The organism is Streptomyces sp. Ncost-T10-10d (assembly GCF_900091955.1).
In the GTDB taxonomy this organism is placed as follows: Bacteria; Actinomycetota; Actinomycetes; order Streptomycetales; family Streptomycetaceae; genus Streptomyces.
Genome location: NZ_FMDF01000238.1, coordinates 1 through 55934, shown reverse-complemented (window position 1 = coordinate 55934; position 55934 = coordinate 1). Strand labels below are relative to the sequence as shown.

Annotated in this window: 51 protein-coding genes and 4 pseudogenes (1 of these 55 running past the window's edge); 28 read left to right on the top strand and 27 right to left on the bottom strand. The window is 69.5% G+C overall.

The window, feature by feature from the left end:
* On the bottom strand, positions 1 to 323 hold the 5' portion of the coding sequence (locus GA0115254_RS42495) for a TetR/AcrR family transcriptional regulator (RefSeq protein WP_093900594.1). It extends 292 nt beyond the left edge of the window; the window shows 323 of its 615 coding nt (coding positions 1-323); the start codon lies at positions 321 to 323; its stop codon lies off the left edge, out of view.
* A gap of 121 nt (positions 324 to 444) precedes the next feature.
* Here GA0115254_RS42495 and GA0115254_RS42490 point away from each other — a divergent pair, with 121 nt between their 5' ends.
* Positions 445 to 1290: a class I SAM-dependent methyltransferase gene (locus GA0115254_RS42490; protein ID WP_093900593.1), complete on the top strand. Its 846-nt coding sequence runs from the start codon at positions 445 to 447 to the stop codon at positions 1288 to 1290.
* 87 nt (positions 1291 to 1377) lie between these two features.
* On the opposite strand, the gene GA0115254_RS42485 is transcribed toward GA0115254_RS42490, so the two are convergent.
* Positions 1378 to 2832 carry an MFS transporter gene (locus tag GA0115254_RS42485; protein ID WP_093900592.1) on the bottom strand — a complete coding sequence of 485 codons (1455 nt, stop codon included), beginning with the start codon at positions 2830 to 2832 and terminating at the stop codon, positions 1378 to 1380.
* 142 nt (positions 2833 to 2974) lie between these two features.
* Between GA0115254_RS42485 and GA0115254_RS45115 the strand changes: the two genes are divergently transcribed.
* Entirely contained in the window at positions 2975 to 3196 is a 222-nt protein-coding gene (locus GA0115254_RS45115; RefSeq protein WP_176740528.1) for a hypothetical protein, read from the top strand.
* A gap of 518 nt (positions 3197 to 3714) precedes the next feature.
* Positions 3715 to 4236: a YcxB family protein gene (locus tag GA0115254_RS44060; protein ID WP_141721010.1), complete on the top strand. Its 522-nt coding sequence runs from the start codon at positions 3715 to 3717 to the stop codon at positions 4234 to 4236.
* A 136-nt stretch (positions 4237 to 4372) separates the two neighbouring features.
* On the opposite strand, the gene GA0115254_RS42470 is transcribed toward GA0115254_RS44060, so the two are convergent.
* The gene (locus GA0115254_RS42470) at positions 4373 to 4753 is read right to left on the bottom strand and encodes a GFA family protein (RefSeq protein ID WP_093900590.1); all 381 of its coding nucleotides are present in this window, start codon (positions 4751 to 4753) and stop codon (positions 4373 to 4375) included.
* Between the two features lie 439 nt (positions 4754 to 5192).
* Positions 5193 to 6581: an MATE family efflux transporter gene (locus GA0115254_RS42465; RefSeq protein ID WP_093900589.1), complete on the bottom strand. Its 1389-nt coding sequence runs from the start codon at positions 6579 to 6581 to the stop codon at positions 5193 to 5195.
* A gap of 110 nt (positions 6582 to 6691) precedes the next feature.
* Here GA0115254_RS42465 and GA0115254_RS42460 point away from each other — a divergent pair, with 110 nt between their 5' ends.
* Complete coding sequence (locus GA0115254_RS42460; protein WP_093900588.1) at positions 6692 to 7216, top strand: PadR family transcriptional regulator; 525 nt, start codon at positions 6692 to 6694, stop codon at positions 7214 to 7216.
* 171 nt (positions 7217 to 7387) lie between these two features.
* Here the strand turns inward: GA0115254_RS42460 and GA0115254_RS42455 are convergent, their stop codons facing one another.
* Positions 7388 to 7912 (bottom strand): hypothetical protein, encoded by a 525-nt coding sequence (locus tag GA0115254_RS42455; RefSeq protein ID WP_093900587.1) that lies wholly within the window; start codon positions 7910 to 7912, stop codon positions 7388 to 7390.
* Between the two features lie 144 nt (positions 7913 to 8056).
* On the opposite strand from GA0115254_RS42455, the gene GA0115254_RS42450 reads away from it, so the two are divergent.
* The 3 genes from GA0115254_RS42450 to GA0115254_RS42440 all read left to right on the top strand — a co-directional run bounded on the left by GA0115254_RS42450 (position 8057) and on the right by GA0115254_RS42440 (position 11977).
* The gene (locus tag GA0115254_RS42450) at positions 8057 to 8530 is read left to right on the top strand and encodes a DUF6643 family protein (protein WP_093900586.1); all 474 of its coding nucleotides are present in this window, start codon (positions 8057 to 8059) and stop codon (positions 8528 to 8530) included.
* A 323-nt stretch (positions 8531 to 8853) separates the two neighbouring features.
* Positions 8854 to 9387 (top strand): Rv1733c family protein, encoded by a 534-nt coding sequence (locus tag GA0115254_RS42445; protein ID WP_370741032.1) that lies wholly within the window; start codon positions 8854 to 8856, stop codon positions 9385 to 9387.
* 151 nt (positions 9388 to 9538) lie between these two features.
* Positions 9539 to 11977, top strand: a complete 2439-nt coding sequence (locus tag GA0115254_RS42440; RefSeq protein ID WP_093900584.1) for a right-handed parallel beta-helix repeat-containing protein — start codon at positions 9539 to 9541, stop codon at positions 11975 to 11977.
* On the opposite strand, the gene GA0115254_RS42435 is transcribed toward GA0115254_RS42440, so the two are convergent.
* On the bottom strand, positions 11947 to 14343 hold the full coding sequence (locus GA0115254_RS42435) for a hypothetical protein (protein WP_093900583.1): 2397 nt from the start codon (positions 14341 to 14343) through the stop codon (positions 11947 to 11949). The two genes, GA0115254_RS42440 and GA0115254_RS42435, sit on opposite strands and share 31 nt — an antisense overlap.
* 186 nt (positions 14344 to 14529) lie before the next feature.
* Here GA0115254_RS42435 and GA0115254_RS42430 point away from each other — a divergent pair, with 186 nt between their 5' ends.
* From GA0115254_RS42430 to GA0115254_RS42415, 4 genes are all read left to right on the top strand, one after another.
* A complete protein-coding gene (locus GA0115254_RS42430) occupies positions 14530 to 15366 on the top strand; it encodes a DeoR/GlpR family DNA-binding transcription regulator (protein WP_093900582.1) in 837 nt (278 codons plus the stop codon).
* Between the two features lie 65 nt (positions 15367 to 15431).
* The gene (locus tag GA0115254_RS42425) at positions 15432 to 15884 is read left to right on the top strand and encodes an SRPBCC family protein (RefSeq protein ID WP_093900581.1); all 453 of its coding nucleotides are present in this window, start codon (positions 15432 to 15434) and stop codon (positions 15882 to 15884) included.
* A 114-nt stretch (positions 15885 to 15998) separates the two neighbouring features.
* The gene (locus tag GA0115254_RS42420; protein WP_256103107.1) at positions 15999 to 17495 is read left to right on the top strand and encodes an SDR family oxidoreductase; all 1497 of its coding nucleotides are present in this window, start codon (positions 15999 to 16001) and stop codon (positions 17493 to 17495) included.
* A 100-nt stretch (positions 17496 to 17595) separates the two neighbouring features.
* Entirely contained in the window at positions 17596 to 18075 is a 480-nt protein-coding gene (locus GA0115254_RS42415) for an SRPBCC family protein (RefSeq protein ID WP_093900579.1), read from the top strand.
* A 39-nt stretch (positions 18076 to 18114) separates the two neighbouring features.
* On the opposite strand, the gene GA0115254_RS42410 is transcribed toward GA0115254_RS42415, so the two are convergent.
* Positions 18115 to 19248 carry a PLP-dependent cysteine synthase family protein gene (locus GA0115254_RS42410; RefSeq protein WP_093900578.1) on the bottom strand — a complete coding sequence of 378 codons (1134 nt, stop codon included), beginning with the start codon at positions 19246 to 19248 and terminating at the stop codon, positions 18115 to 18117.
* A 208-nt stretch (positions 19249 to 19456) separates the two neighbouring features.
* Between GA0115254_RS42410 and GA0115254_RS42405 the strand changes: the two genes are divergently transcribed.
* Together GA0115254_RS42405 and GA0115254_RS42400 are read left to right on the top strand one after the other, a co-directional pair.
* Positions 19457 to 19774: a hypothetical protein gene (locus GA0115254_RS42405; RefSeq protein WP_093900577.1), complete on the top strand. Its 318-nt coding sequence runs from the start codon at positions 19457 to 19459 to the stop codon at positions 19772 to 19774.
* Between the two features lie 183 nt (positions 19775 to 19957).
* Positions 19958 to 20479 (top strand): ATP-binding protein, encoded by a 522-nt coding sequence (locus GA0115254_RS42400; RefSeq protein ID WP_176740527.1) that lies wholly within the window; start codon positions 19958 to 19960, stop codon positions 20477 to 20479.
* Positions 20480 to 20542: 63 nt separating this feature from the next.
* Here the strand turns inward: GA0115254_RS42400 and GA0115254_RS42395 are convergent, their stop codons facing one another.
* Genes GA0115254_RS42395 through GA0115254_RS42385 form a run of 3 tightly spaced genes read right to left on the bottom strand, consistent with a single transcriptional unit; the run spans position 20543 to position 24196 of the window.
* The gene (locus tag GA0115254_RS42395) at positions 20543 to 23113 is read right to left on the bottom strand and encodes an ABC transporter permease (protein ID WP_093900576.1); all 2571 of its coding nucleotides are present in this window, start codon (positions 23111 to 23113) and stop codon (positions 20543 to 20545) included.
* 4 nt (positions 23114 to 23117) lie between these two features.
* Entirely contained in the window at positions 23118 to 23909 is a 792-nt protein-coding gene (locus GA0115254_RS42390) for an ABC transporter ATP-binding protein (protein ID WP_093900575.1), read from the bottom strand.
* A complete protein-coding gene (locus GA0115254_RS42385) occupies positions 23906 to 24196 on the bottom strand; it encodes an SHOCT domain-containing protein (RefSeq protein WP_093900627.1) in 291 nt (96 codons plus the stop codon). Before GA0115254_RS42385 ends, GA0115254_RS42390 begins: the two co-directional genes overlap by 4 nt.
* A 202-nt stretch (positions 24197 to 24398) precedes the next feature.
* Between GA0115254_RS42385 and GA0115254_RS42380 the strand changes: the two genes are divergently transcribed.
* On the top strand, positions 24399 to 24968 hold the full coding sequence (locus tag GA0115254_RS42380) for a TetR/AcrR family transcriptional regulator (protein WP_093900574.1): 570 nt from the start codon (positions 24399 to 24401) through the stop codon (positions 24966 to 24968).
* Positions 24969 to 25122: 154 nt separating this feature from the next.
* On the opposite strand, the pseudogene GA0115254_RS48090 reads toward GA0115254_RS42380, so the two are convergent.
* Positions 25123 to 25329 (bottom strand): annotated as a pseudogene (locus tag GA0115254_RS48090) (helix-turn-helix domain-containing protein); the annotation flags it as partial.
* Between the two features lie 35 nt (positions 25330 to 25364).
* Positions 25365 to 26579, bottom strand: a complete 1215-nt coding sequence (locus tag GA0115254_RS42365; protein WP_093900573.1) for an ROK family protein — start codon at positions 26577 to 26579, stop codon at positions 25365 to 25367.
* Positions 26580 to 26700: 121 nt separating this feature from the next.
* Here GA0115254_RS42365 and GA0115254_RS42360 point away from each other — a divergent pair.
* From GA0115254_RS42360 to GA0115254_RS42350, 3 genes and pseudogenes are all read left to right on the top strand, one after another.
* Positions 26701 to 27914, top strand: a pseudogene (locus GA0115254_RS42360) (MFS transporter).
* An 81-nt stretch (positions 27915 to 27995) separates the two neighbouring features.
* A complete protein-coding gene (locus GA0115254_RS42355) occupies positions 27996 to 28364 on the top strand; it encodes an SCO4225 family membrane protein (RefSeq protein ID WP_093900571.1) in 369 nt (122 codons plus the stop codon).
* A gap of 21 nt (positions 28365 to 28385) precedes the next feature.
* Entirely contained in the window at positions 28386 to 29141 is a 756-nt protein-coding gene (locus GA0115254_RS42350; protein ID WP_093900570.1) for a maleylpyruvate isomerase family mycothiol-dependent enzyme, read from the top strand.
* 36 nt (positions 29142 to 29177) lie between these two features.
* Here the strand turns inward: GA0115254_RS42350 and GA0115254_RS42345 are convergent, their stop codons facing one another.
* The gene (locus GA0115254_RS42345; RefSeq protein ID WP_093900569.1) at positions 29178 to 29579 is read right to left on the bottom strand and encodes a MarR family winged helix-turn-helix transcriptional regulator; all 402 of its coding nucleotides are present in this window, start codon (positions 29577 to 29579) and stop codon (positions 29178 to 29180) included.
* A gap of 88 nt (positions 29580 to 29667) precedes the next feature.
* Between GA0115254_RS42345 and GA0115254_RS42340 the strand changes: the two genes are divergently transcribed.
* Entirely contained in the window at positions 29668 to 31170 is a 1503-nt protein-coding gene (locus GA0115254_RS42340) for an MFS transporter (protein ID WP_093900568.1), read from the top strand.
* Between the two features lie 111 nt (positions 31171 to 31281).
* Here GA0115254_RS42340 and GA0115254_RS42335 read toward each other — a convergent pair whose 3' ends face one another.
* The 3 genes from GA0115254_RS42335 to GA0115254_RS42325 all read right to left on the bottom strand — a co-directional run bounded on the left by GA0115254_RS42335 (position 31282) and on the right by GA0115254_RS42325 (position 34107).
* Positions 31282 to 31947 (bottom strand): response regulator, encoded by a 666-nt coding sequence (locus GA0115254_RS42335; protein WP_093900567.1) that lies wholly within the window; start codon positions 31945 to 31947, stop codon positions 31282 to 31284.
* A complete protein-coding gene (locus GA0115254_RS42330) occupies positions 31944 to 33185 on the bottom strand; it encodes a sensor histidine kinase (protein WP_093900566.1) in 1242 nt (413 codons plus the stop codon). The genes GA0115254_RS42335 and GA0115254_RS42330 overlap by 4 nt, the downstream gene beginning before the upstream one ends.
* 211 nt (positions 33186 to 33396) lie before the next feature.
* On the bottom strand, positions 33397 to 34107 hold the full coding sequence (locus GA0115254_RS42325; protein WP_093900626.1) for a TetR/AcrR family transcriptional regulator: 711 nt from the start codon (positions 34105 to 34107) through the stop codon (positions 33397 to 33399).
* 129 nt (positions 34108 to 34236) lie between these two features.
* Here GA0115254_RS42325 and GA0115254_RS42320 point away from each other — a divergent pair, with 129 nt between their 5' ends.
* The gene (locus tag GA0115254_RS42320; RefSeq protein WP_093900565.1) at positions 34237 to 34689 is read left to right on the top strand and encodes a nitroreductase/quinone reductase family protein; all 453 of its coding nucleotides are present in this window, start codon (positions 34237 to 34239) and stop codon (positions 34687 to 34689) included.
* Between the two features lie 40 nt (positions 34690 to 34729).
* On the opposite strand, the gene GA0115254_RS42315 is transcribed toward GA0115254_RS42320, so the two are convergent.
* A complete protein-coding gene (locus GA0115254_RS42315) occupies positions 34730 to 35944 on the bottom strand; it encodes a geranylgeranyl reductase family protein (RefSeq protein WP_176740526.1) in 1215 nt (404 codons plus the stop codon).
* 183 nt (positions 35945 to 36127) lie between these two features.
* Here GA0115254_RS42315 and GA0115254_RS42310 point away from each other — a divergent pair, with 183 nt between their 5' ends.
* Both GA0115254_RS42310 and GA0115254_RS42305 read left to right on the top strand, forming a co-directional pair.
* The gene (locus GA0115254_RS42310; protein WP_093900563.1) at positions 36128 to 37492 is read left to right on the top strand and encodes a dipeptidase; all 1365 of its coding nucleotides are present in this window, start codon (positions 36128 to 36130) and stop codon (positions 37490 to 37492) included.
* A gap of 269 nt (positions 37493 to 37761) precedes the next feature.
* Positions 37762 to 38472, top strand: a complete 711-nt coding sequence (locus GA0115254_RS42305) for an MBL fold metallo-hydrolase (RefSeq protein WP_093900562.1) — start codon at positions 37762 to 37764, stop codon at positions 38470 to 38472.
* Here GA0115254_RS42305 and GA0115254_RS42300 read toward each other — a convergent pair.
* On the bottom strand, positions 38431 to 39468 hold the full coding sequence (locus tag GA0115254_RS42300; RefSeq protein WP_093900561.1) for an NUDIX hydrolase: 1038 nt from the start codon (positions 39466 to 39468) through the stop codon (positions 38431 to 38433). The two genes, GA0115254_RS42305 and GA0115254_RS42300, sit on opposite strands and share 42 nt — an antisense overlap.
* Positions 39469 to 39676: 208 nt before the next feature.
* Here GA0115254_RS42300 and GA0115254_RS45110 point away from each other — a divergent pair, with 208 nt between their 5' ends.
* Positions 39677 to 39853, top strand: a complete 177-nt coding sequence (locus GA0115254_RS45110) for a hypothetical protein (RefSeq protein ID WP_176740525.1) — start codon at positions 39677 to 39679, stop codon at positions 39851 to 39853.
* Positions 39854 to 40233: 380 nt separating this feature from the next.
* On the opposite strand, the gene GA0115254_RS42295 is transcribed toward GA0115254_RS45110, so the two are convergent.
* Positions 40234 to 40461, bottom strand: a complete 228-nt coding sequence (locus GA0115254_RS42295) for a hypothetical protein (RefSeq protein ID WP_093900560.1) — start codon at positions 40459 to 40461, stop codon at positions 40234 to 40236.
* Between the two features lie 44 nt (positions 40462 to 40505).
* Positions 40506 to 41420, bottom strand: a pseudogene (locus GA0115254_RS42290) (IS982 family transposase).
* 282 nt (positions 41421 to 41702) lie between these two features.
* Here GA0115254_RS42290 and GA0115254_RS42285 point away from each other — a divergent pair.
* Together GA0115254_RS42285 and GA0115254_RS42280 are read left to right on the top strand one after the other, a co-directional pair.
* Positions 41703 to 42122 carry a hypothetical protein gene (locus GA0115254_RS42285; protein ID WP_256103106.1) on the top strand — a complete coding sequence of 140 codons (420 nt, stop codon included), beginning with the start codon at positions 41703 to 41705 and terminating at the stop codon, positions 42120 to 42122.
* A 213-nt stretch (positions 42123 to 42335) separates the two neighbouring features.
* Positions 42336 to 43575, top strand: a pseudogene (locus GA0115254_RS42280) (IS701 family transposase).
* Between the two features lie 94 nt (positions 43576 to 43669).
* Here the strand turns inward: GA0115254_RS42280 and GA0115254_RS42275 are convergent.
* Complete coding sequence (locus GA0115254_RS42275) at positions 43670 to 44173, bottom strand: GNAT family N-acetyltransferase (protein WP_093900559.1); 504 nt, start codon at positions 44171 to 44173, stop codon at positions 43670 to 43672.
* A 292-nt stretch (positions 44174 to 44465) separates the two neighbouring features.
* Complete coding sequence (locus GA0115254_RS42270; RefSeq protein ID WP_370741033.1) at positions 44466 to 45650, bottom strand: IS701 family transposase; 1185 nt, start codon at positions 45648 to 45650, stop codon at positions 44466 to 44468.
* Positions 45651 to 46098: 448 nt separating this feature from the next.
* Here GA0115254_RS42270 and GA0115254_RS42265 point away from each other — a divergent pair, with 448 nt between their 5' ends.
* The gene (locus GA0115254_RS42265) at positions 46099 to 46743 is read left to right on the top strand and encodes a LysE family translocator (protein ID WP_093900558.1); all 645 of its coding nucleotides are present in this window, start codon (positions 46099 to 46101) and stop codon (positions 46741 to 46743) included.
* 122 nt (positions 46744 to 46865) lie between these two features.
* On the top strand, positions 46866 to 48185 hold the full coding sequence (locus tag GA0115254_RS42260; protein ID WP_093900557.1) for an IS1380 family transposase: 1320 nt from the start codon (positions 46866 to 46868) through the stop codon (positions 48183 to 48185).
* 188 nt (positions 48186 to 48373) lie between these two features.
* On the opposite strand, the gene GA0115254_RS42255 is transcribed toward GA0115254_RS42260, so the two are convergent.
* From GA0115254_RS42255 to GA0115254_RS42245, 3 genes are all read right to left on the bottom strand, one after another.
* The gene (locus tag GA0115254_RS42255; RefSeq protein ID WP_093900556.1) at positions 48374 to 49216 is read right to left on the bottom strand and encodes an IS5 family transposase; all 843 of its coding nucleotides are present in this window, start codon (positions 49214 to 49216) and stop codon (positions 48374 to 48376) included.
* Positions 49217 to 49249: 33 nt separating this feature from the next.
* The gene (locus tag GA0115254_RS42250) at positions 49250 to 50128 is read right to left on the bottom strand and encodes a class I SAM-dependent methyltransferase (RefSeq protein WP_093900555.1); all 879 of its coding nucleotides are present in this window, start codon (positions 50126 to 50128) and stop codon (positions 49250 to 49252) included.
* Between the two features lie 133 nt (positions 50129 to 50261).
* On the bottom strand, positions 50262 to 51095 hold the full coding sequence (locus GA0115254_RS42245; protein WP_093900554.1) for a class I SAM-dependent methyltransferase: 834 nt from the start codon (positions 51093 to 51095) through the stop codon (positions 50262 to 50264).
* A gap of 69 nt (positions 51096 to 51164) precedes the next feature.
* On the opposite strand from GA0115254_RS42245, the gene GA0115254_RS42240 reads away from it, so the two are divergent.
* Positions 51165 to 51809, top strand: coding sequence for a TetR/AcrR family transcriptional regulator (locus GA0115254_RS42240; protein WP_093900553.1), 645 nt, complete (start codon positions 51165 to 51167; stop codon positions 51807 to 51809).
* A 793-nt stretch (positions 51810 to 52602) separates the two neighbouring features.
* The gene (locus tag GA0115254_RS42235; RefSeq protein WP_256103104.1) at positions 52603 to 54024 is read left to right on the top strand and encodes a transposase; all 1422 of its coding nucleotides are present in this window, start codon (positions 52603 to 52605) and stop codon (positions 54022 to 54024) included.
* 99 nt (positions 54025 to 54123) lie between these two features.
* Here the strand turns inward: GA0115254_RS42235 and GA0115254_RS42230 are convergent, their stop codons facing one another.
* Positions 54124 to 54915, bottom strand: a complete 792-nt coding sequence (locus tag GA0115254_RS42230) for a hypothetical protein (protein ID WP_093900552.1) — start codon at positions 54913 to 54915, stop codon at positions 54124 to 54126.
* A 428-nt stretch (positions 54916 to 55343) separates the two neighbouring features.
* A partial coding sequence (locus tag GA0115254_RS42225) for a transposase (RefSeq protein ID WP_141721009.1) occupies positions 55344 to 55934 on the bottom strand: 591 nt, incomplete at its 5' end.

The window sequence follows — 55934 nt, the reverse complement described above, 5'->3', positions numbered from 1 at the left end:
GCCAGGCCGGCGACGGTGGGGCCGGCCGAGGCCAGGAGCGCGAGAGCGATACCGAGAAGGTTCTCCGCGACGGTGCCCCGCCCCACCCGCTCCCGGAGTTCTTCGGCGTGCCGGGCCACTCGCGCGAAACGGTCCAGGACCAACTCCGCGACGAACTGGTCGAGTCCGGAGAAGTGCGCGTGCAGAAGGCCTTTCGCGCAGCCGGCCTCACCGGTGATCGCTCTGCTCGTCAGGGCTCCCGGCCCCTCACGCTCCAGCACCCGCTCCGCGGCGGTGAACAGCCGCTCACGGACGTCCGGAGTCGTCACACCTCGCGGTGACATGGGCCCCTCCCTCTCAACGTGTTTACAGTATGGGCGATTGCCCATACCTTGTATGGGCGCCCGCCCATACTAGTTGTCTGACGTCTCCTGGGCGCCTGCATCCATCGGGGAGCAACACCACATGCAACGCATTGCCAACAGGGACCAGGAAAAGGCATGGAACGGTTACGAGGGGAACTACTGGGCCAACAACCAGGACCGCTGGGACGGTGTGAACGAAGGATTCAACGAACCGCTCCTTGCCGCCGCAGCGATCACTGAACGGGACCGCGTCCTCGACATCGGCTGCGGGGCGGGGTGCACCACCCGTCTTGCCGCACGGCGGGCGAGTGGCGGCCGGGCGTCGGGCCTGGACCTGTCTGCCCCGATGCTCGCCCGTGCGCGGGAGTCCGCGCAGTGCGAGGCGCTCGGCCATGTGACGTTCGAGCAGGCGGACGTCCAGGTCCATCCGTTCGGTCCCGGCACCTTCGATGTCGCGATCAGCCGCTTCGGGGTGATGTTCTTCGACGATCCCGTCACCGCCTTCACCAACATCGGTCGGGCCCTGCGCCCCGGTGGCCGTATCGCCTTCGTGTGCCCTGCGGAGCCCGGCCGGACCGAGTGGCTGCAGGCCATCCAGGGGCTGCGAGACATCCTGCCCGTCGGCGGACTGGGTGCCCCGGGAGGCCCCGGCATGTTCTCGCTGTCGGACCCGGCGACCGTGCGCGACGTACTGTCCCGCGCCGGGTACGAGGCCATCGGCACCGCACCCGTCGAGGCGTACGGGACATGGGGCCGGGACGCCGTCGACGCCGCCGCCTTCCTGTTGGACTCCGGCCCCGGCCGGCATCTGATGAGCCAGGCCGGGGAGGATGTCCGGGATCGCGCCCGGCGGAGGCTCGTCGACCTCCTGCGACCCCGCGAGCGGTCAGGAACACTCCAACTGCGCAGCGCCGCCCTGCTGGTCACCGCCCGCCGGCCCGGGTGACCGAGGGCGGCGTCCGCTGCCGGGGCGGACACCCGCCCGGCAGCGGGCGCCGCCCGGCCGTAGTCGCCGGAGAACAGTCGCCCCTTTTCAGGCTGTGGCCTTTTCCGGCTGGTCGCCGCTGCCCGCACTCTCGGCGGCGGGTGCGGTGCGCAGGGTCAGCAGGGCGGCCAAGGCGCCGACCACCGCGAGGGCCGCGGCACCGAGGAAGGCGGCGGAGAAGCCGTTGGTGAGTGCCACCGGGTCCTCGGGTTCGCGGGCGCCGTGCGCGGCGGCGAGTGCGGTCATGGCGGCGAGACCGAGGGCGGAGCCGACCTGGTAGCTGGTGTTGACGATCCCCGAGGCGAGGCCGCCCTCCTCCGGGCGAGCGCTGGACAGCGCGGTGCCGAGCGACGGGATGAACGCCAGCGACATGCCCACCGCCGAGAGCAGGGAGGCGGGCAGGACGTCGACCCAGAAGTTTCCGTCCGGGCGGGCGAGCGAGAGCCAGAACATGCCCGCGCCGAGCGCGAACAGCCCCAGGACGATGAGGGGCTTGGGCCCGAACCGCGAGATCAGGCGCGGCGCCAGGACAATCATCATGATCATGATGGCGACCGTCATGGGCAGCAGCGCGGAGCCGGAGGCGAAGGCGTCCAGTCCCAGGACCTGCTGCAGGTAGAGGTTGAGGAAGAACCACATGGGTATCCACGCGGCGGCCATGAGCAGCTGGGCGATGTTGGCACCGGCCAGGTTGGGTGCGCGCCAGATTCCCAGCCGCATCAGCGGTTCGCGTCGCTTGGACTGGATCGCGACGAACGCCGCGATCAGCGCCACGCCTGCCAGGAGGACCAGCCACGTCTCGGCGGAACCCCAACCGGTCTCGGGGGCCCGGACGATGGCGTAGACGGCGGCGGCGAGACCCGCCGTGACGGTGACCGCGCCGGTGAGGTCGATCGAGCCGCGTCGTCCCGCGCCCGAAGGCATGACGGCGGGCGTGGCGGCCAGGACGATCAGGGCCACGGGGATGTTGATGTAGAACACCCAGGGCCAGCTGGCGTATTGGGTGATGACCCCGCCGAGGAAGACTCCGGCGGTACCGCCGGCCGGTGCGGCCGCGCCGTACAGGGCGAAGGCCTTCCCCAGCTCCTGGGGCCGTGAGCCGAACAGCGTCATCAGCAGGGTGAGGGCGGACGGGGCGATCAGCGCGGCGCCCAAACCCTGCAGGGCCCGTCCGGCCAGTTCGACCCAGACCTCACCTGCGAGGCCCGCGGTCAGGGAACCTGCGGCGAGGACGACCCATCCGGCACTGAAGAGGCGTCTGGCACCGAGCAGGTCCGAGAGTCGTCCGCCGAGCAGCAGCAGCCCTCCGAAGGCGACGACGTAGGCGTTGAAAACCCACGACAGGTTCTCCTGGGAGAAGCCCAGGTCGGCCTGCATCTTGGGCAGGGCCACGCCGATGATCGACGTGTCCATGATGACGATGAACTGAGCCAGGGCGATCAAGGCGAGCGCGGACCATCTCCGCGAATCGGCTGGTGCGTTTGGTGCGGCTGATGCGGTCATCGCAAGTACTCCTATACCGGAGGGGGGTAGTCGACGAGCTGAAACATACCCCCTAGGGGTATCAATGGCCAGCCTGCGCGTACCGGCCTTCCTCTCCGGCCTGCTCCTGCTGATGTGGTGACCGCTGATCACCCGGCACGCGGTGCGGTACGAGCCCTACAGCGGGCTGTCCCCCGACGTGTTCCCCGGCAACTGGCTGCTGATCACGGCGCTGCTGTGCGCAGGCTCGGCGCTCCTGCTCGCCATCCGTACCGCCCGGTTGCGGCGCAGGGACACGAAGGGGCGGCCGTCCGCCTCCCGCTGCGTCGGCCTGGTAGCAGCGGACGGGGGCCGCGCGTGCCGCACGTGCGTGCCAGGGTGGTGAGACGGAGAACATCCCGGCCGGTTCAGGCCCAGGCACTTCCTTCCCGCCCCGGTACCGAACACGGCCACGTCCTGGTCGTCGACGACGATCCGTCGCCGCGCGTCCCCGGAGGCTGCGGCGCTGCTGCTCGCCGCCGGGGGCGTGTGCTGTTCAGATGGGCACTGCCCCGCTGGGAGGGCGGCCTGCCCTCAGGCGAGCTCACCTTCAACGCCTCCACCGCGCAGGTGACCCTGGCCACGATCGCCGGCGGCGTGATCACCCTGGCGGGGTTCGTCGTCACCGCCATCACCCATGGTCTCCCTCACCCTCGACGAGACCCTCCTCTACGGCGCCTCCGGCCACCGAGCCGTTTCACGCGGCTGCCGAGGGCAGCATGCTGCCGATCCGGCGTCCTTGCGTACGACGCCGTCGCGGGTGATTCCCTCACTGGACGCGCCAACCACTGCATTTCGGCAGGCATTCGCCGCCATTGATCACCTACCGGTACAGTCCCTGCCCGTCGGATCCAGGGAGGACGCATGGTCGTCGATGTGTCGGTGCGGCTGACTTACGTAGTGACTTGGCGGGAGATATCTGACGGATTGAAGATCCAGATGCGACACAGCCCGGCCGGGCGGTGGTGCTATCGCGTCCTGTGGGGACTGGTGGCATTGCTCGGTCTGGTGAGCACAACCAACCTGTTGATCAGAGGCGTTGGTGCCGTTGGCCTGGGGGTGTGGAAGTTCTTTCTGATTGCCTGCCTCTTCTTGGTAGCCGTCCGTTGGCTGATGGCTCTGGCCTTGCTCGCCTACGCCCGGCATCTGGGCGAACATCGCGTGACAGTCGATGAGGGCGGGATCAGTACCGTTTCCGAGCGGCATACGAATCAGACCGGCTGGGGGTTCTACGGGCGCAGCGTCGAGGGCCGGCGGGTATTCGTGCTGCTCACCCCGGACGTGTGGGGAACCGGAGTACTGATCCTCCCCAAACGTGGTCTGGGTGCTCCGCAGGACTCCGAGCGACTGCGGTCGCTGATCACCCGGCATCTCGCAGCCGCGTGAGGGCAGGCGTCGGCTCGCGGCTCCCGAGAGCTTCGGCGGGACACCGAAGCCCTTTGGACACCCGCGGAAGGACAGGCCAGTGACCTGCACCCACCGGGTGACGGCCCTCGTCGGGACTCCCTCGGGACCTGGAAGATCAGGACGCCGGTTGGGTAGAGGGGATGGGCGGAAGCCATGCGGGGGTTTTGTCGCGGAAGCTGTGACCGATGGGGATGATCTCGGCACAGTTGTCCAGGGCCGAAAGACAGATGCCGAGGTAGTCCTCCCCGTCGCCCGCCGCCCCCAGGGGCGTACCGCACACGGGACAGAACCATCGCTCCATCGTGGGCCAGGACCGGAACGAGCCGGGTGTGCCGGGCCCGGTCCAGGTGAAGGCGCTTCGACGGAAACCGACCCAGCCCATGAACGGGCCGCCAGACAGGCGAGCGCAGTGGGGGCAGGAACACAAGTGGGGGTCGTACGGCTCCCCGGCCGCTTCGAAGCGAATGTGTCCGCACAGGCAGCCACCGGTGTACATGGCTGGTGTCGGGGATGTGGGGCGGTCGGTCATGGAGGGTCCTCGCTGTGGGGGCTTGTCAGGGTGGTGGACGCGCGTCGCCGTGCCGCAAGAGGGCAGATGTGCGGGCGGAGTTGGGGACGAGTGGGGGCGCCGCGGTGGGTGGCAGCCTGGCACGCAGGCTCGGCGGCGGGGGTGTGGCCGCACGGAATCGGGCCATTGCTGCCGCCGTGACTCCGTGCGGCGCGCACCATCGGTGCGCTGCTCCTGCACGGGTCGGCCGGGGTTTCAGGTTGGCCGGAAACCCTCCGGAGATGCGGCCGAACGGGCGACCATCGCTCGAACGAGGGCGTTTCAATGGCCCCGTCCCACGGCGCGACGGCGGCGGCCGGGTGCTGCTCGGCCTCCGTCGTCCCGACTCTGCCTACGCCGCGCACATCTGGCATTTTCTGACCGTCCATCAGGCACGTCGCTTGTCGGGGGAAGGGCTGTCGGGCTCTGTGACAGAGACTTTCACCCGACTGTTGTCGCAGTCAGTAGCTGTCGGATGTTCCGTGCGCCGATACATCCTGGCGATGGCTGCGCACTGGAGTGCCATGGACAGCGCCATGGCCAGGCAGATGCCGGGCAGCCCCGAACCCGACAGGCTGTATGCCAGGGTGAGTTGGAGTGCCACGCCGCACGCGGTGATCCGCGCAAGAGCGGCGCTGCCACCGCTGCCCTCGAACACCCCGCCCAGCGCGATGAAGCAAGCGAGAAGCATCAAGTACGGCCCCAGGCAGCGCAGATAGAGTGCCCCCGCCTCGGCCACCTCCCCCTCGCTGCCGAAGGCCCGCATGATCCACGGCCCGACGGCGAGCAGTGTCAGCAGGGCCGTGACCCCGAGCGATCCGGCGAGGAGCACCACCTGTCGCCCGATGGCCCGCCGCTCGTCGCGTCCGGCACCGAGCAGATGGGCGGTGCGGATGGCGGCAGCCTGGCGTATCGCGTAGAAGGCCATGGTCGCGACGTACATCGCCTTCGTCGCGATCCCGTACGCAGCGACCTCGCTGACGCCGATCCGGGCGACGATGGCGACGAGTGCGAGCGCCCCCGCCATCCGTGCGACGAAGTCGGCCGACATGGGAAGCCCGGTCGCAGCCGTCCTGCGCGCATCGGCGCCGGGCGAACCGGCCCGGTTCGGGGCCGTCCGGGCTGCCTGTCGCAGTACGCCGTTGCGGTGCAGCGCCACGAAACCGCACATGAGCGCAACCGTCCGGCCCAGCACTGTGGCGATCGCCGCCCCACGCACCCCGAGGTCGAGCCCCAGGATGAACAAGGGATCCAGCCCGAGAATCAGTCCGTTCGCGAGGATCGCCAGCTTCATCGGGGTGCGGGTGTCGCCCGCACCTTTGATGATGCCGTCGACGACGTTGGTGGCGAAGAACACCGCGATTCCTGGCAATGCGATCGAGAAATAGCCAGTGGTGAGGGGCAGCGAGTCGCCGCCAGTGCCGCCGAGTACGAGGTGGGCGAGCGGTTCGCGGCACAGGTATCCACCGATGGCGACGAAGGGTGTGACGAGCGCCCACAGGACCCATCCGCCACGCACGGCGGAGCGCATCGCTGCCGAATCCTCCGCGCCTCTGGCTCGTGCGACGAGCACAGTCGTGCCCGAGCCGGCGACGAGGATGACGCCGAGCAGCAGGTTCTCAACATTCGTGGCGACAGCCACCGCGGCGACAGCGCCCCCGCCGAGCCGCGCCACCCACACCATGTTGATGATCCCGGCCGTGACACCCGCGAGAAGCTCGAAGTAGACCGGATACGCGAGCGACACCAGCCTGCGCCGGTGTTCTGCTGCCCCCATGACTGCACCCCTCTTTTCGCTGTACCTCTAATCGAGGTACAGCGAAAAGAGATAACATGACGGGACGGGACGGGCAAGCGCGCTGACAGGCGCAGGAAGGAGCTCGGGGCATGCTGGAGCTGTCGATTCTGGGTTTCCTCTTCGAGGAGTCACTGCACGGATACGAGGTGAAAGCCCGCATCCAGGGCCTCAGTGGCCACATCCGCCCGGTAAGTGACGGGGCGCTCTATCCGGCCATCTCCCGGCTGGTGAAAGCGGGTCTGGTCGAGCAGCGCACCCAGCCCGGAAGCGGTGCCGCGCCCCGCCGGATCCTGTCCCTCACCGAGGCGGGCCGCACCGAACTGCTGGCCCGATTGCGGCACCCCAAGGAGTCCGAAATCACCGATGGGCAGCGCTTCTTCACTCTGCTTGCCTTCCTGCACCATCTCCCGGACCGCGCCGAGCAGGCCGAGGTCCTGCGCCGCCGGCAGACCTTCCTCGACATCCCGGCGAGCTTCTTCTACCGCGATGGCGAGCCCGTGCGAGCCGAGGAGGCGCCCGGCCTCTTCCGGCAGGGCATGCTGCGCATCGCTCGCGCCACCAGCGCCGAGGAGAAGAAATGGCTGGCCGAGGCAATCGGAAGCCTGGAGGGCTGAGCGCGGACCGGTGGCGGCACCCATCCCGCTTGGGAACAGTCAACGACGGGACGCCCGTCGGCGCTGGGCAGGAAGACGGGTGACGTTCCCGGACTGCTCGATTTCTACCCGGGCCTGCTGAAGTTCCAGGTCGAGTTCCGCAACTGTCCGCCGGAGGGTCGCGGTGACGGCTCACTCCTTGGCGAGATCGTGTGTGCCGACTGTCAGCGCCTCCTTCAACTCGGTGTACTTGGAGGTGAGTTCCCGCATGGCGGATGGGGTGACATTCTGTGCCCTGACGCGCGCCCGGAACTCCTCGACGAGGTTCTCGTGGTCGCCGTATGCGACGTCTCGCCTCAGTGCGGACTCGCGCAGCGGCTCGGAGGCGGTGGAACCGCTCGAAGAAGGTGCGTACGTCCTTGACCGTGAGTCGGGCGTCCTTCTTGGTGCCGCAGATCGGGGATGCGGCGGAGACGGACGCAGGCGGCGCAGCGGGTGGATGTTCTCCCGAAACCGGTGGGTGGCGACGCCGCCGAGCCAGTAGGCCCAGTAGTCCCCGAGCGCGCAGCCGGCGGTGACGATCGGCGGGCCGCGGTTGCCCTCGGCGATCTCCTGACAGTCGTCGGGTTCCAGGCGCTCGGGGTCGAAGCCCTCCGTCCCGGCGGGTGCCACGCGGGTGCCGTCCTTGCAGCCCATCCACCACTTCTCGTCAGCCATGGGGCCCTCCAACGGAAAAGCCCCCGCTGTTAACGGAAGCTTTAACGGTGATTTAGCAGGTCAGGCGGACAGAACCAGCGTAAAACGGATGACCCTAAGATTGGGACTCCCCAACCAGCACATCGTGGGCTTAACTTAGGTGTCATGACCTCCCCCCGCTCCACCTACGGCGGCGGCTACTACGCCGCACCGTCGTTCCCCGACACTCCGATCTACGACTCCCTGGTCGCGGAGCGGGGCACCCCTCAGATCGCTCCGATCCGAGTGCCTGCCGCCTATGACACCGGCAACAGCTATCTGCCGGCTCTCCCGGCGGCGCTGCCGGCTCTTCCCGCGGCGCCCTCCCAGTCCAATCCGTCTTACGGCTACCAGCAGCCGGCTCAGCAGGGTTACGCGCCGATGCAGCCCGCGCAGTTGCAGCACGCCCCGGCGCCGTACATCCCGCAGCAGCCGACCGCGGCCCGCGGCGGGTACCAGGCGCCCTATCCGCCGCAGCAGCAGCGGCCCGCGCCCGGCACCGGTTACGAGGCGATGCGTCCGGCGTCACCGCGGCCCGCGCCGGCACCCTCGCCCTACGAGGACCCGTACAACCGCCCGTACCAGGGCCGGGGGTACTGAGCCGGGAATCGCACGAGGTCGCCGTCGAGCCATGGGGACTCGACGGCGACCTCGGTGTTCCCGCGCCGACAGCACAGCCCCTCGGTCGCGCACGCCCCGGACGAACCGTCAGCCCGGACCGGTGGGGCAGGGGAACTGGCGGGGGCAGTCCGTGCGTTGGCCAGGGTGAGGTTGCTCTCTCTTCGCTGCTCCGGCGAGCGAAGCGTGCCGTATCAGGTTAAGACGGATACGGAAGGGGGTGCAGGACTGTGCGAGCGGTTACGGGAGTGTGGCGTTGGCGGCACAACCCCCTGCGCCGCGCCACTGACCGGCGCGAGGCGTGGGTGGCTCTTGTCGCACTGCTGCTCATGGTGCTGGCGGCACCGGCAGTGGGCTGGGTGTGCGGTTCGCTCACGGACGACGCCCTGCAGAAATCGGTGCGGGCTCAGCAGGCCCAGCGTCGTACCACGACCGCGGTCGTGGTGCGCCGGGCTTCGGGAGCAGCACATCGCGTCGCCGATCCCGAAGTGTCCTCGGAACGCACCACGCAGACCTCGGTGGTGGCGCGCTGGAAGGCTCCGGACGGCACGGACCGCCGCGGTACGGTGACCACCTCCTCCCGCAAGACGGATCCCGGGGCCGAGGTGAAGATCTGGACAGACCTCGACGGCCGCCCCACGCTACGGCCCATGGACGCGCCGACGGCTCATAGGCATGCCGCGCTGGCCGGGCTCGGGGCGATGCTGCTCGCCGCCGGACTGGTCGAGGGCGGCCGGCGCCTGATCGTCCGGCGCATGATGCGGGGGCGGTACATCCGCATCGACCGAGCCTGGGCGAAGGCCGGTCCGGACTGGGGCAGGACGGGGACCGGCAGCTGATCAGCTGCCGATCGGGTCAACTCCCGCCCCCGCGCGCGCTACGGTGGACCGGCCCGCCCGTTTCCTCGGTGGGCGGGCCCGGGGTTCGTCGCTGCCGCAAGGCCGGTGACACGGGCATCACACACGCACGAGGTGGGGGCACAACAGCGCCATGGCACAGGGCACGGTCCAGGTGACGCACACCGGCACATCGCGGTGGCGGCGCCGCACAGGCGAATACGCCTCCCTCACCGCAGCCCTGGAGGCCGCGGCCGACGGTGATGTCCTCACCGTCGCGCCGGGCACCTACCGGGAGAATCTGGTCCTGCACCGTGCGGTGACGCTGCGCGGCCCCGAGGGCTCGGTCGGTTCCGTTCGGATCGCACCGGTCGACGGCGTGCCGCTGACCGTCCGTGCCTCCGCCGTCGTCTCGGACCTGCATGTGGAGGGTCAGGACTCGACGGCCCCGGCACTGCTCGTCGAGGACGGCGCGCCGGAACTCGCGGATCTGCGGATCGTCACGCGTTCGGCCGCCGGGATCGAGGTGCGTGGTGCGGCCCGGCCGACCGTACGCCGCTGCACGGTCGACAACCCGGCCGGGGTCGGGATCGCCGTACTCGACGGTGCGGGCGGGGTGTTCGAACAGTGCGAGGTCGTCTCGGCCGGTCAGTCCGGTGTCTCGGTACGTGACGGTGCGCATCCGCGGCTGGAGCGCTGCCGGATCCACCATGCGTCGGGCGCGGGGCTGAACGTCACCGGCGAGGGCAGCGGCCTGGAGGCCGTCGGCTGCGAGGTGTACGAGATCAAGGGCAGTGGGATACAGGTGACCGCTCGCGCGGCCGCCCACCTCACCGACTGTACGGTGCACCGAACTTCGGCGGACGGGGTCACGCTCGACACCGACGCCGTACTGACACTCGCCGACTGCGACATCCACGACATCCCGGAGAACGCGGTGGATCTGCGTTCCCGTTCGGTCCTGACGCTGACCCGCTCCACGGTGCGCCGGTTCGGCCGCAACGGCCTGTCGGTCTGGGACCCCGGTACCCGTGTCGACGCCAACCAGTGTGAAATACATGACAGTACGGGCGACTACCCGGCGGTCTGGGTGAGTGACGGGGCGACCGTGATACTGGACTCCTGCCGGGTCCACGACGTACCGGACGCCATCTTCGTGCTCGACCGGGGATCGCGCGCCGATGTGGTCGACAGCGATCTGTCCCAGGTCCGCAATACCGCGGTGTCGGTGAGCGACGGGGCGACCGCTCAGCTCGACGACTGCCGCATCCGTGAGGCGTCCACCGGCGCCTGGTTCCGCGATCACGGCAGCGGCGGCACGCTGAACAACTGCACCATCGACGCCGCGCAGACCGGAGTGATCGTCACCAAGGGCGCCGACCCGACGATCGAGCGTTGCACGGTCACCTCCCCCGCCGAGGCCGGTTTCTACGTCTCCGCAGAGGGCCGCGGCACCTTCCACAGCTGCCGGGTCACCGGAAGCGAGGGCTATGGCTTCCATGTGATGGACGGCTGCCGTACGACTCTGACCCGTTGCCGTACCGAGCGGTGTGCCCGCGGTGGATACGAGTTCGCCGAAGGCGGCGCCGCCCACGGCGACGGCACGGGAGCGGGGCCCGTCGTGGAGGACTGCACGAGCGACGAGAGCGCGCTCCGCTCCCCCGCTCCTTTGGCCCCTGCCGTGCTGACGGCGACCCAGTCGGCCCCCGGGCTGCTCGGTGCGGTCCCCGGGCCGCGTGCCGTGGAGCCCGCCCCGGCCGAGGCGCCCGCCGCGGAGCCGGTACGCGCGTCGGACGCCGTCCTCGGGGAACTGGACGCGCTGGTGGGCCTGGACAGCGTGAAGCGGGAGGTGCGCGCCCTCACCGACATGATCGAGGTCGGCCGCCGGCGTCAGGAGGCCGGGCTCAAGGCCGCGTCGGTCCGGCGCCATCTCGTCTTCACCGGCTCCCCCGGCACCGGCAAGACCACCGTGGCCCGGCTGTACGGCGAGATCCTCGCCTCGCTCGGGGTACTGGAGCGCGGCCACCTGATCGAGGTGTCCCGCGTCGATCTGGTCGGTGAGCACATCGGCTCCACTGCCATCCGCACCCAGGAGGCCTTCGACCGGGCGCGCGGCGGGGTGTTGTTCGTCGACGAGGCCTACGCCCTGTCACCCGAGGACTCCGGCCGGGACTTCGGCCGGGAGGCGATAGACACGCTCGTGAAGCTGATGGAGGACCACCGGGACGCGGTGGTCGTCATCGTCGCCGGGTACACCCATGAGATGGAGCGGTTCCTCACCATCAACCCCGGTGTGGCGTCCCGCTTTTCACGGACCATCACCTTCAGCGACTACGAGCCCGCCGAGCTGCTGCGCATTGTCGAGCAGCAGGCCGACGAGCACGAGTACAACCTGGCGTCCGGGGCCGGGGAAGCGCTGCTGAAGTACTTCACGGAGCTTCCCAAAGGCCCCGCCTTCGGCAATGGGCGGACGGCTCGGCAGACCTTCGAGTCGATGGTGGAGCGGCATGCGGGCCGGGTCGCCCAGCTCGCCGAGCCGAGCACGGACGACCTCACGCTGCTCTACCCGGAGGATCTGCCGGAGCTTCCCTGAGACCGCGGGGTGTCCTGGGCCTCCTCCCCGTCGGTCTGGCGCGGCAGGACCGGTGCCAGCCGGTCCAGCAGTGCGGCCCGCTCCTGGGCGAAGACCGGGTCGGCCTGGTAGTCCGAGTGCCCCAGAACGGGTTCGGGCAGCGGATGTTCGGGGGTGCGCCCGTAGACCAGGGGGTCCTTCAACGGCCCCTGGTCCACCTCGGGCCCCGGTCCCTCGTCGAGCCGGACCCGGCCGCCGATCGGGTCGGTGGCCCGCCAGAGGTTGCGCCAGCAGTGCACGGACCGGTGCAGTCCGTGCAGCGGTGCGGGACCGAAGTAGGCCGGGAACCAGCGCGCGTACAGTCGCTCGATCGGCGAGCCGTAGGTGAGCAGGGCGACCCGGCTCCTGGTCTCGGCGGACAGCTGCCAGACCGCGGACGCTGCGAGGACGCTGCCCTGGGAGTGGCCGGAGATGACGAGTCTGCCGCGGGTCTGTCCGGTCCAGCCGGACATCCGTGACGCCAGATCGGGGACGGCGCGCTCGGCGTAGCAGGGAGGTGCGAAGGGGTGGGCGGCGCGGGGCCAGAACGTACCGACGTCCCAGAGGATGCCGATGGTGCGCCGGGCGGAGGCGTCGCGGTAGGCACGCCGTCCCCAGGTGACGAAGAGCAGGAAGCCGAGTCCGACCATCCAGGAGCCGGTCGACTGGGCCGCTTCGGCCACGGACTCGACGAACGGGCCGCTTCCCTCCGTCGCGAGCCCGGGCACCTCACCGCTGGCCCAGGCCCCGCCGACCGCCGCCGCACCGAGCAGCAGCGCGGCGCCGGAGACCGGGCCGAGGATCCAGGGCGCGGAATCGGTGAGGGCTGCCGTGGCCCGGATCCGGGCGATCTGCCGGGTCCGGGCGGTGTCCGGACGCTCCTGCCCGTACTCCCGGTCGACCTGGGGTTCCAGGGCGCGGGCGGCGAGCCAGGTGCGTACGAGCAGCAGAAGGCCGGGTACCGCCAGCAGCACCAGGAGCACGGGGATGACCGAGGCCTGCCAGCTGAGCAGCACCGGCGGTCCTTCGATGGCGGAGTTCCTGCCCATGCCCGGGGTGCCGGAGCCGTCGAGCCAGTCGGCGACGCGCTGAGCGACCCCGCCGGTCATGACGCCGCCGAGAGCGCACGCGAGCATGGCGACAGCCGGTCCGCCGAGCCCGTACATGACGGTGCGGGGTTCGGGGGTCCGGCGGTACAGACCCAGCGACACCACGGCGAGGACGACGACGAGCGCCCCCTGGCCGAGCGTAACGACGCTGAAGGCGACATCGCCGGGCAGGGCGCCCGCGGAGACCCAGGCGGGGCGCGACCAGGCCGCGTACACCGCGGCGAGGACGAGCAGGGCCAGGGCGGCGGCGGGCAGATAGGTGATGAGGGCATGGTCGAGCCGGTTGTCGAGACGTCGTTCGCTGCGGCCGCGGCGGCAGATGACCCAGAGCACGACGAGCGCGCCCAGGATCAGCGCCGCCTCGACCAGCCTGCCGAGGATCTCCGGCACGGGGCCGGTGACGGCGCGGTCGTGACGGGCCGCGGCGCCCGCGACCGATGCGGCGACGGTGAGGAATCCGGCGGCGGTGTGGGCGGCGCGCAGCCGGGCGACCAGCCGGCGGCCGTACCAGAATCCGGGCCGGCCGAGAGCCGGGCGGCCGCCGATCGCGGCGCCGGAGGTGTTCGCGTCGTGAGCGGTCTCGGTGTCTGCGTCGTCCGGTTCGGATCCGGTGAGCGGGCGCTGCGATTCGTACGCGCTCCATGTCCGGTTGGACAGGAACCAGAGCAGCCCCACCAGGGCGGTGGGCACCACAGAGGCAAGGGCGAGCCTGCGGCCCGGCTGGGACCACCAACCGCCCTGTGCCGTCGACAGGAAGCCGAGCCAGGACCGCCGGTTCGAGCAGTCAGGCACGCCCGCGCACTGCCAGGCCGTCAGATCGAGCGCGACCTCGCACACCGCCGCGGTCAGCAGGACCGTGAGGCTGAGCGCGACGAGCCGGACGAGGACGCCGTACAGGCGCACCGCGCGGGTACGGCGCCGTGCGGTGGGGCGCATCCAGTGGGCGAGGTTGACCACCATGAAAGGGAGCAGTAGCAGCCACAGCGCGCGCGAGCCGTTGCCGGATGTGAGGTTGGACCAGCAGTAGGCCTCGGGGATGGGCCGGTCGCGGTAGCGCTCCGGGTGCTGTTCGGCGTCCATGTCCCCGGCGCGGCGGTAGATGGCGGCGGTCACGTCGCCGGTGACCCGGACCGGACGCGGATCGTCGAGCATTTCCTGCGGGGTGGCTCCGCCCACGCCATGGACCAGCAGTTCCAGCGCGGGCCCCGGACTCTGCGGGGCCTGGGTGACAGGTGGCACTGGGGTGACTCGCTCTCTCGGTCGTGGGGGGGTGCTGATGCACGGTCACCAGAATCATGGAAGAGGGCCGGTGTCACGCACCGCCCTCACGGAATCTCCCCAGTGCGACGGCCGACGACACCGCGTGGCAGGATGACCCCGTCCGAAGAGACTGTTGTACGGCCAGTGGGAAGGACCGGACCGGCGTTGAGCGAGAATCAGAACCTGCTCGCGGAGCAGCGGCGCGCCCTGATCCTCGACGAGGTACGCAGGCGCGGCGGGGTCCGGGTCAATGAGCTGACCCGCAAGCTGAGCGTCTCCGACATGACTGTCCGCCGGGATCTGGACGCGCTGGCCCGCCAGGGTGTGATCGAGAAGGTGCACGGCGGGGCCGTTCCGGTGGTCGAGGCCAGCACGCACGAGCCCGGTTTCGAGGCCAAGTCGGCTCTGGAGCTGAGCGCCAAGGAGGACATCGCGCGGGCGGCCGCAGCGATGGCCGTGCCCGGCAGCGCCATCGCGCTCTCCGGCGGTACGACGACATATGCGCTCGCCCAACAGCTTGTGGACGTACCGGATCTGACGGTGGTGACCAACTCGGTGCGGGTCGCCGATGTGTTCCACTCCGCGCAACGGTCGGGGGCCGCGGGCGGGGCGCGTACCGGGGCGGCCACGGTGGTGCTCACCGGTGGGGTGCGGACCCCGTCGGACTCGCTGGTCGGCCCGGTCGCGGATCAGGCGATCGCCTCGCTCCACTTCGATGTGCTGTTCCTCGGGGTGCATGGGATCTCGCTGGAGGCCGGTCTTTCGACGCCGAATCTGGCGGAGGCCGAGACCAACCGCCGTTTCGTCCAGTCGGCACGGCGTGTGGTGGTGGTCGCCGACCACACCAAGTGGGGCAAGGTGGGCCTGAGTTCGTTCGCGACTCTGGAGCAGGTGGACACGTTCGTGACGGACGCGGGTCTGTCGGCCGCCGCCCGTGAGGAGATCGAGGAGCACCTTCCGGGCTTGCTGGTGACGGGCCGCATCGCGGACGCCGACTCCTGAACGGTGGGCCGGTGCGCGGATTCCGCTCAGCTCGCGATGGGCGGTACACGGCCTAGGATCGTGCTGTGGCCGTCTTCCGGATCGAGCGCTTCACGTCTCTGCCCGCAGCCGAGTCCTGGCGCCGGGTGACGGACTGGGAACGGCACGCGGAGCAGGTACCGCTGACCACGATCACCGTTCCCACGGGGCTGACGACCCGGATCGGAACCGTTTTGGTGGCGCGCACGGGTGTGGGGCCGCTGGGGTTCGACGATCCGATGGAAGTGGTGCGGTGGACACCGCCCGCAGCCGGGCGCGCGGGGCTGTGCCGACTGGAGAAGCGCGGTTCGCTGGTGCTGGGCCGCGCCTCGATCGACGTGTATCCGACAGATTCCGGATCGCATGTGGTGTGGGTGGAGGAGCTGACTGTCCGACTGCTGCCGCGATGGGCCGATCCGTTGCTCGCCGGAGCAGGCCGCCGGGTCTTCGGCAGGGTGCTGGAGGGCCTACTGGACCGTCCGGCGCGGCCGCATCCGTAGGTGGCCGCGGTTGCGCGGGGCCGGTGGCGGTGCGGTGGGCCCGGGTACCCGGGTGCCGCCGTTCGGAGTGCTCCACCGGGCCCCGTGCGGCGGTCCGGTGGAAGACTCGGGCGGGTGAGCGAATCCTCCGGTGGTGCGCAGCCGCGTTGTCTGGTGACCGGTGCTTCCGGGTATATCGGCGGCAGACTGGTGCCCGCACTCCTCGACGCCGGCCACCAGGTGCGCGCACTGGCCAGGACCCCGCGGAAACTGCGTGACCACCCGTGGGCGGAACGGGTCGAGGTGGTCGAGGGCGATGTCTCCGACGCCGCCTCCGTGCGGGCGGCGATGCGGGACATGGATGTGGCGTACTACCTGGTGCACGCGCTCGGCTCCGGACCCGGATTCGAGGAGACGGACCGCGAGGCGGCCCGAATCTTCGGTGAGCAGGCACGGGCGGCGGGGGTCGGCCGGATCGTCTACCTCGGCGGGCTCACTCCGGCCGGGGTGCCTGAACGGGAACTGTCACCGCATCTGCGGTCGCGGGCCGAGGTGGGGCGCATTCTGCTGGATTCCGGGGTACCGACGGCCGTCCTGCGGGCTGCGGTCATCATCGGATCGGGCTCGGCATCGTTCGAGATCCTGCGTCATCTCACCGAACGGCTTCCGGTGATGATCACCCCGAGTTGGGTGCGCACATCGATCCAGCCGATCGCGGTACGGGACGTGGTGCGGTATCTCGTCGGATGCGCCCAGCTGCCGGCCGACGTGAACCGTACGTTCGACATCGGCGGCCCGGACGTCATGACGTACCGGGACATGATGCAGCGGTACGCCGCGGTCGCCGGGCTGCCGCACCGGGTGATCCTCCCCGTGCCGGTGCTCACCCCGGGACTCTCCAGTCTCTGGATCGGCCTGGTGACCCCGGTGCCGCCCTCCATCGCCCGTCCGCTGGCTCAGTCGCTGCGCCACGAGGTGGTCTGCCACGAGCGCGACATCGCCCGGTACGTACCCGATCCGGCCGACGGCACCATCGGCTTCGATCAGGCGCTGCGGCTGGCGCTCCAGCGGATCAAGGATGCCCGGGTCGACACCCGCTGGTCGTCCGCGGCGGTGCCCGGTGCCCCCAGTGACCCGTTGCCCACCGACCCCGACTGGTCCGGCGGCAGTCTCTACAGCGACGAACGGGAACTCACGGTGCCGGTGGCGCCGGACGCGCTGTGGCGGGTGATCGAGGGCATCGGGGGCGAGAACGGCTGGTACTCCTTCCCGCTGGCCTGGGCCGTGAGGGGATGGCTCGACCGGATCATCGGTGGCGTCGGGCTGCGGCGCGGGCGGCGGGACGCGCAGCGGCTGCGGGTGGGCGACTCATTGGACTTCTGGCGTGTGGAGGAGATCGTTCCGGGTGAGCTGCTGCGGCTGCGCGCGGAGATGCGGCTGCCCGGTCCGGCCTGGCTCGAACTGTCGGTGGACCAGAACGAGCAGGGGCGGACGGTCTATCGACAACGGGCGCTGTTCCATCCGCACGGACTGCTGGGCCACGCCTACTGGTGGAGCGTGTGGCCGTTCCACTCGGTGGTGTTCGGCGGTATGGCCCGCAACATCACCGCAGCCGCACGAGCGGTCCCGTAGCACTCTGCCGCGTAACACCCTTTCGAGCAGGGACATCTGACGATGCGCCAGCTATGGTGCGCTACCCCGCCCGCCGCCGACCTCATGGGAGGTGCGATCCGTGCCACGCCGACTCCGTTCCGTCGACCTCGACTTCGTCGAATCCGCTCCGCTGCGACTGGTTTTCGCCGCCGAGGTGTCAGCGCCTCCCGAGGTGGTCTACCGTGCGCTCACCGATGATGTGGCGGGCTGGCCCAGCTGGTTCACCTCGGTGACTGCGGCCCGGCCCACCGAGGACGGCGCAGGTCGCGAGGTCCGGCTCAAGGGCGGCACGGTGTTGCGCGAGACGATCATCGCGGCGGCACCCGGCGAGCGGTACGTCTACCGGGTCGACGAGTCGAACGCCCCTGGCCTGCGGGCCCTGTTGGAGGAGTGGCGGCTCACCCCGGCCGGGACCGGGACGCGGGTGCGGTGGACGTTCGCCGCGGACGGTTCCGCACCCTTCCGGTTCGCGCTGCGGCTGGGCCGGTCGGGGGTGGGCCGGGCTTTCCGGGACGCGGTACGCAATCTCGACAGGCGGCTGGCCGGGCCCGCGGCCTGAGAGCGGCCGCGGACCCGGGTGCGCCGCGTTCCGTCCGGGCTATCCGGGCCAGTTGCCGTCGGCCAGGAAGGAGTCGATGGTTTCCGTGTACGGGGCGATGTCCAGGCCCTGTTCGGCGAGCCAGCTGTCGGAGTAGTACTTGTCGAGGTAACGGTCGCCCGGGTCGCAGATCAGGGTGACGATGCTGCCGGTGCTGCCCTGCTCGACCATTTCGGCGACCAGTTTGAACGCGCTCCACAGTCCGGTGCCGGTGGAGCCGCCCGCCTTCCGGCCGATGGCCTTTTCCAGGGCGCGCACAGCCGCGACACTGGCTGCGTCCGGCACCTTCATCATGCGGTCGATGGCCCCGGGCACAAAGCTCGGCTCCATCCGGGGCCTGCCGATGCCCTCGATCCGGGAACCGCAGTCACTGGTGGCCAGGGGGTTGTGGTGGGTCCAGCCGTCGAAGAAGCAGGAGTTCTCCGGGTCGGGCACACAGATCCGGGTGTCGAACTGCATGTAGTGCACGTAGCGGGCGATGGTGGCCGAGGTGCCACCGGTTCCGGCCGTGGCCACGATCCACGTCGGCTCCGGGTAGCGCTCCAGCCCCAGCTGCTGGTAGATCGACTCGGCGATGTTGTTGTTCCCGCGCCAGTCGGTGGCCCGTTCGGCGTAGGTGAACTGGTCCATGTAGTGGCCGCCGCTATCGGCGGCGAGCTCGGCGGACTCCTCGTACAGCTTCCGTGAATCGTCGACGAAGTGGCAGCGGCCGCCGTGGAATTCGATCAGGCGGCACTTCTCGGGGCTGGTGGTGCGGGGCATCACGGCGATGAACGGCACACCGATCAGCTTGGCGAAGTACGCCTCCGAGACGGCCGTCGAACCGCTGGACGCCTCGATCACCGGCTTGCCCGGCCGGATCCAGCCGTTGCAGAGCCCGTAGAGGAAGAGCGAGCGGGCCAGCCGATGCTTGAGGCTGCCGGTGGGGTGCGTCGACTCATCCTTGAGATAGAGGTCGATGCCCCATGCCTCGGGCAGCGGGAAGCGCAGCAGATGGGTGTCGGCGGAGCGATTGGCGTCGGCCTGGACCTTGCGTACGGCTTCCTTGAGCCAGGCCCGGTACTCGGGGTCGGAGCGGTCGATGTCGATGGTCGCCGTGGCCCGGCCGTCATCTCTGTGCATTGTGGTGCCCATCAGCGCGTTCCTCCTCGTGTCGCCGCCACTCTCCACCGTCAACGATATTCCGTCCACCTGCACAAACGTTCGCTTTGATGGTCCATAGCCCTGCCTTGGCGTTGGCGGGCGGGGCAGCTGCGACATCGACCCGGGACGCAGCCTGGCGCGTCGGCCCCGGCTTGTGCAGACTGCCCATCAGAAGCGTTACGAAGGGGGCGAAGCAGTCATGCCGGAAACGGAGTTCAGTGCGACGGGGGTAAGGATCGAGCGGTGGGCCCGTTCACTCACGCGGGCGGGACAGGTGATCGTCAAGGACGGCAGACTGGCTCTGCTGACCAGTTACGGCCGGGAGATCGACAGCGCCCCGGTGGGGGCGGTGAGCGCGGGCAGGCCATGGTTCGCCGGAGCCGGTGCGGCCGTGGCGCGCCTCAACGGGACGCGGTACCGACTGACGATGGGGCAGCGCAATCACGGTCCGGACAAGGCCGGGCCGGCCCACAGATTTCTCGAGACGCTGCGCAGTGCGGGCGGCCGGATGATCTGACAGGGCGCCTCCGGTACACCGCGAGTTGCGGAGCCGTGCCCCCTGAGCGACATTGGTCACACGTCACTCATGGTTTACCGGCGGTGACATTGTGATCCGCACCGCCGGAGCTGAATCAGCAGCCAGTCATCTGCTGGATCGTTCCTTCGTCTTCTTCCGGACCTATTTCGGGGAGTCGCAGCCGTGATCAGCGAGCCGAGCAGGCACTGCACGGTGGAGCTCCAGGCCCTGCCGTCGCGGATCGGTCAGGTCCGCAGAATCGTTTCGGCGCAACTGCGCTACTGGCATCTCGATCCTCTGATCGACCATGCGGCGCTCGGCGTCACCGAACTGCTGACCAATGTCCACCGGCATGCCCAGCCGGACAAGTCATGCACCGTCGAGATCGAGTTGCTGCTCGAACGCCTGACGGTGTCCGTCCACGACCACGACCCACGGCTGCCGACCGTGCGCGAGGCCTCTGCGTCCAGTACGTCGGGGCGCGGGCTCGCGCTGATCGCCGCGGTCAGCGAGAGCTGGGGGGTCTGCCCGAGGGGCGGGGCCGGGAAGGTTGTCTGGTTCACTCTTCCGGCGCCTTCCCTGTTCACCGCACTACCGCTGCACGCGGTGTACGGGGCAACCACCGACGGCCCTTTCGAGCCGGACGCCGTGACGTACCTGGACGGCCGGACGCCCTCCGTCGCGCGGTCGTCGGTGGTCGGCTAGCAGCACCGACGGAAAGTGGAGCGGGGCACCGTCCGGTGCCCCGCTCCACTTTCCGCTGTCGCGCTATTCGGCGGCGATCGCGCGGAGCACGTCCAGCCGCGCCGCCCGACGGGCGGGGCGCCAGCCCGCCAGTGCCCCGGCGGTGATTCCCACAAGGGCCACCACCAGGAGCCGCAGTGGCGGCAGCACGAAGGCGAAGGCGGTTTCGCCTGTGCCCGCGGATGCCTTGACCAGCATCCAGCCGAGGACGCCGCCGAGCAACAGGCCGCCCGCCGTGCCGAACGCCGCGACCAGTACGGATTCCCAGCGGACCATGGACCGCAGCTGTCTCCTGGTCTGTCCGACGGCCCGCAACAGGCCCAGTTCCCTGGTGCGTTCGTGAAGCGCCAGGGTCAGTGTGTTGGCGATGCCCAGCAGCGCGATCAGTACGGCGAGTGCGAGCAGGGCGTAGACCAGTGTGAGCATCATGTCGATGCCGCCGGCCGAGGACTGCGCGTACTCGCTGCGGGTCTGTACGTCCGGGTTGCCGTACGCCGCCGCGGTCTTCGCGACCGCCGCTCTGCCGTCGGCGGTGGTGACACCGGGCTTGAAGGCGACGGCGATCAGCGAGTCGGAGTCCTGTGCACGATGCGGGGCCCAGGCCAGGCGGGTGATGACGTAGTCGCCCGCCAGTTCCGACCGGCCGTAGACGGCACGGACCGTGAAGTTCTGCTGCGTGCCGTCGGTGAACGTGAGCCGTGCGGTGGAGCCGGTGTGCAGACCGCGCTTGCCGGCCTCGGTGTCGGACACGGCGATCCCGTTCGCGCCCAGCCCCTTCAGCGATCCGTCGACCCGGCCGAGGTCGAGGACCCGGCCGAGTGCGGCCGGGTCGGTGACGGTCAGCGCGCGTCCCGCACCGTCGACCTCCGCGACCCCCTTGCCGAGACCGACGGCGGTCGCGACCTCCGGCAGCCGGTCGACGGCCGGGGCCAGCCGGGGGCTGAGGCCGCTGCCGCCCGCCCCGAAGGTGGGAGCGCTGATGGCGACATCTCCCGCGAAGGAGCGGTCGACCGTCTGGTTCATGGTCGCCTTCAGGGAGGCGCCGAAGACGGTGAAGAGGGAGACCACGGCGACGCCGATCATCAGTGCGGTCGCGGTGGATGCGGTCCGCCGGGGGCTGCGCAGGGCATTGCGCCGGGCCAGTCGGCCCGTGACACCGCGCAACCGGTCGAGCGGGGCGCCGAGGATCCGAACGGCGTACGAGGAGGCGACCGGTCCGAGCACCACGAACGCGGCGAGTGCCGACACCGCGCCGGCGGCCGACAGCCGGACGGACACATCGGCCAGGGCACCGGTGAGGATGGTGCCGAGGGAGGCCACCAGCAGCACGAGCCCGGCGAGGGCACGTGCCCGGGACGCCGCGGAGTCGTCGACAGCGCTCTCGCGCAGGGCGGCGAGCGGAGCGGTGCGTCCGGCCCGGACGGCGGGCACGAGGGCGGAGCCGAGGCAGACGAGGACACCGACGGCGAGCGGCAGCAGCAGGGAGACGGCGCTGATCACCAGCGCTCCCTCGGGAAACGGGAATCCGACGGCGGGGAAGAGCGCCTGCAGTCCGGCGGCGATGCCGATGCCACCGGCCAGACCGGCGGCGGAGGCGATCACACCGACCGCGGCCGCCTCGACGAGGGTCGAGCCGACGACCTGCCTGCGGGAGGCGCCGAGGGCGCGCAACAGGGCGTTCTCGCGGGTCCGCTGGGCGACGACGATCGCGAAAGTGTTGTGGATGGAGAAGGTGGCGACCAGCAGCACGATCCCGGAGAACACCAGCAGCAGCGTGGTGAACACGCTGAGGAAGGCACCGGAGATCATGTCCCGGTTCTCGGCGGCCGATGCCTGTCCGGTGATGGCCTCGACGTCCTTGGGGAGTACAGGGCGCAGTGCGTCCACGAGATGCTGCTGGCTGGTGCCGGGGCCTGCGCGCACCTGGATGGTCGATGCCTCGCCGGGCTTCGGCGTGAGGTACTTCTCGGCATCGGCCTGCGTCATAGCGGTGTAGGTGACCTGGCCCATGCCGTCCTGGCCGCCGAAGGTGGCCAGCCCGACGATCGTGACGTGCACGGGGTCGGGGGTGCGCAGCACGGTCGTGTCGCCGATCCCGAGCCCGCCCCGGTCGGCGGTGCCGCGGTTGATGACGACCTCACCGGGCGCGGACGGGGCGCGTCCGGCGGCGAGCCGGTACGGATTGAGCTGCGGGTCGTCGATCCAGTTGCCGGCGAGGGTGGGCGGCCCCTGACCGCCGATGGGTTTTCCGTCGGAACCGATGAGCTGGCCGGCGCCCTGGATGTCGGGGGCCGCCGCGGCGACACCGGGGACCTGCTCGATCCTCTTCACGAGTGCGGTGCTCACCGGCTGCCGGGTGCCCTGGGACTCGCCGGGGACCGTGACCACGTTGGAGCTGCGCACGACGGCGTCGGTACCGGCGGTGGCGTTGCCGAACAGGGTGTCGAAGCTCGCGCGGAGGGTGTCGCCCATGACGAGCGTCCCGGTGAGGAACGCGACGCCGAGCAGGACGGCGACGAACGTACCGGCGAAGCGGCGCTTGTGGGCGCGGAGTGAGGAGATGCTCAGGCGTACGGAGGCCCGGGTGCTGGTCATGTCGTCACCGCCTGCGTGACGGGTGGGGGGCGAAGGACTTGAAGCGGTCGAGCACGCGCTCCGCCGTGGGATCGGGCATCCGGTCGACGAGCCTGCCGTCGGCGAGGAAGACGACCTCGTCGGCGTGGGCGGCGGCGACCGGGTCGTGGGTGACCATGACGACCGTGCGGGCGGTCTGCCGGACGGTCCGGCCGAGCAGCCAGAGCACCTCCTGGCCGGCGCGGGAGTCGAGGTTGCCGGTCGGTTCGTCGGCGAAGACGACATCGGGACTGCCCGCGAAGGCCCGCGCCACCGCCACCCGCTGCTGCTGTCCGCCGGACAGTTCGCCGGGCCGGTGGTGCAGCCGGTCCCGCAGTCCGACGGTGTCGACGAGTGCGTCGAGCCACTCCGGGTCGGGTCGCTCCCCGGCGAGATCCAGCGGGAGGGTGATGTTCTCGGCGACGGTGAGCGTCGGCAGCAGGTTGAAGGACTGGAAGACGAAGCCGATGCGCCGCCGGCGCAGCAGGGTGAGCCTGCGGTCGTCGAGGGCACTGATGTCGGTGTCGCCGATGAAGGCGGAGCCGGAGGTGAGGGTGTCGAGTCCCGCCGCGCAGTGCATCAGGGTGGATTTGCCGGATCCGGAGGGTCCCATGATCGCGGTGAAGCGGCCGGCCGGGAAATCTACGCTCACCCGGTCGAGGGCCCTGACCCGGGTTTCGCCGGTGCCGTAGAGCTTCACGGCATCGACGACCCGGGCAGCGGAGGCGGCAGAGGTGGACGTGGGGGTGGGCTCGGAGGTGGGGACGGTGGTGGTCATGCCACTCCTCCCTTCCTGCCGCGGCCGAACTGTTCGTCGAGTACGGAGAGCCGGCGCCAGTACTCGTCCTCGTCGACCTCTCCGGCCGCGAAGCGGCGGCCGAGCAGGGTGATCGGTGACCCTTCGGCGGGTGCTTCCTGGGTGGTACGGGCCTGCCAGGGGCCTCCTCGGCCGCGCCGGACGGTACGGCGCAGCAGGGTGACGCCGCCGATCACGACGGCCGTCCAGAAGAGCGGGAAGAGGAGGATCCAGGGTCCGGGTCCACCGCTGTACGCCAGGGTGTTCATCTCGGTCAACTCCCTCGGTTCAGGGTTCGCGTTCAGGTTTTCCTGACGATTCCGAGCCTGGCCCCGGAAGGGGGTCCGAGTCGTCGTACGGCCAGCGGCCGTACGCGTACCCCCTCGGGAGTACGTGGCTGATCTGCGGCTGCTCCCGTCGGCGGGCCGGCATCACCTGGATCCTGTACCTACTAGTAGGTACAGTCGATTCATGAGCGCTCCGGACCGTCTGATCGAAGCCGCCCAGGAGCTCCTGTGGGAGCGGGGCTATGTAGGCACCAGTCCCAAGGCCATCCAGCAGCAGGCGGGCGCGGGTCAGGGCAGCATGTACCACCACTTCGCGGGCAAACCCGATCTGGCGCTCACGGCGATCCGTCGCACGGCCTCGCAGATGCGCGAGACGTCCGGGCAGTTGTTCGGCGGCCCGGGAACGGCGTACGAGCGGATCTCGGCATACCTCCTGCGCGAGCGCGATGTGCTGCGCGGCTGCCCGGTGGGCCGACTGACGATGGATCCGGATGTCATCGCCAGTGACGAGTTGCGTGCACCGGTCGACGAGACGATCGGCTGGCTGCGCGGCAGGCTCGCCGAGATCGTCCAGGAGGGCCTGGACCAGGGAGAGTTCACCCGTCCCCTGGTTCCCGAGGACGTCGCGGCGACGATCGTCGCGACGGTGCAGGGCGGCTATGTGCTGGCCCGCGCCTCCGGTTCGACGGACTCCTTCGACGCGGGCGCGCGCGGACTGCTCTCGCTGCTCGCCCCCGGTGACAGCGCCGTCTGACACTCGAGGAGCACACCACACATGCACCTCACGAGGAACCGTCCCGACACCTCCGCCGGGCCCGCCGCGCATTTCAACGGCACCGTCCGGCTCGACGAGATCGTGGCACCCCGGGCTCCCTCCAGGCTACGGATGCTCAGCGTCCACTTCGCAAGTCCCGCAGCTCGGCGTTCTGGCCGATCTTGCCTCGCTTCGGCCGAGGTAGCCGCCTTTCGGCGCGACGGTGAGCGTGAAACGGCTGGTGGGCAAAGCCGCCCTTGGGCATGGGGCGCCGGTTGCGGCGTATCTCCCGGCTGATGGTGGAAGGGCTGCGGCCGAGCTCTGCGGCGATCTGCCGGATGGACGCCTTCGGTCCCGTCCGACGGTTGAGGACGGTGCGGCCGCCCGAGGCCCCCGTCACGCAAGCGCGGCCAGCGGATCGTCCAGCACCGGCTGCCAGGCCAGTTCCGCCGCCCCCACCAGGCTGTTGTGGTCGAGCGTGCACGGCAGGATGGGCACACTGCCGCTGCGCCCCCACAGGCTGCGGTCGGCCACCACCGCACGCAGCCGCTCGGGATCCGCGTCGAGCAGTGCGCGGTGCAGTCCGCCGAGGATGATGCGATCGGGGTTGAGGATGTTGACCAGTCCGGCGAGCCCGAGGCCGAGCCGGTCGATCAGCTCCTCGGCCGCGCCCCGCACCGCCGCGTCCTCGTACTCCGTGCGCAGCAGATCGCCGGCCTGCTTGAGCAGCGACTCCTCCGGACCGGGTTCGCGACGGGCGGCGATGAGGAAGGCCAGCGGGTCGGTCTCGACGTCGAGGCAGCCGCGTCCGCCACAGTGGCACGGACGGCCCTCGGGGTTCACCGTGAGATGGCCGACCTCCAGCGCGAGTCCCGAACTCCCGGTGTGCAGACGGCCGTCGAGGACCAGGGCACCGCCCACGCCCCGGTGACCGGTGGCCACACAGAGCAGATGCTGGGCACCGCGCCCAGCACCGTGCCGGTGTTCGGCGAGCGCGGCGAGGTTGACGTCGTTCCCGGTGAACGCGGGTCCGGGAATGCCCGCTTCCCGTACGCAGGTGGTGAAGATCTCTCGCACCGGGGCGCCCGCCGGCCAGGCGATGTGCAGCGGGTTGAGCGCGGTGCCCTCCGGTTCGGCGACCGCGGACGGCACCGCGAGGCCCGCACCGACACAGCGCAGTCCGCTGTCCCGCAGCAGCCGGGCACAGTCGTCGACCACTTCGCCGATGACCTGGGCGGGGTCCGCCGTGACGGTGACACAGCCGGGGGCGGTGGCGACGATCCGTCCGCCGAGCCCGACGAGCGCGGCCCGGAAGCCGTCGGCGTGCACCTGCGCGGCGATGGCGACGGGCCCGGACTCCCGGATGGCCAGCCGGTGCGAGGGGCGGCCCTGCGAGCCGGCGGCGGAGCCCGGCCGGGAGTCGACCCGGATCAGGCCGAGTGCCTCCAGTTCCGCGGCGACCGCACCGGCTGTCGCCCGGGTGACCCCGAGCTCGGAGGTGAGGACGGCACGGGTGGGCGCGCGTCCGGTGTGGACCAGTTCCAGCGCGGGTCCGAGCGCGCTGCGGCCCCTCTCCAACTTTGTCCGGGTGGTGGTCACCTTGCCATTCATGGGGGCGAGTCTCCCATGATCCGCGGGTGCCGCCGATGCCCCGGCGGCGTGCTTGTACCGCGCGCGGCCGCGGCGGGCGACCATGTTGCGCCCGCTGTCCCGGCGCCCCTATGCTGAGTTTGTGCCGCAACTAAACAAACTGCGGACGGCCCTACCGGGGGACCGGGCGGAAACGCCGCTCCACCTTCGCCGGCCCGCCTCCGTACCGCGCTGACCGTGTTCTTCGCCCTCGACGGCTTCCTCTTCGCCGGCTGGGTGGTCCGCATTCCGGCCATCAAGCATCAGACCGGCGCCTCGGCCTCCACCCTGGGCCTCGCTCTGCTCGGCGTATCCGCCGGGGCCGTGGTGACCATGACGCTCACGGGCCGGCTGTGCCGGCGCTTCGGCAGCCATCCGGTGACCGTGGTCTGCGGTGTTCTGCTCGCCCTGAGCATCGCCCTGCCCGCGCAGACGCGTTCGGCGCTCGCACTCGGCCTGGTACTGCTGGTCTTCGGCGCCGCGTACGGCGGGATGAACGTGGCGATGAACAGCGCGGCGGTCGACCTGGTCGCTGCCCTGCGACGTCCCGTGATGCCCAGCTTCCACGCCGCGTTCAGCCTCGGCGGAATGGTCGGTGCCGGGCTCGGCGGACTGGTCGCGGGCAGCCTCTCCCCCGCCGTGCATCTCTTCGTCCTCACCGGGATCGGGCTCCTGGTCACCGCGGCGGTCGGACCGGTGCTGCTGCGCCAACCCGCGCCGAAGCCCGCATCCACGGCCGACGACGCCGAGAAGTCGCGGCGACCGGCCGGGCGGGCCCGCCGCATGGTCCTCCTGTTCGGTGTGATCGCGCTCTGCACCGCGTACGGCGAAGGCGCGCTGGCCGACTGGGGCGCCCTCCATCTGGAACAGGACCTGCACGCCCACCCGGGCATCGCCGCCGCCGGATACTCCCTGTTCGCACTGGCCATGACGGCCGGCCGGCTCAGCGGCACGGCACTGCTCGAACGGCTCGGCCAGACCCGGACCCTCGTCGCGGGCGGTGCGACGGCCACCGCCGGGATGCTGCTCGGCTCACTCGCCCCGACCGCCTGGCTGGCGCTCCTCGGTTTCGCCGTCACCGGTCTCGGTCTGGCCAATATCTTCCCCGTCGCGGTCGGCCGGGCCGGGGAACTGGCCGGGCCCGGCGGAGTGGCCGCCGCGTCCACGCTCGGCTACGGCGGGATGCTGCTCGGGCCGCCCGCGATCGGCTTCCTGGCCGACTGGTTCTCCCTCCCCCTGGCCCTCACCACGGTGGCGCTGTTGGCCGCCGCGGCCGCGGCACTGGGGTACGGGGCACGCAACGCGGCGCACACATGAGCGATTGAGTGGCCCGTACTCGGGCAGGGACAGCTCCCCGGAGACACGAGGGAAGTGTCATCCATCCACGGGGAGCGGACCATGAACAAGCCGGTCGTCGACAAGCGGCACGTCCGCACGCTCGCGCGGCTGACCTTCGGCAATGCCGCCTCGCTGATCTGCCTCGGCCTCGTCCTGACGGCCTCGGTGTTCGTCACCGTGGACACCCTGTTCGTCACCCGCGAGGACGCTTCGCTCGCCGGGGTCCGGCTGTTCCTCCTTGCGGCGCCCACCGCATTCGTCTTCTTCATCGGCGGCGCGAGGTGGGGCGCGGAGGCAGCCGGACCCGCATGGTTCGTCTGCCTCGCCCCGGTGGTGTCCGTGCTGCTGCAGTCACTCGCCCTCGGCTGGTTCGTCCGGCTGCTGCGCGACGGCAGCCGGACTCTCACCGCCCACCCCCGGGGAACCTGAACCGCCGGCACAATCGGGGCCATGGAGATCACGGCCCACATCAAGTCCCTGACCGTCGAGGGACAGCTGCTGGCGACCGCGGCGCAGGAGGCGGGACCCGGGGCACCGGTGCCGACCTGTCCGGGCTGGCAGGTGCGCGATCTGCTCCGGCACACCGGGATGGTGCACCGCTGGGCGACCGCGTTCGTCGTCGAGGGCCACACGTCGTACCACCCGGACGGCGGGGAACCGGATCTGGACGGGCCCGGGCTGCTCGACTGGTTCCGCGAGGGCCACGGCCTCCTGGTCGACGCGCTGGCGGCCGCGCCGGCCGGACTGGAGTGCTGGACCTTCATGCCCGCGCCGTCGCCACTGGCCTTCTGGGCCCGACGACAGGCGCACGAGACCACGATTCACCGGGTGGACGCGGAGTCGGCACGCGGTGGGCGGCTGTCGCCATTGGCGGCCGATCACGCGGTGGACGGAATCGACGAGCTGCTGCGCGGGTTCCATGCCCGCCCGAAGAGCAGAGTGCGTACGGAAACGCCGCGTTCCCTGCGGGTGCGGGCCACCGACACGGACGCCATCTGGACCGTGCGGCTCTCGTCGGAACCGCCGCAGGCCGTACGGCATGCAGCGGCACGGGAAGAGGGCTCTGCGGACTGCGAGTTGAGCGCGACGGCCGAGCAGCTCTATCTGTTGCTGTGGAACCGGCTGCCGCTCACGGCGATCACACTGACGGGTGACCCGGAGCCGGCCCGGCTCTGGTGCGAGAACTCCGGAGTCACCTGGTCCTGACAGCAGGCCGGAGCGGGGCATCGCGCGACGGGGCACTCAGCGCCTCGGTTCGTTCAGCATGCGGGCGAGCACCGACCTCTGCAACGGCTTCACCTCGGCGTGCCGTGCCCGGCCCTTCGCCGTCAGCTCGACCCGGACACCTCGCCGGTCCTCGCTGCACATCCCGCGGCGCACGAGGTCGTCCTTCTCCAGGCGAGCGACCAGACGGGACAGCGCGCTCTGGCTGAGATGGACCCGGGAAGCAAGTTCCTGTACACGACAGGCGGAGCCGCCGTCCTCCCCCGCGCCCTCCGCGAGGACGTCGAGCACCTCGAAATCGCTGGCGCCGAGACCGTGTTGGTGCAGCTCGCGGTCGAGCTCACAGAGCGTCCTGGCATGCAGCGCGAGGATGTCCCGCCACTCGTCGACGAGCACCCGCTCGGACTTGTTCGCTGCCATGACCGCACGTTAGCAGAGGCGAGGCCATTTGTTGCATCGTAATTAAATGCACTTGCATTCAATGCATATGCATGTACCGTCCCTTCTCATGACCTCTCCGCTCAACGTCCCCGATTCCCACGAGCGTTGGAGCCCGCGCCTGTGGGGCACACTGCTCGTGCTCTGCGCCGCGATGTTCCTGGACGCCCTCGACGTCTCCATGGTCGGCGTAGCGCTGCCGTCCATCGCCGACGATCTCGGACTGACCACCTCGACCCTCCAGTGGATCGTCAGCGGCTACATCCTCGGTTACGGCGGTCTGCTGCTCCTCGGCGGCCGTGCGGCGGATCTGCTGGGCAGGCGCCACGTCTTCCTGGTCGCGCTCGGCGTCTTCGCACTCGCCTCACTGCTCGGCGGATTCGTCGACTCCGGCCCGCTTCTGATCGCCAGTCGCTTCATCAAGGGACTGAGCGCCGCCTTCACCGCACCGGCCGGACTCTCCGTCATCACCACGACGTTCAAGGAGGGCCCGCAGCGCAACCGCGCGCTCTCCATCTACACCACCTGCGCTGCCACCGGTTTCTCCATGGGCCTGGTCCTTTCGGGCCTCCTCACCCAGCTGTCCTGGCGGTGGACGATGCTGCTGCCCGCCCCCATCGCGCTGATCGCCCTGGTCGCGGGTCTGAAACTGATCCCGCACAGCGAGCGCGAGCACACCCGCCGCGGCTACGACCTGCCGGGCGCCGTGACCGGCACGGCCTCCATGCTGCTGCTGGTTTTCACGGTCGTACAGGCCCCGGAAGCCGGCTGGACCTCCGCCCGCACGCTGTTGTCGTTCCTCGCCGTCGCCGTGCTGCTGACCGTCTTCGTCACCATCGAGCGGCGCAGCGCGAACCCGCTGATCCGGCTGGGGGTGCTGCGCTCCGGCAGCCAGGTCAGGGCGCAGTCGGGCGCCGCGGCGTTCTTCGGCAGCTACGTGGGGTTCCAGTTCCTGGTCACCCAGTACATGCAGTCGCTGCTCGGCTGGTCCGCGCTGCAGACCGCACTGGCCTTCCTGCCCGCGGGCGTGCTGGTCGCCCTCTCGTCGACGAAGATCGGTGATGTGGTGGACCGGTTCGGGACACCGCGTGTGATCGCGACCGGCTTCACGTTCCTCGTCATCGGCTACGCGCTCTTCCTTCGGATCACGCTCACTCCGTCGTACGCGGCGGTGATCCTGCCGTCCATGCTGCTGCTGGGCGCGGCGTGCGCACTGACCTTCCCCTCGCTCAACATCCAGGCCACCAACGGCGTGGACGACGACGAACAGGGCATGGTTTCGGGTCTGCTGAACACCTCGATCCAGGTCGGCGGGGCGATCTTCCTGGCGGTCGTGACCGCGGTGATCACGGCGCACGGCAGCGGCGACGGATCCCGGCAGGCGGTCCTCGACAGCTACCGGCCCGGTCTGGTCGTGGTGACGCTGGTCGCCTTCGCCGGGCTGCTGATCACACTGACCGGGCTGCGGCGCAGTAGGCCCGTGCAGCACACCGTGCTGGTCGCCTCATCCGAAACGGACCGGGCCGACGCGGCCGAGGCAACCGCCGCGCAGAAGGTATCCGTGCGGGGCTGACAGCCGGCGAGGGGAAATGTGCGGTGGCCGACGGGGAGTTCTCCCGCGTCGGCCACCGCACCTGTGACGCTTCGGAGCACAGGCGGTTGCGCACCCTGCGTCGAGGCCGGGTCAGCCGAGCCAGCCGGGGCGTACGAGCCCCGACTCATAGGCGAGCACGACGAGTTGGGCCCGGTCGCGGGCGCCGAGCTTCACCATGGTGCGGCTGACGTGGGTCTTGGCGGTGAGCGGGCTGACGACCAGCCTGCGGGCGATCTCCTCATTGGAGAGCCCTATGCCTACGAGTGCCATCACCTCCCTTTCACGTTCGGTGAGTTCGCTCAGCCCCGTTGCCGCCGCCGGCTCCTTGGACCGGGCCGCGAACTCGGCGATCAGCCGTCGGGTGACCCCCGGTGAGAGCAGGGCGTCCCCGCCCACCACCGCGCGTACCGCCCGCAGCAGCTCCTCCGGTTCGGTGTCCTTGACGAGAAAGCCGGAGGCACCGGAGCGGATCGCCTCGAAGACGTACTCGTCGAGCTCGAAGGTGGTGAGCATGACCACCTTGACGCCGCTCAGCTCGGAGTCCCCGGTGATGGCACGGGTCGCGGCCAAGCCGTCGAGATGCGGCATCCGGATGTCCATCAGCACGGTGTCCGGCCGCAGTTCGCGCACCAAGCGCACGGCCTCCTCACCGTCGGCGGCCTCCCCCGCCACCTCGATATCGGGCTGAGCGTCCAGCAGGGCCCGGAAGCCGGCCCTGACCAGCAGCTGATCGTCGGCGAGCAGTACCCGGATCACGGTGTCTCCTCCTTGTGCGCTGCCACGCCGGGCGAATCGGACGGCAGCGGAAGCTCGGCACACACCCGGAAGCCGCCGTCGGCCCGGGGCCCCGCCTCGATCGTGCCACCCAGTGCGGCGGCCCGCTCCCGCATTCCTGCCAGCCCGTTGCCGCTGCCCCCTGCGTCGTTGTCGGTGGCGGGGCCTTCGTCGTCGATGCGCAGCCGGATGCGGGCGGGCCCGTAACCGATACGGACCCGCGCGGTGCGCGATCCGGAGTGCCGGACCACATTCGTCAGCGCCTCCTGCACGATCCGGAAAGCAGCAAGATCCGCGCCGGGCGGGACCGCGCCGCGTACACCATCGGTCTCGACCGTGACGGTCAGCCCGGCGCCCGCCGCCTGTTCGACGAGCTCGGGGAGCCTGTCGAGTCCGGGAGCCGGGGCCCTGGGGGCGTCTCCAGGCGTACGCAGGGTGTCGAGGACCTGGCGGACCTCGCCCAGCGCCTCCTTGCTGGCGGCCTTGATGGTGGTGAGGGCGGTACGGGCCTGCTCGGGGTCGGAGTCCAGCAACGCCAGCCCCACACTCGACTGGACGTTGATGACGGAGATGCTGTGGGCCAGGACGTCATGGAGCTCGCGCGCCATCCGCAGCCGCTCCTCGTCGGCCCGGCGCTGCTCCGCGGCGTGCCGCTCCGCGCGCTGATCTTCCCACTGCTCACGGCGCACGCGTACGAACTCGGCGGCGGCGATGATGGCCACCACCCAAGCGGCAACGCCCAGTTCCTGCCCCCAGGCGGCGACGTGGTCTTCGGAGGGCGGCAGCCACCGGTAGAGCCAGTGAGCCACCAGGACGTGCCCCAGCCACACCATCCCGACGGCTGTCCAGGCGGCCCGCCGGTGCCCGGAGACAACGGCGCTGAAGCAGCCCACGGCAACGGCGAGGAAGACCGGTCCGTACGGATAGCCGGCCGCGAGGTAGATCATCGCCGCGGCCGAACTGCCGAAGACGGCCAGCACGGGGTGGCGATGGCGCAGCAGAAGTACGGCGACGGCCAGGAAGAGCAGCAGCCGCGCAAAGATGTCCAGCGGCGCCCGCTCGTCCATCTGCCCCCGGGCCGCGATCGTCGAACCGACCATGACGACGGCACCGAGCAGGATCGTCGACGGCCAGGGCAGCCGGGCGGCGTAGTGCCCCGGCGCCCCCGTCAGCCAGCGCGGCGGCTCGCCGTGCGCCCAGTGTGAGCGTTGCTCTTCCATGTCGGCCACGCTAGACCGCGAGCCGCGGCGGAGGCGTCAGCCGGGCGTGGTGATCACCCGTACTCCCTGTGGAGTACGTCGTACGGGGTCCGTGACCTCCATGCGGCGGCCCGCGTCACGCCGCTGTGGGCCCTGCCGAGCACGCTTGTGGGGCTCGGCTGCCCGGTTCTGCTCGCCATCAACGACTGGCTGCCGCACAGCGCGGGCGACCCTACAAGCCGCCTCGGCGGCCGAGCAGACCGACCGCGCGGGCCAGTTCGGTGACTGCTTCCTGGAAGAAGGTCTGCCGGGCCTCCACCACTCGGTTGAACTGGCCGAAAACCTCGAAAGAGATCAGCCCGAACAGCTGCGACCAGGCAGCGATCAGTGGGGCGACGATCTCCGGAGGAAGGTCGGGGGCGAACTCGGCGACCATCCGTTCAGCCTCGGCGCGCAACTCGTCGGCGAGCGGCGGCAGCGCGAGACCGTCCGTTCGGTAGGCCTCGCCGACGACGGTGATCAGGACGAGACCGACGCGGGAGGCGGGACCGATCGTCGCCTGCGGTGCGGTGTAACCGGGCACGGGCGAGCCGTAGATCAGGGCGTACTCATGGGGGTGGGCGAGGGCCCAGTCGCGTACGGCGTGGGCGACGGCGGTCCAGCGGGTGGCGTGGGGGGCGGCAGCGGCACGGGCGGCCCGGTGTGCGGCCTCGGCACTCTCGCCCACGGAGTCGTACGCATCGACGATCAGGGCCGTGAGCAGTTCGTCCCGGCTGGGGAAGTAGCGGTAGAGCGCGGAGGACGCCATTCCGAGTGCACGTGCCACGGCGCGCAGCGAGAGCTTTGCGGCGCCTTCGGCCGCGAGTTGTTTCCTCGCCTCGTCCTTGATGGCGGCGGTGACCTCGATACGGGCCCGTTCCCTGGCTCCTCGGATAGCGCTCATGGTCTTCAGTCTGCCACGAATGAAGAGCATCGACCAACAACGAGAGCACTGCTCTTGCTTTTGACCACCACTTCCATGCACACTGATCTCAAGCGAGAGCACTGCTCTCAAAACAGTGGGAGAGTCACCATGTCTCAGCCGTACTACCTTCAGGGCAACGCGTTCAACGTCCGGATGAACAGCATCGTCGGCTGGCTCGCCCGGCACGGCGTCAGCCTTCTCGGCTCGGCCGAGATGTCGGTGCGTGGCCGCAAGAGCGGGCAGATGCAGCGCATTCCCGTGAACTGCCACACCTACGAGGGCACGCAGTATCTGGTCTCCGCGCGGGGCCACTCCCAGTGGGTGCGCAACATGCGGGTCGCCGGTGGCGGCGAGCTGCGGGTGGGCCGGAAGATCCGTACCTTCACGGCCGTGGAGATCGCGGACGACGAGCAGAAGACGCTGATCATCCGCGCCTACCTCGAGCGGTGGGGCTGGGAGGTCAACCAGTACTTCCGGGGCATCACCGCACAGTCCACGGACGCAGAACTCCTGGCCGCCTGCCCGGACCACCCCGTCTTCCGGATCACCGTGGAGGGCTGACCGTGCGGCCCGGCCCGCCCTCGGCGTCAGGTGTCAGGTGTCAGCGGTCCATCGCCGACAGGGCCCGCTGCGCCAGCGGATGCGTACGGACCAGCTCAGCCAGCGAAGTCGTTCCGCGGGTGATCCCGGCGAACGCGTTCCAGGCCGGGCGGAATCCCGTCAGCACCGCGTGCAGCACCCCGGGCCGACGCTCGAACAGTTTCAGCATGCGCCGCCCGACACCCATCTCGACGCCCAGGCCGGCCTTGATGGCGAAGGCGTAGTTGAGCGCCTGGCGTCGGGCGTCCACGGCATCGTGCGACTCCGCGATCCGGACCGCCCACTCACCGGCGAGCCGCCCCGACCGCAGTGCGAAGGAGATGCCTTCGCGGGTCCACGGCTCCAGCAGCCCCGCCGCATCGCCGCACACCAGCACCCGCCCGCGCGAGAGAGGCGAGTCGTCGCTGCGGCAGCGCGTCAGGTGCCCGGAGGAGATCTTCGGCTCGAAGCCGGCGAGACCGAGCCGGGCGATGAAGTCCTCCAGATACCGCTTGGTTCCCGCCCCGTCACCCCGCGCCGAGATCACGCCGACGGTGAGGGTGTCGCCCTTGGGGAACACCCAGCCGTAACTGCCGGGCATGGGGCCCCAGTCGATCAGCACCCGTCCCGCCCAGTCCTCCGCGACCGTCTCCGGAACCGGGATCTCGGCCTCCAGGCCGAGGTCCACCTGGTCGAGTTTCACCCCGACATGGGCTCCTATCCGCCCGGCGCTGCCATCCGCACCGACGACCGCGCGGGCCAGGAGCGTCTCGCCGCCGGACAGCACCACGGCGACCGTGCGCCGGTCCGGCACCGCGGCGCCGTGCTGCTCGACCCTCGTCACGGTCGCTCCGGTACGGAGCTCGGCGCCCGCCTTCTGCGCCTCCTCGACCAGCCCCGCGTCGAACTCGGGGCGGTTGATGAGCCCGAAGAGCATCCTCTTGGAGCGGCGGGTCCGCGCCAGCCTGCCGTTGAGCGAGAACGTGACCGCGTGGATCCGGTCCCGCAGCGGCAGTTCGAACCCGGGCGGCAGCGAATCCCGTGAGAACCCGATGATGCCGCCGCCACACGTCTTGTAGCGCGGCAGTTCCGCCTTCTCGAGGAGCAGTACCCGTCGGCCGGCGACCGCCGCCGCGTATGCCGCGGAGGCTCCGGCCGGTCCGCCACCCACTACGACGACGTCCCACACGGACGACTCTTCGTGCTCATGTACGGCGTCTGCGTTCTCGCTGCTCACGATGTGCTTCTGCTCCCGATCCCACCAGTGGCCCATGCTGCTCACGGCATCCTACGGCGCGCCGGGCCCGGCCCCCGCTGTGGGAGGATCGACCGTGCTTTCGTCCTACATGCAACGCCGCACACTCGGTGTACATGTACCCGGATTCGTACACATAACGTCGCACCCACGAGGAGCGTGCCCATGACCGCCCGTCCGATCTCCGAGACCGTTGCCTCGCTGATGCCCCGCGCCAAGGCGGAGCTGACCGAGCTCGTGGCCTTCCAGTCGGTGGCGGATCCCGCGCAGTTCCCGAAGAGCGAGTGCGAGGCGGCTGCCAACTGGGTCGCCGACGCGCTGCGCGCCGAGGACTTCCAGGATGTCGCCCTGCTCGACACCCCCGACGGCACCCAGTCGGTGTACGGCTTCCTGCCCGGCCCGGCCGACGCCCCGACCGTACTGCTCTACGCGCACTACGACGTGCAGCCTCCGCTCGACGAGAGCGCCTGGCTCTCCCCGCCGTTCGAGCTGACGGAGCGCGACGGCCGCTGGTTCGGCCGCGGCGCGGCCGACTGCAAGGGCGGCTTCATCATGCATCTCCTCGCCCTGCGCGCCCTCAAGGCGAACGGCGGCATCCCGGTCTCCGTCAAGGTGATCGCCGAGGGTTCCGAGGAACAGGGCACCGGCGGCCTGGAACGGTACGCCGAGGCGCACCCCGAACTGCTGGCCGCCGACACGATCGTCATCGGCGACACCGGCAATTTCCGGGTCGGTCTGCCGACGGTGACCGCGACGCTGCGCGGTATGACGATGCTGCGGGTCACACTCGACACCCTCGAAGGAAACCTGCATTCCGGACAGTTCGGCGGCGCCGCCCCGGATGCGCTGGCGGCGATGATCCAGCTGCTGTCGTCGCTGCGCGCCGAGGACGGCACCACGACAGTCGACGGGCTCGCCACGGACGCCGAATGGGACGGACTGCAGTACACGGAGGCCGAGTTCCGCAAGGACGCGAAGGTCCTCGACGGCGTCGGACTGATCGGCACGGGTACGGTCGCCGACCGGATCTGGGCGCGGCCCGCCGTCACCGTCATCGGTATCGACTGCCCGCCGGTGGTCGGCGCGACACCGTCGCTGCAGGCGAGCGCGCGGGCGCAGATCAGCCTGCGGGTGCCACCGGGCCAGGACGCCGCGAAGGCGACCGAGTTGCTGACCGCTCACCTCAAGGCGCACGCCCCGTGGGGGGCCAGGGTGTCGGTGGAGCAGGTCGGCCAGGGCCAGCCGTTCCGCGCGGACACCTCCAGCCCGGCGTACACATCCATGGCGCAGGCGATGGAAGCCGCGTACCCCGGCGAGAAGATGCAGACGTCCGGGATGGGCGGCTCGATCCCGCTCTGCAACACCCTCGCCGCCCTCTACCCGCAGGCCGAGATCCTCCTGATCGGCCTGAGCGAGCCGGAGGCACAGATCCACGCGGTGAACGAGAGCGTGTCACCCGGGGAGCTGGAGCGGCTTTCGCTCGCCGAGGCGCTGTTCCTGCGGAACTACGCGGATTCCAAGCAGGCCTGACTTCACGTCATCGATCCCGCCGTGTTCCTGCGGATCTCCTGTTCGCAGGGCTCGACCGGTCCGCCGCTCCGTACGTGGCGGACCGGGTCCGGACCACCCGCCACGGGTCGGTCCGCGCCCGGTTTCACAGAATCGGCCCGGGACGACGGGGCCAGGGATCGGCCGGGCGCTGCCGACGGAGGCCCGCGCAGCCGCACTACGCGCTGAGCGAAGCTCGCCCAGAGCGTAGATCCGGGCGACGGGCGGGTACGTCCGCATACGTTCGCCTTATGGATCTCGTCGAGGTACTTCCCCAGCTGCACATGTTCCGCTTCCCCATCGGCCAGGCGTATCTGTGGCGCGACGGCACGGACCTGACTCTGATCGACGCGGGCGACATCGATGCGGCCCCCGCGATCGAGGCCGCGGTGCGCGGCCTCGGCCTGGACCCCGACGGCATCAGCCGGATCGTCGTCACTCATGGGCATCGCGACCACTACGGTTCCGCCCAGGTGCTCGCCGACCGGCACGGCGCCGAGATCCTGGCCCATCGGCTGGACGCCCCGGTGATCCGTGGCGAGGAGGAGATTGCCGACCCCGCCCTGCTGGACTGGGAACGCCCGTTGTACGAGCATGCGCTGACCGTACCCCCGGCCCCGCCGACCCGTGTCGACCGCGAGCTGGCCGACGGCGACGAGATCCGCTTCGGATCGGGGGCTCGTGTGGTCCACGCGCCGGGCCACACCCCCGGCTCCATCGGTATCCATCTGCCGCACCACGGAGTGCTGTTCACCGGCGACTGCGTGGCCGGGGTCGGTCAGGTGATGCTGGGCGTCTTCAACATCGACCGGCCGCGGGCCGTGGCCTCGTTCCGACAGCTGGCCGCGCTGGAACCGGACACGGTCTGCTTCGGGCACGGCGATCCCCTCACCGTCGACGCCGCCGCGGTGCTGCGTGCCTCAGCCGACCGGGACTCCGGCCTCCAGGTTGAGCACGGTTGACCGCTCCCGGGCGCGCAGTGCCCAACGCAGCCGTTCGTACCGGGTCGGAGGAAGCATGGTGGCCGCCTCCTCCTCCGTGACGAACCGCCAGCCGCGCAGCTCGGAGCCGGGCAGCAGCAGCCGGTCGGCGTCCGCACCGGGCAGCAGGCCGCCGTCGAAGAGCATCCGCAGCCCTCCGTAGCCGGGTGGTTCGGGCGCCTCCCAGTCGATGACGAGCAGTTTCGGCACTCGTTCGAGATGGATGCCTATCTCCTCGGCCACTTCGCGGATCCCGGCCTGTGCCGGTGCCTCGCCGGCTTCGACCACTCCGCCCGGGAACTCCCAGCCGGGCTTGTACGTCGGGTCGACGAGCAGGACCCGGTCGCGTTCGTCGAAGAGCAGCACGCCGGCCGCGACGGTCTCCGCAGTCGGCTCGGGCGTCTGCACGATCTCGCATGCGGTGGCCGCTCCGGTGCGGACCGCCTCGGCGATCCGCTCGGCCGTCTCGTACGGAGTGAGCGCGCCGGTGTCGATGATGTGGGCGTCCCGGGTGAGCCAGCCGAGCGCCGCCCGGTAGGGCTCGATGTGCTCGTAGGCCCACTGCTGGATGCGCTCGCTGTGCTCCGGGTCGTCGGCGAACTCCACCCGGTCGGCGATCCGTTTGCGCAGGATCGTTTCCTCGGGTGAGAGCAGGACATGACGCACCGGTATGCGCCGGGAGGCCAGCCCTCCGAAGATCTCGTCGCGGTACTCCTGTCGCAGCAGTGTCATCGGCACCACCAGCACCCCGGACACCTCGGCGAGCAGGGCCGCGGCGGTGTCCACCACCAGACGCCGCCAGATCGGCAGGTCCTGGAAGTCCGTCACCTCGGCAAGTCTCTTCTGGGGCAGCAGATACCGCAGCCCTGCGCCGATCAGCTCAGGGTCGTAGAACGTGCTGTTCGGGATCAGATCGACCAGCTCGCGCGCGGCGCTCGTCTTGCCCGCACTGAACGCACCGTTGATCCAGACGATCACGGTTCCCCCTCTTCCGTAGCCCCCTGTGGCTTGCCCGCAACACCCTGCCGCGAAAACCCGGCTGTGGCGATGCTGTTGCTGGAAAGGAATCACCGGATGCCCGCGGACTGCGTCCCCCTGTGCGAGTCCGGCCGTCCGCGCAGCCTCGACGGGGACGGCGGAAGGTCGTTGGAGCGGACAGGCCGGGGCGACGACCAGGGAGCACACCGTGTGTCGCACAGCACTTGAACGATTTCCCGCAGGAGGACCGCGAGGCAGCCGACCCGCGGAGGAATTCGCGGCCGCTCGCCGCTGCGAGGGCATGGCGGCCGAGGTGGTGATGGATCTGGAGCAGGACGCGTTCCTGGTGGTCGTACCGCAGCAGTCGACGGACCGGGCCCTCTGAGACCTGGACCACCCCTTGCCGGAGCCCAGGATGAGGCCCGCGATGAAGTGGCGCTGGAGCAGCAGGAAGACCACGAGGGTCGGCAGAGCGACGATCACCGAGCCTGCGGCAAGCAGGTCGTAGTTCGTGAAGAACTGGCCCCTGAGATTGTTGGTCCAGCGGTTTCGTCGGCAGGTAGTCGGCTCATGCCTCTGACCTGCGTTCCTTTGGGTTCCGATCCGTTCCGATCCGAAGTCGATGTGGGGATTCTCGCCGCTCCCCAATCACTCCCCACCCCCAGATTCTCCCCAGCCACTCCCCCGAGAAAGCCCCTCCCACCAGCCCGTCTACAGCGAAAAGCCGCTCCCCCGAACTACCGGGGAGCGGCTTCGGCGAGGTGTCTACGAGCCGAGGGTTCCGGGCAGGTAGTCGAAGCCCTTGCGGTCGGCGTACCGCTGGCGCTCCAACTGCAGATCCAGGACGCATGCACCGCAAGCGGCCAGCCCGTAACTATCGCCGGAGGGAGTGCTGATGTGACCGCTGGGAGTGACGTAGACCTCCTGCTGGGCGCAGCGGAAGCATGTGCCGGCCTTCCACTCGTAGAGCGAGAGAAGCGCGTCAGGAGTCATGGCGGCCTTCCCTAGATGAATGAGTCCAAGGGATGTTGTCGCGATCAGTGATCGAAGGCGATCAGGGATCGCTTAACGGGTTGGCCGGTCTTGTCGTTGAACCAGATCGCGGCGGTGAGCGCCAGGATCCGCATCAGTACCCGGACGATCACTCCGGCTGGAGTTCGCCCGCCATGGCGTTCCAGGTCGAGCTGCCCTTTGAAGGTCTGGTTGATCGACTCGATGACCTGCCGTAGCGGCTTGAACAGATGTGCCCCGGCCCGTTCGGGTTCGCCTTTTCGGGCCGGGCGCAGCAACTCCAGGTGACGCTCTGTGAGGTCGCTCTCGAAGTCGCGGCCGTAGTAGTTCTTATCGCCGATGATCGTCTGCCTTGGATGGGCGGCGGTGATGTCGGGTGCGGCATCGAGCATGCCGCGCAGGGTCTCGCGTTCGTCGGCCTTCGCGCCGGTGAGCGCGAACAGGACAGGCAGTCCGCCCAGCGTGCAGACCAAGTGCAGGCGCAGGCCCCAGAAGTATCGGGAGTGCGACGCGCAATAGCCGTACTCGGCCCAGCCGGCGAGGTCGGAGCGTTTGGCGGTTTCACGTGAGCAGCCGCAGCCGACCGGGGTGGAATCAACCACTCAGACGTCGTCGCTCCACAGCGAGGTGTCCTGTGCCAGCATCCTGATCACGTGCTTGATCAGCTCGGATGCGTTGCGGAGCCGCTTGTTGTACCCGGACTGCTGGGGCAGGTAGGGGAACAGGCGGCGGAAGTCCCGGTTCGCGCGCCGTAGCCACCGCCGCTCCGAGGTGTAGCCGAGCAGCGCCGACATCACCGCGAGGGTGACCAGCTCGGCGTCACTGAGCTTGGGTGCGATCCCGACCGCCGGGCGCCACGGAGCCAGATGCGGCGAAGCCTTCAGCTGGTCGTCGATCCTGGCGTAGAGTGCCGTTGCGAGGGTGTCCAATTCTGTCTTCACACACTGACATTGGATGCCCTCGCGCCATGTCCGCAGGGGATCCCTTGGACTCGGTAGGCGTGTGGGCAGTCGGGTGTCGGCGGCTGTCCGGTCGGGGCCGAAGGGCTCCATCCCCCGCGCGGAGGAGTCGAGTTGGACCTTGAGCATGATTCGGCGGAGCGGACTGCGAGACACCATGGGGCCATGGTCGCGTTTGGGACACCGGCAGCCGCTGCCGTCTCCGAGATTAAGCCCCCTGCCCGTTGGGCGGTCCGAGCCGCGTACATTGCGGCACTCACTGCTGTGCCGTCCGGGATCTGGCGGATCGCGATGGGGGTCGGCATACCGGTGGGATTCGACACCAAGGGATTGGACATCCCCGGCTGGTTCAGCGCCATGTGCATCGCGATGAGCTTGGGTACCGAAGGGTTCGCGTTGCTCACACTTGGGCTGGTCAAACCCTGGGGCGAGGTGGTGCCGGGCTGGATCCCGCTGATCGGCGGGAAGCGTGTCGCGCCGCTGGCGGCGGTGATTCCGGCGTTGCTCGGCGCGGCCGTTGTGATGCTGTTGACGATCCCCCGGGTGGGCGGCTTCGGAGGGGCCCAGGGAGCCCCGACCGGGCCGGCGCTCGTCGTGATGGACGCCTGTTACGCACCACTGCTGCTATGGGGACCACTGCTCGTGGTCGTCGCGATCTCCTACTACCGGCGGCGCCTGAACTGAGCAGGCGCAGTCAGCCTCGTTGCGGCCCTCCCGGATCCCTTGGACTCATTCATCTAGTACTCCAGCTGTAGATCGTGATCTTGCTGGCGGGGCCGGCGCGGAGATGGGTGCGGCCACCGTTGATCATCGTGAGTTGTGTGGACTAACGATGAGACGGTGGCCGCAGGTCACAGCTTGGATCCCGCCCGGTGGCGGGAGGCGTTCGAGGTGGCCATGGGCCGGATCGCGGGATGGTTCGCCCGGTACGAACCCCGCCTGCGGGCAGGGCGTTTGGTGCTGGGGCTCCTGTCGGACCTGCCGCGCAAGAACTGTTGGACGATCGCGGAGTGGGCCGGGGAGGCCGGCCCGCACGGCATGCAGCATCTGCTGTGTCGGGCCTCCTGGGATGCCGATGCCGTCCGTGACGACGTGCGTGAGTACATCGTCGAGCACCTCCACGACGATGCTGCGGTGCTGGTCGTCGACGAGACCGGCGACGTGAAGAAGGGCACCCACACCGTCGGGGTTCAGCGTCAGTACACCGGCACGGCCGGTCGGATCGAGAACTCGCAGGTCGCGGTCTACCTCGTCTACGCGGGTGAGCGGGGACACGCGGCGGTGGACCGGGAGCTGTACATCCCGCGCTCCTGGACGTGCGACCCGGACCGCTGCCGGGCAGCGGGGCTCGGCGAGGACACGACCTTCGCGACCAAGCCGGAACTGGCCCGCAGGATGATCGAGCGGTTCCTGGACGCCGGACACCACGTCGGCTGGGTCACCGGGGATGAGGTCTACGGAGGCAATCCGAAACTGCGCACGGCTCTGGAGGAACGCGGCATCGGCTATGTCCTCGCGGTGGCCTGTTCGGCCGAAGTGACCACCGGTGCAGGCAGGTTCCGCGCCGACACCCTGGCGGCGAAGGTTCCGAAGCGGGCCTGGCAGAAGCTCTCGGCCGGACGGGGGGCGAAGGGACACCGGTTCTACGACTGGGCCATCATCGACCACACCGAGCCGGCGTCGGGCAGACACCAAATCCTGATCCGCTGCAACCGCACCACCGGCGAACTCGCCTACTACCGCTGTCATTCCACCGAGCCGGTGCCCCTGTCCGCCCTGGTCAAGGTCGCCGGCTCACGATGGCAAGTGGAAGAGACCTTCCAGACCGAGAAGGGGATGGCGGGACTCGATGAGCACCAGGTCCGCCGCTACTCGTCCTGGACACGCTGGCTCACCCCGGCCATGCTCGCCCATGCCTTCCTCGCGGCCGTCCGTGCCGACGAACACGCCCGCCATCCCGGGCCGGCCGACCTGGTCCCGCTGTCCTGCAACGAGATCCAGCGCCTGTTCATCACGGGTCGTCGTCCGGCCTCTCCACGACATGGCCCACCGACTCGGCTGGTCCGACTGGCGGCGCCGCCATCAGGAGCGATCACGCACCAGCCATTACCGTCGACAAGCCGCAGCCCAGACATGAAGATCACGATCTGCACCTGGAGTACCGATCTCGGCATGCCTGGCGCTCCGCCGGAGCGCACTCGAGCATGAAGCCCCGGGAGCGTGCTCTCGCATCACGGCAACGAGCGTGTGAGCCAGACCACTTCACCGTTGTCTTCCGTGGACACGTGATCCCGCTCGAACCCGAGCTTCTCAAGGACATGGAGCGACGGTGTGTTCCATGCGCCGACGGTCGACCAGAGCCGCTTCCGCCCGGTCGCGATAGCGGCATCGAGCACCGCCCTGGCCGCCTCGGTGGCGTAGCCACGCCCATGCGCGCGCTGGAACAGCTCATACGCGATTTCAGGCTCCTCCAGGGTGGAGCGGCCGGTGATCAACCCGCAGTAGCCGATGAAGTCCCCCTCGTCACGGCGCTGAATGGGCAACAGGGCGATCCCCGTAGTCGCCGTCGCGGTCAGCAGCTCCGCGATGGACGTCCGGATGTGCTCAACCGTGGGGGTCCCCTTGCCGCGTTCGGAAAGGAGGGCGCAGAACTCAGCGGCGTCCGACTCGGCCCACGGCCGCAGTATCAGCCGCTCGGTCTCAAGGTGGAACGGCATCGTCTCGTACGTAGTCATGCCCCCACTCTGTCCCACGGACCATCACGAACTACAGCTGGAGTACTAGTACTCCAGCAGGATTTCGCAGTCTGACCTGCGGATTTCGCTGGGCGGCTGGAGTGTAGCGGGCTGTGGAGTGGTCAGGGGCGGTTTCACGGAGGCCGCCCCTCGATCGTGCGACAACGCCGCAGGTAATGACAGCGGCGAACGACTGCTTGGCGTCGTCGGCGCCACTGCGACCAGCTCACCGCGTGGTGCCGGCCTCGATGTCCGCGCAGGTGCGGGGCCGGGGACGACAAGCTGCCAGGAGTCACCGAACCTCCGCCACTGTGAGCTCGATGGCCCCGGCTGCCTCGCCGGTTCCGCCCCCCTTTTCCCGGGCCCGGTGCGCCGTGGCTGCCAGGAAGGCACGCGCGAGCATTGCTAGGGTGATGTGCCGGTACCAACCCGGGTAACGACGGACTTCGTACTGATCCAGACCGCACTCGTTCTTCGCGGCCTGGAAACACTCCTCGATCGCCCAGCGCGTCCCGGCGATCCGCACCAGCTTCTGGGCGGTGGTCTCCAAAGGGGCGTAGGCGAGGTAGTAGGCGATCTCGTCGGGCTTGCGGATGCTGCGACGGGCCAGCGCCCACCGCATCCGGTGAGGGACCTCGCCCTGGTAATCGAACTCGGCGACAGCCGGCAGTCGCACCGCCGCCCAGTGGTAGACGCGCGGTCCCTTCGCGCCGTTGCCGCATGAGATCTTCTCCCACGCCTCGGCCGGGGCCTGCGCGAACAGACCCTCGATGCGGGGACACCCCACGGTGAACTGGGACTTGGGCACGGCCAGCACGTAGCCGACGCCCGATTGCTCCAGCAGCCGGCGGAAGCGGCTCTCCTGTCCGTAGGCGGAATCCGCGGTGACCCAGGTGATGGGCAGCGGCGAGCCGAGGGCACGCAGCACCATGCGCCGGGCCAGTGCCCCCTTGGTGGCGAACTCCCGATCGTCGGGGACCTTGGCCGCGCGGCAGCGTTCACGGTCCTCTGCCCAGGACTTGGGGAGATACAGCTCACGGTCGACCAAGGCCCGGCCGCGGGCGGTGGCATAGGCGGCGAACACGCCGATCTGGCAGTTCTCGGTGCGACCGGCGGTCCCGGAGTATTGGCGTTGGACCCCGGCGGAGGTGGTGCCCTTCTTGATGAACCCGGTGTCGTCGATGATGAGGACTCCGTCGTCCTCGCCAGGCTTTTCGGCGACGTATCCCTGCAGTTCATCGCGGATGTCGTCCGGCTCCCACTTCGCCCCGGCGAGCAGATGCTGCAGGCCGTCGGGGGTGGCGTGGCCTGCCTGTTCGGCCAGCTGCCAGCTGTTCTTGCGGGCCACCGGGGCGAGCAGCCCACGCACGTAGTCACGCATGCGGCGGCGAAGTTCCACACGGCCGAAGCGATGACCGATGGTCACGAAGAGGTTGTCCAGTTCAAGGTCCCACTGCTCGGCATCATGCTCGGTGATCACGTGGGGAGCTTTCCCACCCGCCGTCATTACCTGCGGCGTTGTCGCACGATCGAGGGGCGGCCTCCGTGAAACCGCCCCTGACCACTCCACAGCCCGCTACACTCCAGCCGCCCAGCGAAATCCGCAGGTCAGACTGCGAATTCCTGCTGGAGTACTAGCCTCGCGCTTTCATGAGGCGACCTGTCCGAGGCTTGTTCAGATGCGCGAGGAGCGCCGCTGACCTTGACCGATGGGACTTGTCCAGGTTCCTGTACGCCGTCGGGAATGCTGCACTCCTCGGGTGAAGAAGCGCATCGGGCCGTATGCGTGCGTCCGTGTCGAGGGCAGCGGCCGGGTCGTGGCGTCCAGGCCGGAGCGGCGTCTCGGCAGATGGATGAGCCTAGAGCGGACGGTTCGCTGTCTGTTTGTATGACCTCTGGAAGGCAGTCCAGGAGGTGACGGACAGATGGTGTCCATGGAGAGCATTCTCGCGTTCGCGGCGATGTCACTACTCGTGATCGTGATTCCAGGGCCGAGTGTGCTGTTTGTGATCGGTAGAGCCCTAGCGCACGGCCGCCGCACGGCGCTCGCGACCGTCCTGGGCAACTTGATCGGTTCGTACCTCCTGGTGACCGCTGTGGCGTGGGGCCTTGGCATGCTGGTGGAGACTTCTGCGGCGGTGTTCACGGGCGTGAAGCTGGTCGGCGCGGCGTATCTCGTCTACCTCGGCGTGCAGGCGTTTCGGCACCGCAAGGAGATGCGCGCAGCGGACATGGAGGCCCCGGCGGGTGAGCGGCGCGGCGATCTGCGCACGGTCCTGGACGGTATTCTCGTGGGCTTCACCAACCCGAAGGGCCTCGTCTTCTTCGCGGCGGTGCTACCGCAGTTCGTGAACCATTCGGCGGGCCGTGTCCCCCTCCAAATGATGGTGCTGGGGCTGGTCCCGGTCGCCATCGGCGTGATCACGGACACCCTTTGGGGACTGGGCGCCTCGGCGGCCCGCTCCTGGTTCGCCCGCTCGGACCGCCGCCTGTCGATGGTCGGTGGCGCGGGCGGCTTCGCGATGATCGGACTGGGTGTGACCGTGGCAGCGACGGGCCGCGCCGACTAGCCTCGCGCTTTCGCCAAACGGGCCGTCCGAGGTTTGATCGCAAACGCGAGAAGTGCTCCTGACCTGCAACGATAGGGCTTGTCGAGAGTCCTGTTGGCTGCGAGGAAAGAAGCACTTCCCAGGTGAAGAAGCGTATCGGGTCCTACCCGCGTGTCCACATCGAGGGCCGTGGTCGCGGGGTGGTCTCCCAGGCCGGCGGCGTGCTGATGGTCGAGACTGTCCGCAAAACCGGGCTGGACAGGGCGATATCGGTGGCGTTGGCGCCGTGGCGCAAGCCGCGGGCGGTGCACGATCCGGGAAAGATCCTGCTCGATGTGGCGCTCGCGGTCGCGTTGGGTGGGGACTGCCTGGCCGATGTGGGCATGCTGCGGGCCGAGCCGGCCGTGTTCGGGCCGGTGGCTTCCGACCCGACCGTCTCCCGCCTGATCAACACCCTCGCTGCTGCGGGAGAGAAGGCACTGACCGCGATCCGCTCCGCGCGATCTGAAGTGCGCCAAAAAGCCTGGACATTGGCAGGCAATCGGGCACCGGACACCGATGGGCAGGTGATCGTGGACTTGGACGGAGTCCTGGTCGTCTCCCACTCCGACAAGCAGGATGCAGCCCCGACCTGGAAGAAGACCTACGGCCACCACCCGCTGATGGGGTTCGTCGACCACGGGCCGGGTGGAACGGGCGAACCCGTCGCCGCCCGCCTCGCTCTCGCTCAACTGCCCCAGAAATACCGGCGCGGACGACAGACCCTCATCCGCTGCGACTCCGCGGGCGGCACCCACGAGTTCGTCTCCTGGCTCTCCCAGCGCGGGCGCTGGCTGTCCTACCCCGCTGGCATGGTGATCAACGTAACCATCCACCAGCACGTCCTCAAGATCCCGGCATCGGCATGGACCCCAGCCATCGAGTCGGACGGCGAGGTCCGCGATGGGGCCTGGGTCGCCGAACTCACCGGCGACTTGCTCGAGGGCTGGCCTACAGGGATGCGGCTGATTGTCCGCAAAGAACGTCCGCATCCCGGGGCTCAGTTGAGGATCACCGACGCCGACGGCATGCGGATCACCTGTTTCGCCACCAACACCGCAGGCCGTCCCATCACCGAACTCGAGCTCCGTCACCGACTGCGGGCCCGGGCCGAAGACCGGATCCGGGCCGCCCGCGCGACGGGACTGCGTAACCTGCCTCTGCACGACACCGCGCAGAACAAGGTCTGGCTGGAGATCGTCCAGATCGCGCTCGACCTGCTGGCGTGGATGCCCATGCTCGCCCTGACCGGGAAAGCCCGGCTCTGGGAACCCCGCCGACTTCGGCTCCGCCTCTTCTCCCCAGCCGCCCAGCTCGTCACGACTGGCAGGCGTCGCATCCTCCGCTTCGCCCGCCACTGGCCGTGGACCGATGAGATCACCACAGCACTCGCACGACTCGCTCTCCTGCCAAAGCCCGGATGACCAGCAACTTTCCACCCCTACGAGGAGCACCATCCCACCGGAGCAGTGGAACCCGGCGCTCACCCGACGCGACATTCGGGCTGTCGGCCTGCCCGCCCTCCGCCACCGAAAACGAAACGGTCCGCCGACACCGTCGGCGGACCGTCAAGAAAGATCGAGGCTAAGAGCTCGCGCGGATAGGGGTGGGGTCATGGTTGGCGGTTCGGGCGTTCGTCCCAGCGGTGGGTTGTCCATGCTCGTCGGATCAGGCTACGCACGGTGATGATCGTGTCGGCAAGGTCGAAGAAGGCGTTGATGACGATGGCGCGGCGTTCGTAGCAGCGGGCGAGTCGGTGGAAGGCGTTCTGCCAGGCGTGCGTGCGTTCGACGTGCCAACGCTGACTGGCCTGGATCGGCGCTTTCTCACCTTTGTGCGCGATGCGGCCGCGGAGACCGCGTTCGCTGAGCAGAGCGCGTGTCTTGTCCGAGTCGTAACCAGCGTCCAGGTGCACGGTGCTGTCTTCGGGCAACGGGCCGAGGTCGTCCAGGCGGTCCAGGGTGGGGGCGAGCAGTGGGGAGTCGTGGCGGTTGGCACCGGCCAGGACACGCCCCAGCGGAATGCCGTATCCATCCGTCATGCCCGAGCGTTTGAGTCCCTGTTTGCCGCGGTCGACCGGTGAGCGTCCGGCGACCTCGCCGCCTCCGGGGGCCTTGGTGATGGAGCCGTCGACGGCGATCTGGTCGAGGACGAGGCCGACGATTCGGTCGTAGGACTCCATTGCGATCTGCTTGAGCCGGGCGAAGACGCCGAGTCGGATCCACTCATCGCGGCGGTTTCGCATCGTGGTGGCCGAGCAGGTCGTGTCGGCGATCGCCTCGTAAGAACAGCCGAAGCGCAGCAGTTGCAGGAGCTTGTCGAAGATGACCCGGTCGCTGATCCGCGGGCGGTGGCAGCCGAGCGGATGGTCCGGGTGATACACCGGCCGTTCGGGCAGCAGAGCCGCGAATTGGTCCCAGAGCGGTTCGGTCAGCCATGATGGCAGCGCGGGCATAGGTCTCCCCAGTGGCGGGCCGGGCGGCGATGCTCAGCGTCGCGTCGCGGTCACGAGCCAGGCGGAGGTGCGGAGGTGGACGCCTGCGGGCTGCTCGTGGGCGGCAAGAGCGACGGTGAACGCGGTTCGTACGCTGTCGGTGCCGCTCGGTCGGTCCGCGCTGTCGACGCTGCTCGCGGAGTCGAGCAGCTTGACCAGGTGTCGGCCGGGGCCTGATCCGAGCAGGTGCTCGGCTGCGTCGTGGGCATCGCGTCCGAAGTCACTGAGGGTCTCGACGGGTTCGGTGCGCACCTTGTCGAAGCCGGCTGTGTCCAGGATCCGGTGGATGACACAGGGGTCGGCGAGTGAGAACATCCCTGGCCCGTCGGGGGTGGCCGGCTCCTCGGCAGGCAGGGGCAGAGAGGTGCGTGCTGTGCCGAATACGGGCACCCACTCGCTGCGGGTCGGGTCGGCCATGCAGACGAAGGCGAGTCGGCCGCCGGGGCAAAGGGCCCGGCCGATGTTGCCGAACGCGGCGACCGGGTCGTCGAAGAACATGACCCCGAACCGGCTGATGGCCACGTCGAACGCGGATGTGGGCAGAGGATGGACCTGGGCGTCGCCCTGCTCGAAGGTGATCCGGTCCAGGCCCTCCTCGGCGGCCTGGGCGCGTGCCCTGATGAGCATGGGCCCGGAAAGGTCGAGGCCGAGAACCGCGCCGCGGAAGGCAGCCCTGGCGGCGAGCCGGGTGGTCTGGCCTGCGCCGCAGCCGATGTCGAGCACCCGGTCCACGGGGCCGATCCCGGCGGCTTCGAGCAGCGGTTGATTGAAGCCCTGGTTGATCGCGTTCCAGCGGTCGTGGCGATCGCTCCAGTGTTGGCCTTCGTCGCCGTTCCAGGCCTCGAACTGTGCGGTGTTGACGAGTTCGTGCATCGGATCGCTTCCGTCGGAGAGAAAGTATGGGCGTCTGCTCAAGAAGCTTTTGGGCTCGTCCAACCGCCGAGGTCAGCGGGCGTCCAAGCCCTCTGCCGATGGCCCGTCGCCCACGCGGGGCGACGGGCGGGCTTCAGCGTGCGGCGGTGACGATCCACACGGCGCCGGGGATGCGCACGCCTTGCGGCGTCTCGAACTCACCGAGGGCGTCCTGCACCTGGGCGTGTAGTGCGGCCACCGTGGCCGTGTCCACGTCTCGCAGGTTGTGGTGGGTGGGTCCCATCGAGAAGATGAAGTCGGCCGCGTCACTGGCGTCTGCACCGAAGCCCATGTCCGCGCTGACCGGGGTGATCTCGATGGCGCGGAAGCCCGCCTCCGTGAGCACCTCGGTGATCCGTGCCGGGTCCAGCAGGGAGCCCATGCCGCGCGCGGCGGGTGAGGGCTCGTGCAGGTAGGGAGCGAGCGCCGCAGTCGCCCGCGCGTAGGCGCTGTGAGGGCCGCCGGGCTGTGGGCCGAGGAAGGCCAGGCGCCCGCCCGGCGCCAGGGCGCCGTGCAGGTGGGTGAACGCCGCGACCATGTCGGCGAAGAACATCACGCCGCCGCGGCTGATGATGGTGTCGAAGCCGGGCACGGCGAAGGGGTGGACCTGCGCGTCCCCCTGCTCGAAGGTGATGTTGGTGATGTTCTCGGCGGCTGCGTCTTGGCGGGCCCGTTCCAGCATGGGCGCGGACAGGTCGATGCCGAGCGCGTGGCCGCGGTGCGCGTGGCGGGCGGCCAGGCGGGTGGTGAGCCCGGTGCCGCAGCCGACGTCCAGAACAGCGTGGTGGGCGGCGATGTCGGCCGCTGCGAACAACGGCACGTTGAAGGCGTCCAGCATTGCGTTGTAACGCTCAGGGTGGTCGGCCCAGAGCTGGCCCTCCCAGTCGTTCCACGCCTTGGCTTGCTCCCGGTTGGCGATCGCTGACATCAGGGTTCTCCCTCACGCACGGTTCTAGAGTCGACCTCTAGAAGTCGACTCTAGACGTAGGCTCTAGTCATGAGTGATGTCAAGGCACCTCAGTCGGATCGGGCCACCCGTACACGTCTGCGGATCATTGCCGCCGCCACCGAGCTGTTCGTCGCGAACGGCTATGGCGCTACCACGCTCCAGCAGGTCGCCGACCACGCGGGCGTGGCCATCCAGACCATCTACTTCAACTTCCGTAACAAGCCCGGGCTGCTGAAGGAACTGGTCGATGTAGCCATCGCGGGCGATGACGCGCCGGTGGCAACGATGGACCGCCCTTGGTTCGCGCAGGTGGTGGAAGCGCCGGACGCCGACAGCGGCCTTGCCGCACTCGTGACTGGCAGCCGCACCATCCTGGAGCGCGTCGCCGCCATCTCCGAGATGGTCCGCGCCGCAGCCGCTGCCCACCCCGAGCTGCGCGAGGTGTGGCCCGAACACGGAGATCCGCGTTACACCGTGCATACCGCAGCGGCCAAAGCGCTGCTGGACAAGCCAGGGGCCCGGCCCGGCCTGACAGTCGACAAGACCGCCGACATTCTCTACGCCCTGCTCAGCCCTGAACTCTTCCTCACCCTCACCCGCGACCGCGCCTGGACGCCCGCCGCATGGGAGCGATGGGCGGCCGACACCCTCGCCCTCCAGCTCCTCACGCCGGACGTACCCGACCGCGAGTGAGACCCACCACGGGGCCATTCGTCACCGCATCGCCAGGCGCCCAGCCGCGACCCGCCCGCGGCGGCGCCCTGCACGGCTACCCGGCCGCCTTCCTCACAGGCGAGCCGCCCATGCACCCCACGTCATTTCTCGTGAACACTCCCGACGCTTCCACGCGCCAGATGTCTCCCGAACCGACGAACAAATGCTGCTGCTGAAGGTTCTGGCTCAACTTCTGTGATGCCGGGCGCTGCTGGCCGGTGCTCGAAGCGCGGCAAGCCGCTGACCTGCCGATCCCGTCGCGCGTTGGCCGCCACACACTCAGCGACCGCACCGCATCACGGAAGTTGAGCCAGAACCGCTGGAAGTGAACAAAGCCAGCCCGAACCGCTAACCATGACCCCACCCCTATCCGCGCGAGCTCTAACTTGACTCTGTCGGTGATCTTGGAGTTTTCCAGTGCGTCAGCGTGATCAGCGGGCATGCTCGGGGCTGTTCCGAAGGCCGATGCAGCTACCGAGGTGTCCGTTGTCGCTCCGCCCCCGTTCCGGTGAGCAAGTCCCTTCTCTGACCGCGCGAATCGCCCGGGCAAGCAACCCGGGCGGTACGACGGCGATGTGGGTGAGAGACCGGCTGGACGGGCTGTGGTGCGACGAGGACTTCGCGGGCTGGTACCCGCGTGACGGACGCCCCGGGCTCTCGCCGGCCCAGCTGGCCACCGTCTGCGTTCTGCAGTTCCTGATGGGCATGTCGGACCGGCAGGCAGCGGAGGTCGTACGCCGACATCCGCTGCCGCATCGATTTCAAGTACGCCATGGCCTTGGAGCTGGACGATCCTGGCTTCCACCACAGCGTGCTCGCCGACTTCCGCGAGCGCCTCACCGAAGACGGCAGGGCCGACCGCCTCCTCGACCTGGCACTCGCCCGTCTGAAAGAGGCAGGGCTGGTAAGCGAGCGCACTACGCAGCGCACCGACTCCACCCATGTCGTGGCCGCGGTGCGCGACCTGACCCGGCTGGAACTCGTCACCGAGGCGGTCCGTGCCTCACTCGAAGAAGTAGCCCGCACAGCCGGACACCTGCTTGTCGGCCTGGTCGACGAGGAATGGGGACGCCGCTACGGCCGCCCGGTCCGCCTGGGCAAGAACCCCACCCGGCCCAAGACCCGGATCCTGGCCGCAGGCAACGACGCCTGCCAGCTGTTGGAGCACCTCAACCGGGACAGTTCCAGCTACCGAACCGGCCCAGCGGTGCGGGCGCTGCGGCAGATCATCGTGCAGAACTACTGCCGCGACGCGGCAGGACGCCTGAGCTGGCGCACCAAGGAGGACGGCGGACTGCCACCCTCCTCGTTGGTGATCGTCTCTCCCTACGACACCACGGCACGCTACGTCCGTCACGGGCACATCATCCGCTGGATGGGCTTCGCCGCTCATCTCACCGAGACGTGCACCCCCGGCAGCGCCGACGTCATCACCGACGTGGCCACCACCTCGGCCGCCACCAACGACGGCCAGGCCCTGCCCGGCATCCACACCCGCCTGGCCCGTCGGGGGTTGCTGCCCGCCGAACACCTGGTCGACGGTGGCTACACCTCCCTGGTCCACGTGGAACGAGCCGCCCGCGAACACCAGATCACTGTCACCGGGCCGCTGCCAGGCAACCCCACCCGCCAGCACCGCAAGAATGAAGGCTTCGACCGGGACGACTTCCACATCGACTTCGACCGCCGACAGGTCACCTGCCCCCAGGGCCAGGTCAGCGCGGGCTGGCACGGCCCCTACCCGACCTCCTCACCCACCGCGGCACCGCTGATCGTGGCCCGGTTCACCAAGAGCCAGTGCCGCCCCTGCCCGGCTCGCACCCACTGCACCACCACCGCGGACAGCGCCCGAACCGTGGGCTTCCCGCCACGCGAACTCCGCGACCTGCAACTCCGAGTCCGCGCTGAGCAGCAGACACCCGACTGGAAGGCCCGCTACGCGGTCCGCTCCGGAGTCGAGGGCACCATCAACGAGTTCGCCCACGGACACGGCATGCGCCGGTGCCGCTACCGAGGACAACCAAAAGCCCACCTGCAACACGTACTCACAGCCATCGCCGTGAACATCGAACGACTCAGCAGCCGGTCAGCGACCGACGATGCCTCCTCACCGAGACGGCCGACTGCCTTCCAGACCTTCCTGGACCAGCAGGGGTTACCTCGACCAAAGTCCTGGCGCACCCTCGGCACCTGACCCCGTCCAAGATCACCGACAGAGTCAAGTTAGTCGGAGAGTTACGCGATGGCCGCCCCATGACCAGGGGCTACTCAGAGATCACCGGAAACGCGGCCCTCAAGTCTGGAAGGACAACAGCTTCTCAAGTGCTTGCCGCGGCTGTCGCCTGGCAGGCAGCCTGCTCCACCCGCCGCCGACCTTTCCCGCCAGACGTGTAGATCCGAACCCCCAGGGCCGCTGCGGCTTCGGTTCTCCCAAGAAATACTGAAATTCGTATACGGCGACATCCGCGTCCATACGCCAGCCTGCCCATGGGCCAGACGCTTCGGGAACGACGGGGAGCTCGTCGAATGCCCGGGCTATGGGTCCTGTTGCGCCGTGCCACTCATCCCAGTCAGCCACAAGATCCGAGAGGGACTGCGATTCGATCATGTGGAGGACGGTGGGGTATTCGGACTCGAACAGGGGGGGACGGTTTTCAAGGGGGAGATACGCGCCGCAGCGGCCATCGGTGTGCTGAACCCTGTTGAATGGAGCGGCCACATCCTCGCCACCCCAGTGGAAGAACCATCCGCGGCGATCCTGCCACACTCCGCACTGCAGGTCGAAGTCCCATCCCAAAAACCTGTCCCACCGCTCCCGGGGGCCCTTGGCAGCGCTGCGGGTCATGCGGTCCAGGAGCCATGTCCTGACCTCATCCGGGTATTCGTTCTGCATCTGGCGGACGCTTGAGGGGACATGCATGTACCCGTGTGGACCGCCACGAACCGTGTACCTCAAGCCACCGAATTTCTGGGCGAATCCCTCCCGGCGTACTACCAACTCCCAGGGTGCCGACACGAGTTTGCCTCGGAGATCACGGACCTGCATGAAATCGGTGGGCAGGCGCTCCCACGTGGGGAGATCCATGTATGCGGAATGTGCCAAAAAATCAACAGCACGACGCGAGAGCCCCGACGGATCGTCGAGTATGTGCACCGAAAAGACACTTCCTCAGATCGACCAACAGCGTAGCAGCCACGGCGTCGCTGATCTCCCCTTGGGCCGGCCTCCAGAACGCGGTGGGCCACTCGTCCACAGACCTCAACTCCCTTTCCATACAGCCGCGGACCAGCGGGCCGCGGCTTCGATGCATTTAAGTCACCACGCTGATCCCGCCCCATACTCAGACCAACGAGTCACGGACGCGCCAGTCACATGATCGGCCGGGCAGGGCCTGGTAGGGCTTTGTTAGGTGGTGTCGTAGGGCTGCCATGGGGTGGGTTGTCGGCAGGTGGGGCAGGTTCCGGTCCAGGTGGCCAGCAGATGTTGGAGGAGGTCCAGGGTCTGGCAGAGGGTCAGGCCCTGGCAGGGACTTTTGGGCAGGTCCGCTGTTCGGTCGGGAACAGGTGGGCGGCGGTGACGAGGGTGACGTGGCGGTGCCGGCCGGTGAATGAGCGGCCTTCGAAGTGGTCGAGTCCGAGGGTGGTCTTCAGCTCGCGGTAGTCGTGCTCGATGCGCCACCGTAACTTCGCGAGGCGGACCAGATCCCGGGCCGGGATGTCGGCGGGCAGGTTGGATATCCAGTACTTGACCGGCTCGTCCTCACCCTCGGGCCACTGGGCGATCAGCCAGGTCAGGCCGATGACACCGTCGGGAGCGGGCTTTGGACGGCGTCCCGCGAGCCGGATGCGCAGGAACACGAAGCGGGAGGTCATCGCGGCTTTGGAGCCCTTGCGCCAGGTGACCGTCACCGCTTTGTCGCGGCCAGCGGCCAGGACGTGTTCGCGCAGGCTGAGTGGGCGGGTTCGGTAGCGGGGCAGCGGCCTGGGACCGAGCCCACCGTAGGGCGGCTGGTGGGGCTTGGCCGCCTCGGCACGAGCGGTCAGTTCGCCCTTGACCTGCAGTGCGTAGGCCAGGCCCCGGTCTTCCAGCGCGTGCCGGAAGCC

Bases quoted from the DNA above. Each gene is read 5' to 3' on its own strand.
- GA0115254_RS42455 (WP_093900587.1), bottom strand. From the start codon at position 7,912: ATGGCTGACGAGAAGTGGTGGATGGGCTGCAAGGACGGCACCCGCGTG.
- GA0115254_RS42230 (WP_093900552.1), bottom strand. From the start codon at position 54,915: ATGGATCTCCCCACGTGGGAGCGCCTGCCCACCGATTTCATGCAGGTC.
- GA0115254_RS42395 (WP_093900576.1), bottom strand. From the start codon at position 23,113: ATGACCAGCACCCGGGCCTCCGTACGCCTGAGCATCTCCTCACTCCGC.
- GA0115254_RS42470 (WP_093900590.1), bottom strand. From the start codon at position 4,753: ATGTACACCGGTGGCTGCCTGTGCGGACACATTCGCTTCGAAGCGGCC.
- GA0115254_RS42265 (WP_093900558.1), top strand. From the start codon at position 46,099: ATGGTGTCCATGGAGAGCATTCTCGCGTTCGCGGCGATGTCACTACTC.
- GA0115254_RS42450 (WP_093900586.1), top strand. From the start codon at position 8,057: ATGACCTCCCCCCGCTCCACCTACGGCGGCGGCTACTACGCCGCACCG.
- GA0115254_RS42250 (WP_093900555.1), bottom strand. From the start codon at position 50,128: ATGCACGAACTCGTCAACACCGCACAGTTCGAGGCCTGGAACGGCGAC.
- GA0115254_RS42365 (WP_093900573.1), bottom strand. From the start codon at position 26,579: ATGAATGGCAAGGTGACCACCACCCGGACAAAGTTGGAGAGGGGCCGC.
- GA0115254_RS42310 (WP_093900563.1), top strand. From the start codon at position 36,128: ATGACCGCCCGTCCGATCTCCGAGACCGTTGCCTCGCTGATGCCCCGC.
- GA0115254_RS42340 (WP_093900568.1), top strand. From the start codon at position 29,668: ATGACCTCTCCGCTCAACGTCCCCGATTCCCACGAGCGTTGGAGCCCG.
- GA0115254_RS42275 (WP_093900559.1), bottom strand. From the start codon at position 44,173: ATGACTACGTACGAGACGATGCCGTTCCACCTTGAGACCGAGCGGCTG.
- GA0115254_RS42460 (WP_093900588.1), top strand. From the start codon at position 6,692: ATGCTGGAGCTGTCGATTCTGGGTTTCCTCTTCGAGGAGTCACTGCAC.
- GA0115254_RS42440 (WP_093900584.1), top strand. From the start codon at position 9,539: ATGGCACAGGGCACGGTCCAGGTGACGCACACCGGCACATCGCGGTGG.
- GA0115254_RS42345 (WP_093900569.1), bottom strand. From the start codon at position 29,579: ATGGCAGCGAACAAGTCCGAGCGGGTGCTCGTCGACGAGTGGCGGGAC.
- GA0115254_RS42235 (WP_256103104.1), top strand. From the start codon at position 52,603: ATGGCCTTGGAGCTGGACGATCCTGGCTTCCACCACAGCGTGCTCGCC.
- GA0115254_RS42245 (WP_093900554.1), bottom strand. From the start codon at position 51,095: ATGTCAGCGATCGCCAACCGGGAGCAAGCCAAGGCGTGGAACGACTGG.
- GA0115254_RS42295 (WP_093900560.1), bottom strand. From the start codon at position 40,461: ATGACTCCTGACGCGCTTCTCTCGCTCTACGAGTGGAAGGCCGGCACA.
- GA0115254_RS44060 (WP_141721010.1), top strand. From the start codon at position 3,715: ATGGTCGTCGATGTGTCGGTGCGGCTGACTTACGTAGTGACTTGGCGG.
- GA0115254_RS42255 (WP_093900556.1), bottom strand. From the start codon at position 49,216: ATGCCCGCGCTGCCATCATGGCTGACCGAACCGCTCTGGGACCAATTC.
- GA0115254_RS42325 (WP_093900626.1), bottom strand. From the start codon at position 34,107: ATGAGCGCTATCCGAGGAGCCAGGGAACGGGCCCGTATCGAGGTCACC.
- GA0115254_RS42485 (WP_093900592.1), bottom strand. From the start codon at position 2,832: ATGACCGCATCAGCCGCACCAAACGCACCAGCCGATTCGCGGAGATGG.
- GA0115254_RS42390 (WP_093900575.1), bottom strand. From the start codon at position 23,909: ATGACCACCACCGTCCCCACCTCCGAGCCCACCCCCACGTCCACCTCT.
- GA0115254_RS42380 (WP_093900574.1), top strand. From the start codon at position 24,399: ATGAGCGCTCCGGACCGTCTGATCGAAGCCGCCCAGGAGCTCCTGTGG.
- GA0115254_RS42465 (WP_093900589.1), bottom strand. From the start codon at position 6,581: ATGGGGGCAGCAGAACACCGGCGCAGGCTGGTGTCGCTCGCGTATCCG.
- GA0115254_RS42240 (WP_093900553.1), top strand. From the start codon at position 51,165: ATGAGTGATGTCAAGGCACCTCAGTCGGATCGGGCCACCCGTACACGT.
- GA0115254_RS42355 (WP_093900571.1), top strand. From the start codon at position 27,996: ATGAACAAGCCGGTCGTCGACAAGCGGCACGTCCGCACGCTCGCGCGG.
- GA0115254_RS42490 (WP_093900593.1), top strand. From the start codon at position 445: ATGCAACGCATTGCCAACAGGGACCAGGAAAAGGCATGGAACGGTTAC.
- GA0115254_RS42350 (WP_093900570.1), top strand. From the start codon at position 28,386: ATGGAGATCACGGCCCACATCAAGTCCCTGACCGTCGAGGGACAGCTG.
- GA0115254_RS42410 (WP_093900578.1), bottom strand. From the start codon at position 19,248: ATGGGCACCACAATGCACAGAGATGACGGCCGGGCCACGGCGACCATC.
- GA0115254_RS42330 (WP_093900566.1), bottom strand. From the start codon at position 33,185: ATGGAAGAGCAACGCTCACACTGGGCGCACGGCGAGCCGCCGCGCTGG.
- GA0115254_RS42385 (WP_093900627.1), bottom strand. From the start codon at position 24,196: ATGAACACCCTGGCGTACAGCGGTGGACCCGGACCCTGGATCCTCCTC.
- GA0115254_RS42320 (WP_093900565.1), top strand. From the start codon at position 34,237: ATGTCTCAGCCGTACTACCTTCAGGGCAACGCGTTCAACGTCCGGATG.
- GA0115254_RS42405 (WP_093900577.1), top strand. From the start codon at position 19,457: ATGCCGGAAACGGAGTTCAGTGCGACGGGGGTAAGGATCGAGCGGTGG.
- GA0115254_RS42305 (WP_093900562.1), top strand. From the start codon at position 37,762: ATGGATCTCGTCGAGGTACTTCCCCAGCTGCACATGTTCCGCTTCCCC.